55 protein-coding genes (2 of these 55 only partly in view) are annotated in these 57,671 nt (G+C 48.9%); 37 read left to right on the forward strand and 18 right to left on the reverse strand.

Features of this window, described 5'->3' with window-relative positions:
* The 3 genes from EH243_RS01000 to EH243_RS01010 form a co-directional block, all read left to right on the forward strand.
* Positions 1–353 carry the 3' portion of a helix-turn-helix transcriptional regulator gene (locus tag EH243_RS01000; protein WP_126156766.1) on the forward strand. It extends 346 nt beyond the left edge of the window, so 353 of the gene's 699 nt are visible here — the last part of the coding sequence; its start codon lies off the left edge, out of view; the stop codon is at positions 351–353.
* Between the two features lie 136 nt (positions 354–489).
* On the forward strand, positions 490–1,797 hold the full coding sequence (locus EH243_RS01005; RefSeq protein WP_126156767.1) for an aspartate aminotransferase family protein: 1,308 nt from the start codon (positions 490–492) through the stop codon (positions 1,795–1,797).
* The gene (locus EH243_RS01010) at positions 1,794–2,816 is read left to right on the forward strand and encodes a phosphotransferase enzyme family protein (protein ID WP_126156768.1); all 1,023 of its coding nucleotides are present in this window, start codon (positions 1,794–1,796) and stop codon (positions 2,814–2,816) included. Before EH243_RS01005 ends, EH243_RS01010 begins: the two co-directional genes overlap by 4 nt.
* Before the next feature lie 171 nt (positions 2,817–2,987).
* Here the strand turns inward: EH243_RS01010 and EH243_RS01015 are convergent, their stop codons facing one another.
* A complete protein-coding gene (locus EH243_RS01015; RefSeq protein WP_126156769.1) occupies positions 2,988–3,878 on the reverse strand; it encodes a LysR family transcriptional regulator in 891 nt (296 codons plus the stop codon).
* A gap of 106 nt (positions 3,879–3,984) precedes the next feature.
* On the opposite strand from EH243_RS01015, the gene EH243_RS01020 reads away from it, so the two are divergent.
* Positions 3,985–4,356, forward strand: coding sequence for a YybH family protein (locus tag EH243_RS01020; RefSeq protein ID WP_126156770.1), 372 nt, complete (start codon positions 3,985–3,987; stop codon positions 4,354–4,356).
* 207 nt (positions 4,357–4,563) lie between these two features.
* Positions 4,564–6,027, forward strand: a complete 1,464-nt coding sequence (locus tag EH243_RS01025; RefSeq protein WP_126156771.1) for an NAD-dependent succinate-semialdehyde dehydrogenase — start codon at positions 4,564–4,566, stop codon at positions 6,025–6,027.
* 106 nt (positions 6,028–6,133) lie between these two features.
* Here the strand turns inward: EH243_RS01025 and EH243_RS01030 are convergent, their stop codons facing one another.
* The 3 genes from EH243_RS01030 to EH243_RS01040 form a co-directional block, all read right to left on the reverse strand.
* Positions 6,134–8,626 (reverse strand): EAL domain-containing protein, encoded by a 2,493-nt coding sequence (locus EH243_RS01030; RefSeq protein WP_126156772.1) that lies wholly within the window; start codon positions 8,624–8,626, stop codon positions 6,134–6,136.
* Between the two features lie 516 nt (positions 8,627–9,142).
* On the reverse strand, positions 9,143–9,565 hold the full coding sequence (gene hpaR, locus EH243_RS01035; protein WP_126156773.1) for a homoprotocatechuate degradation operon regulator HpaR: 423 nt from the start codon (positions 9,563–9,565) through the stop codon (positions 9,143–9,145).
* Positions 9,566–9,637: 72 nt separating this feature from the next.
* Positions 9,638–10,501: a DMT family transporter gene (locus EH243_RS01040; RefSeq protein ID WP_126156774.1), complete on the reverse strand. Its 864-nt coding sequence runs from the start codon at positions 10,499–10,501 to the stop codon at positions 9,638–9,640.
* Positions 10,502–10,705: 204 nt separating this feature from the next.
* On the opposite strand from EH243_RS01040, the gene rlmF reads away from it, so the two are divergent.
* Positions 10,706–11,674: a 23S rRNA (adenine(1618)-N(6))-methyltransferase RlmF gene (gene rlmF / locus EH243_RS01045; RefSeq protein WP_126156775.1), complete on the forward strand. Its 969-nt coding sequence runs from the start codon at positions 10,706–10,708 to the stop codon at positions 11,672–11,674.
* Positions 11,675–11,748: 74 nt separating this feature from the next.
* On the opposite strand, the gene EH243_RS01050 is transcribed toward rlmF, so the two are convergent.
* Together EH243_RS01050 and EH243_RS01055 are read right to left on the reverse strand one after the other, a co-directional pair.
* Positions 11,749–11,964, reverse strand: coding sequence for a hypothetical protein (locus EH243_RS01050; RefSeq protein WP_126156776.1), 216 nt, complete (start codon positions 11,962–11,964; stop codon positions 11,749–11,751).
* Between the two features lie 170 nt (positions 11,965–12,134).
* Entirely contained in the window at positions 12,135–13,571 is a 1,437-nt protein-coding gene (locus tag EH243_RS01055; protein WP_126156777.1) for an aminotransferase-like domain-containing protein, read from the reverse strand.
* Positions 13,572–13,736: 165 nt separating this feature from the next.
* On the opposite strand from EH243_RS01055, the gene EH243_RS01060 reads away from it, so the two are divergent.
* The 4 genes from EH243_RS01060 (at position 13,737) to EH243_RS01075 (ending at position 17,066) form a co-directional block, all read left to right on the forward strand.
* A complete protein-coding gene (locus EH243_RS01060; RefSeq protein ID WP_126156778.1) occupies positions 13,737–13,994 on the forward strand; it encodes a DUF1127 domain-containing protein in 258 nt (85 codons plus the stop codon).
* Positions 13,995–14,081: 87 nt separating this feature from the next.
* Positions 14,082–14,690 carry a CBS domain-containing protein gene (locus EH243_RS01065; RefSeq protein WP_126156779.1) on the forward strand — a complete coding sequence of 203 codons (609 nt, stop codon included), beginning with the start codon at positions 14,082–14,084 and terminating at the stop codon, positions 14,688–14,690.
* Positions 14,691–14,835: 145 nt separating this feature from the next.
* Positions 14,836–15,993 carry a type III PLP-dependent enzyme gene (locus EH243_RS01070; RefSeq protein ID WP_241234960.1) on the forward strand — a complete coding sequence of 386 codons (1,158 nt, stop codon included), beginning with the start codon at positions 14,836–14,838 and terminating at the stop codon, positions 15,991–15,993.
* Positions 15,994–16,160: 167 nt separating this feature from the next.
* Positions 16,161–17,066: a sensor domain-containing diguanylate cyclase gene (locus EH243_RS01075; RefSeq protein ID WP_126156781.1), complete on the forward strand. Its 906-nt coding sequence runs from the start codon at positions 16,161–16,163 to the stop codon at positions 17,064–17,066.
* Positions 17,067–17,167: 101 nt separating this feature from the next.
* On the opposite strand, the gene hisC is transcribed toward EH243_RS01075, so the two are convergent.
* The 3 genes from hisC to EH243_RS01090 form a co-directional block, all read right to left on the reverse strand.
* Positions 17,168–18,229, reverse strand: a complete 1,062-nt coding sequence (gene hisC, locus EH243_RS01080) for a histidinol-phosphate transaminase (protein WP_126156782.1) — start codon at positions 18,227–18,229, stop codon at positions 17,168–17,170.
* A 973-nt stretch (positions 18,230–19,202) separates the two neighbouring features.
* Positions 19,203–19,742, reverse strand: coding sequence for a GTP cyclohydrolase I FolE (folE, locus tag EH243_RS01085; RefSeq protein ID WP_126156783.1), 540 nt, complete (start codon positions 19,740–19,742; stop codon positions 19,203–19,205).
* A gap of 145 nt (positions 19,743–19,887) precedes the next feature.
* Positions 19,888–20,505 carry a Smr/MutS family protein gene (locus EH243_RS01090; protein WP_126156784.1) on the reverse strand — a complete coding sequence of 206 codons (618 nt, stop codon included), beginning with the start codon at positions 20,503–20,505 and terminating at the stop codon, positions 19,888–19,890.
* Between the two features lie 79 nt (positions 20,506–20,584).
* On the opposite strand from EH243_RS01090, the gene prmB reads away from it, so the two are divergent.
* The 6 genes from prmB (at position 20,585) to phaR (ending at position 25,901) form a co-directional block, all read left to right on the forward strand.
* Complete coding sequence (gene prmB / locus EH243_RS01095) at positions 20,585–21,502, forward strand: 50S ribosomal protein L3 N(5)-glutamine methyltransferase (protein ID WP_126156785.1); 918 nt, start codon at positions 20,585–20,587, stop codon at positions 21,500–21,502.
* 52 nt (positions 21,503–21,554) lie between these two features.
* On the forward strand, positions 21,555–22,643 hold the full coding sequence (gene aroC, locus EH243_RS01100) for a chorismate synthase (RefSeq protein ID WP_126156786.1): 1,089 nt from the start codon (positions 21,555–21,557) through the stop codon (positions 22,641–22,643).
* A 118-nt stretch (positions 22,644–22,761) separates the two neighbouring features.
* The gene (speE, locus tag EH243_RS01105) at positions 22,762–23,613 is read left to right on the forward strand and encodes a polyamine aminopropyltransferase (protein ID WP_126156787.1); all 852 of its coding nucleotides are present in this window, start codon (positions 22,762–22,764) and stop codon (positions 23,611–23,613) included.
* 172 nt (positions 23,614–23,785) lie between these two features.
* A complete protein-coding gene (locus tag EH243_RS01110; protein WP_126156788.1) occupies positions 23,786–24,943 on the forward strand; it encodes an MFS transporter in 1,158 nt (385 codons plus the stop codon).
* Positions 24,944–25,087: 144 nt separating this feature from the next.
* Positions 25,088–25,348: a DUF6489 family protein gene (locus EH243_RS01115; protein WP_126156789.1), complete on the forward strand. Its 261-nt coding sequence runs from the start codon at positions 25,088–25,090 to the stop codon at positions 25,346–25,348.
* A 70-nt stretch (positions 25,349–25,418) separates the two neighbouring features.
* Positions 25,419–25,901, forward strand: a complete 483-nt coding sequence (gene phaR, locus EH243_RS01120; protein WP_126156790.1) for a polyhydroxyalkanoate synthesis repressor PhaR — start codon at positions 25,419–25,421, stop codon at positions 25,899–25,901.
* An 874-nt stretch (positions 25,902–26,775) separates the two neighbouring features.
* Here phaR and EH243_RS01125 read toward each other — a convergent pair.
* Together EH243_RS01125 and EH243_RS01130 are read right to left on the reverse strand one after the other, a co-directional pair.
* Positions 26,776–27,126 carry a ribbon-helix-helix domain-containing protein gene (locus EH243_RS01125; RefSeq protein WP_126156791.1) on the reverse strand — a complete coding sequence of 117 codons (351 nt, stop codon included), beginning with the start codon at positions 27,124–27,126 and terminating at the stop codon, positions 26,776–26,778.
* Between the two features lie 142 nt (positions 27,127–27,268).
* Entirely contained in the window at positions 27,269–27,835 is a 567-nt protein-coding gene (locus EH243_RS01130; RefSeq protein ID WP_126156792.1) for a DJ-1/PfpI family protein, read from the reverse strand.
* Positions 27,836–28,032: 197 nt separating this feature from the next.
* On the opposite strand from EH243_RS01130, the gene EH243_RS01135 reads away from it, so the two are divergent.
* Together EH243_RS01135 and EH243_RS01140 are read left to right on the forward strand one after the other, a co-directional pair.
* Positions 28,033–28,422 carry a GFA family protein gene (locus tag EH243_RS01135; RefSeq protein WP_126156793.1) on the forward strand — a complete coding sequence of 130 codons (390 nt, stop codon included), beginning with the start codon at positions 28,033–28,035 and terminating at the stop codon, positions 28,420–28,422.
* 453 nt (positions 28,423–28,875) lie between these two features.
* Positions 28,876–29,358: a hypothetical protein gene (locus EH243_RS01140; protein WP_126156794.1), complete on the forward strand. Its 483-nt coding sequence runs from the start codon at positions 28,876–28,878 to the stop codon at positions 29,356–29,358.
* 185 nt (positions 29,359–29,543) lie between these two features.
* On the opposite strand, the gene speD is transcribed toward EH243_RS01140, so the two are convergent.
* From speD to EH243_RS01160, 4 genes are all read right to left on the reverse strand, one after another.
* Positions 29,544–30,365 (reverse strand): adenosylmethionine decarboxylase, encoded by an 822-nt coding sequence (gene speD / locus EH243_RS01145; RefSeq protein WP_126156795.1) that lies wholly within the window; start codon positions 30,363–30,365, stop codon positions 29,544–29,546.
* A 116-nt stretch (positions 30,366–30,481) separates the two neighbouring features.
* The gene (phaC, locus tag EH243_RS01150; RefSeq protein WP_126156796.1) at positions 30,482–31,555 is read right to left on the reverse strand and encodes a class III poly(R)-hydroxyalkanoic acid synthase subunit PhaC; all 1,074 of its coding nucleotides are present in this window, start codon (positions 31,553–31,555) and stop codon (positions 30,482–30,484) included.
* Entirely contained in the window at positions 31,552–32,472 is a 921-nt protein-coding gene (locus EH243_RS01155; protein WP_126156797.1) for a poly(R)-hydroxyalkanoic acid synthase subunit PhaE, read from the reverse strand. Before EH243_RS01155 ends, phaC begins: the two co-directional genes overlap by 4 nt.
* A gap of 52 nt (positions 32,473–32,524) precedes the next feature.
* Positions 32,525–33,406 (reverse strand): LysR family transcriptional regulator, encoded by an 882-nt coding sequence (locus tag EH243_RS01160; RefSeq protein ID WP_126156798.1) that lies wholly within the window; start codon positions 33,404–33,406, stop codon positions 32,525–32,527.
* Between the two features lie 165 nt (positions 33,407–33,571).
* Here EH243_RS01160 and leuC point away from each other — a divergent pair, with 165 nt between their 5' ends.
* From leuC to EH243_RS01240, 16 genes are all read left to right on the forward strand, one after another.
* Positions 33,572–34,987, forward strand: a complete 1,416-nt coding sequence (leuC, locus tag EH243_RS01165; protein WP_126156799.1) for a 3-isopropylmalate dehydratase large subunit — start codon at positions 33,572–33,574, stop codon at positions 34,985–34,987.
* 20 nt (positions 34,988–35,007) lie between these two features.
* Positions 35,008–35,655, forward strand: a complete 648-nt coding sequence (gene leuD / locus EH243_RS01170; RefSeq protein ID WP_126156800.1) for a 3-isopropylmalate dehydratase small subunit — start codon at positions 35,008–35,010, stop codon at positions 35,653–35,655.
* A 69-nt stretch (positions 35,656–35,724) separates the two neighbouring features.
* A complete protein-coding gene (gene leuB, locus EH243_RS01175) occupies positions 35,725–36,807 on the forward strand; it encodes a 3-isopropylmalate dehydrogenase (protein ID WP_126156801.1) in 1,083 nt (360 codons plus the stop codon).
* A 190-nt stretch (positions 36,808–36,997) separates the two neighbouring features.
* On the forward strand, positions 36,998–38,113 hold the full coding sequence (gene asd / locus EH243_RS01180; protein ID WP_126156802.1) for an aspartate-semialdehyde dehydrogenase: 1,116 nt from the start codon (positions 36,998–37,000) through the stop codon (positions 38,111–38,113).
* 431 nt (positions 38,114–38,544) lie between these two features.
* Entirely contained in the window at positions 38,545–41,121 is a 2,577-nt protein-coding gene (locus tag EH243_RS01185; RefSeq protein ID WP_126156803.1) for a FimV/HubP family polar landmark protein, read from the forward strand.
* A gap of 106 nt (positions 41,122–41,227) precedes the next feature.
* Positions 41,228–42,157 (forward strand): tRNA pseudouridine(38-40) synthase TruA, encoded by a 930-nt coding sequence (gene truA, locus EH243_RS01190; RefSeq protein WP_126156804.1) that lies wholly within the window; start codon positions 41,228–41,230, stop codon positions 42,155–42,157.
* Positions 42,158–42,229: 72 nt separating this feature from the next.
* A complete protein-coding gene (locus EH243_RS01195; protein ID WP_126156805.1) occupies positions 42,230–42,850 on the forward strand; it encodes a phosphoribosylanthranilate isomerase in 621 nt (206 codons plus the stop codon).
* A gap of 25 nt (positions 42,851–42,875) precedes the next feature.
* On the forward strand, positions 42,876–44,063 hold the full coding sequence (gene trpB, locus EH243_RS01200; RefSeq protein ID WP_126157005.1) for a tryptophan synthase subunit beta: 1,188 nt from the start codon (positions 42,876–42,878) through the stop codon (positions 44,061–44,063).
* Positions 44,064–44,086: 23 nt separating this feature from the next.
* The gene (gene trpA, locus EH243_RS01205) at positions 44,087–44,890 is read left to right on the forward strand and encodes a tryptophan synthase subunit alpha (protein ID WP_126156806.1); all 804 of its coding nucleotides are present in this window, start codon (positions 44,087–44,089) and stop codon (positions 44,888–44,890) included.
* 30 nt (positions 44,891–44,920) lie between these two features.
* Positions 44,921–45,781 (forward strand): acetyl-CoA carboxylase, carboxyltransferase subunit beta, encoded by an 861-nt coding sequence (accD, locus tag EH243_RS01210; RefSeq protein WP_126156807.1) that lies wholly within the window; start codon positions 44,921–44,923, stop codon positions 45,779–45,781.
* An 89-nt stretch (positions 45,782–45,870) separates the two neighbouring features.
* Complete coding sequence (gene folC, locus EH243_RS01215) at positions 45,871–47,163, forward strand: bifunctional tetrahydrofolate synthase/dihydrofolate synthase (RefSeq protein WP_126156808.1); 1,293 nt, start codon at positions 45,871–45,873, stop codon at positions 47,161–47,163.
* Positions 47,160–47,711 (forward strand): SPOR domain-containing protein, encoded by a 552-nt coding sequence (locus EH243_RS01220; RefSeq protein WP_126156809.1) that lies wholly within the window; start codon positions 47,160–47,162, stop codon positions 47,709–47,711. The genes folC and EH243_RS01220 overlap by 4 nt, the downstream gene beginning before the upstream one ends.
* A 72-nt stretch (positions 47,712–47,783) precedes the next feature.
* Positions 47,784–48,293, forward strand: a complete 510-nt coding sequence (locus tag EH243_RS01225) for a CvpA family protein (protein ID WP_126156810.1) — start codon at positions 47,784–47,786, stop codon at positions 48,291–48,293.
* A 52-nt stretch (positions 48,294–48,345) separates the two neighbouring features.
* Positions 48,346–49,863, forward strand: a complete 1,518-nt coding sequence (gene purF / locus EH243_RS01230) for an amidophosphoribosyltransferase (protein ID WP_126156811.1) — start codon at positions 48,346–48,348, stop codon at positions 49,861–49,863.
* Between the two features lie 63 nt (positions 49,864–49,926).
* Entirely contained in the window at positions 49,927–51,144 is a 1,218-nt protein-coding gene (locus EH243_RS01235; protein ID WP_126156812.1) for an O-succinylhomoserine sulfhydrylase, read from the forward strand.
* Between the two features lie 105 nt (positions 51,145–51,249).
* Positions 51,250–52,209, forward strand: a complete 960-nt coding sequence (locus EH243_RS01240; RefSeq protein ID WP_164549014.1) for a tRNA dihydrouridine synthase — start codon at positions 51,250–51,252, stop codon at positions 52,207–52,209.
* Positions 52,210–52,314: 105 nt separating this feature from the next.
* Here EH243_RS01240 and EH243_RS01245 read toward each other — a convergent pair whose 3' ends face one another.
* From EH243_RS01245 to EH243_RS01255, 3 genes are all read right to left on the reverse strand, one after another.
* Positions 52,315–52,734 (reverse strand): Hsp20 family protein, encoded by a 420-nt coding sequence (locus tag EH243_RS01245; protein WP_126156813.1) that lies wholly within the window; start codon positions 52,732–52,734, stop codon positions 52,315–52,317.
* 153 nt (positions 52,735–52,887) lie between these two features.
* A complete protein-coding gene (locus EH243_RS01250; protein ID WP_126156814.1) occupies positions 52,888–53,295 on the reverse strand; it encodes an immunity protein Imm33 domain-containing protein in 408 nt (135 codons plus the stop codon).
* A 141-nt stretch (positions 53,296–53,436) separates the two neighbouring features.
* Positions 53,437–54,381, reverse strand: coding sequence for a flavin reductase (locus EH243_RS01255; RefSeq protein ID WP_126156815.1), 945 nt, complete (start codon positions 54,379–54,381; stop codon positions 53,437–53,439).
* An 897-nt stretch (positions 54,382–55,278) separates the two neighbouring features.
* On the opposite strand from EH243_RS01255, the gene EH243_RS01260 reads away from it, so the two are divergent.
* The 3 genes from EH243_RS01260 to EH243_RS01270 all read left to right on the forward strand — a co-directional run.
* Entirely contained in the window at positions 55,279–56,133 is an 855-nt protein-coding gene (locus EH243_RS01260) for a PA4780 family RIO1-like protein kinase (protein ID WP_126156816.1), read from the forward strand.
* A gap of 353 nt (positions 56,134–56,486) precedes the next feature.
* On the forward strand, positions 56,487–57,005 hold the full coding sequence (locus tag EH243_RS01265) for a hypothetical protein (protein ID WP_126156817.1): 519 nt from the start codon (positions 56,487–56,489) through the stop codon (positions 57,003–57,005).
* Between the two features lies 1 nt (position 57,006).
* Positions 57,007–57,671: the 5' portion of a Kiwa anti-phage protein KwaB-like domain-containing protein gene (locus tag EH243_RS01270; RefSeq protein ID WP_126156818.1), read on the forward strand. It continues 223 nt past the right edge of the window; 665 of the gene's 888 nt are visible here — the first part of the coding sequence; the start codon lies at positions 57,007–57,009; the stop codon falls past the right edge of the window.

Consider the following 57,671-nt stretch of genomic DNA (forward strand, 5'->3'; position numbering starts at 1 on the left):
GCATTATTGCGGTACTGACGATGTTGCGTGAAGCGGGATTGGGCAACTACAGCACCCATGAACTACATCTGTTGCGCAGCCTACAGCCGTTCCTTGAATACAGTTTAAATGCGGTATATCTGCCGCATCGCAATGATGAACGACAGTCTATTACCGATCACTATGCGCTAACCGAGCGGGAACTCGATGTGCTTGAGTTATTGTTAAGTGGTTCGAGTAATAAAGAGATTGCCTTGGCGCTCGGCCTCGGGCTTGCCACCATTAAAACCCATCTACATAACATCTTTCAAAAAGTCTCGGTGCAATCTCGCAGCGAACTGATCGCCAAGATTTTACCGTTGTTGCAGCTGTAACGACGCACAAATTAAGCTCTTCTTGCCAGCAATTTTTTCGCTTCCACCTTTTGATGGATACCCGATTCAGCGTCTAAATTAGATACTCCTGTCAGCACTCATCAGGGCCAGTCCTGATGTTAGGCAGGATAATAAAATGTTGAACACTGTAAATACTGAACTGTTACACCGTCGTTTTAAAGTGATGGGTAAAAGCTCGCCACTATTTTATGAACGTCCTCTACAGTTGGTACGAGGGGAAGGGGTTTGGTTATTTGACCCTGAAGGCAACCGCTATCTGGATGTCTACAATAACGTCCCCCACGTTGGTCACTGTCACCCGAAGGTGGTGGCCGCACTGCATCAGCAGGCGAGCACGCTCAATATTCATACACGTTATCTGCATAACAATATCGTCGAGTATATGGAGCGGCTGACGGCCAGCTTTGGCGAAGACTTATCCATGGCAATGCTGACCTGTACGGGTAGCGAAGCGAATGAATTAGCACTGCGAATGGCCCGTTTTTGTACCGGTCATCAGGGCATTATCGTTACCGATTTTGCCTATCACGGAAATACCGAGGCGGTGGCCGAACTAGGTACCGGTTTTATGCCGGAAGCCAAGCTGACAAAGCGGGTTAAATCCTTTGCTATACCGGATTCTTATCGTGGTGTGAGTGGGGTTGATGAAGCGGATTTAGCGGATCGCTATGTCGCTCAAGTACAGCAAGCAATTGATGAATTTGAAGCCGAAGGGATTAAGGTGGCAGGGATGTTGGTGTGCCCTGATTTTGCTAATGAAGGCCTATTAACCGTACCCAAGGGTTTCCTTGAACGAGCCACAGCGTTGGTACGCAAAGCCGGTGGCGTGTTGATTGCCGATGAAGTACAAGCGGGTTTTGGTCGTAGTGGGAAACATATGTGGGCCCATCAATGGTATGACCTGACACCGGACATCGTCACCTTGGGTAAACCGATGGGCAATTGTCACCCTTTGGCTGGGGTCGTCGCCCGTGGGGATATGATTGAAGCCTTCAGTCAACAAGCGATGTATTTTAATACCTTTGGGGGGACACCCGTCTCCTGTGCTGTGGGTATGGCGGTGTTAGATGTGTTAGCGGAAGAGCGGTTAATGGAAAACGCCGTTTCTACCGGTGCCTATGTGAGTGCTGGGCTGCGTAAATTACAGCAGACATATTCGCTCATCGGTGATGTTCGGGATCTCGGGATGTTCTTTGCCGTTGAGCTGGTGCAGGACTTAACCACTAAGCAGCCCGCCATTGCGGAAGCTCGCCGAATAATCAATTTGATGCGCGAACGGGGCGTGTTGATCAGCACTATTGGGGTTTACGATTCCATCTTGAAGCTGCGCCCGCCGATGCCGTTTCAGCCTGAACATGCGGATATTCTTCTTTCGACCTTGGATGAAGTGCTGTACCTAGTCAGTCAGGAGACCAGCGCATGAGTTGCTTTTATAGCTTAAGCCCGGCCCAACAGATTGACCAGCTACAGTCGTTAGCGGTGCAGGCATTATCACACTGGCCTTTCGATGTGGCGCAGATAGAACCGATTAAATATCGGGAGAATGCTGTATTTGAGGTGCTCACCACCGAGGGGGTGCGCTATGCACTGCGCATCCACCGACCGGGTTACCATAGCTCTCGGGCGCTGCATTCAGAGTTGCAGTGGATGGCGGCACTGATTGATGCCGGGGTGTTAGTGCCTGAAGTGATACCTACGGCAAACGGGGAACTACTCGTCACTGAGCAGGTTGATGCTGTGCCGGAACCGCGTCAGATCGACCTGTTTGCTTGGATCGAGGGCGCTCCGCTGGGGTGTGTTGAGCAAGGCGTGAGTGATGATATCGAACAGCTGGCCCAGTTGTATGGTGCGATTGGTGAAACCGCGGCCCGGTTACATAATCAGGCTTGTGATTGGTCGCTGCCCGATGGTTTTGAACGTCATGCGTGGGATTGTGACGGTTTGGTGGGTGAACAGCCTTTTTGGGGGCGTTTCTGGGAGCTTGAGTTGCTGACCGTAGAACAGCAGGCGTTGATTATCGCGGCGCGAAAGAAGGTTCAGCAACTGTTAGCGCCGTTACCCAAGAACGAGCAAAATTTCAGTATGATCCATGCGGATTTTGTACCGGAAAATTTGATCGCTGATGGTGTAGGGGTGCGCTTACTGGATTTTGATGATGCGGGTTTTGGCTGGCATATGTTCGAGCTGGCCACAGCGCTCTACTTCATTGTCGATGAAAAGGGTTACGAGACCGCAAAAGCGGCGTTGGTTGATGGTTATCGACAGCAGCGCGAACTGAATGATAGCGACCTAGCCCAGTTAGAACTTTTTCTAACGGCCCGTGGTTTTACCTATCTTGGCTGGATACGCAGCCGTCAGGAGACCGAAACTGCGCAAGCCTTAGCACCAGAATTGATTCGTCGCGCTTGCCAGCAGGCCGAGCGGTTTCTAGCGGCGCACTAAGTTTTTCAGTAAACAACTAGGCCGCGGCGGTAAACCAAGACGTGGCCTTCGAATACACGGCGGCGATTGAGATCGCTAGAAAAAGCGCAAATATGCTGGAATTGAAACTAGGGGGTCGGTGCCGTTATTCTGCTTAACGAGAAGATCGATGACGATCATCATGGATGTCCATTATTGACTGATCGCTTTTACCGGCAATAGATTGCTGAGCTGCTGCTCTATCGAGGCTAGGCAGACTGACACGCTGAGTGGCAGCAAATTGTTATAAGGGTGTAATGCATAGACGGGGTTAATGGGGAGTTGGTAGTCGCTAAAGATTTCTCTGATGGATGATTTTGACTGCTCAAGTAAGAAGTCTGGTATTAGGCCAATACCCGCGCCTTCATGGATGAGCGTGGTAGCGGTGTTGAACGAATCAACTTTGCACAATGTGGAGGGTGAAAACTCAAATTTATCGTCTGTTTGGCGATGCAAAAATTGATGATGGATCGCCGAGCCTTGCCAAATATTAGCGATATACAGCGTATTTTCATTCACGCCTTGCTCGATTATATCGGCGGCGGCACAGAGAACATCTCTAAATTCGCCAAGACGTCTTTGCTTTAATGTACTACTGCTCGATTCACCCACCCTTATCGCTAAATCTATATCATCAGCGACGATCGCCAACGGTTGATCGCTACTCAGTAGTTCAACGTTAAGTAATGGGTGCTGCCTGATGGTGCGAGCGATAGCGGGGGCAATTAATGAACTCATTAATGCGTCGGGCGCAGTGATTCTTACAATTCCTTGAGCCTCTGCACGCGTACTTTTTGCTTCCTGCCATGCGGTATCGGCAAGGCGATTGAGTTCTCGGCAGTGTTGGTAGAAGGCTTTTCCTGCCACCGTTAATGACTGCCGTCGCGTCGTGCGCTTCAAAAGGGCAATGCCCAGTGCCTGTTCAAGCCCCGTGAGATGCTGACTAATAACGGATTTGGACAGCTGGAGGTGCTCAGCGGCTGCGGTAATAGAGCCCTGTTCGACGACGTGTGCAAAAACCGACATATTGCGTAGCTGAATCATTTTATTGTTCGCTAAAATGAAACAAACAATTCTGATCTGTTTGTTTTTTCGTGTCAATCATCCCTTTATGCTGATGTCAGATTATTCAATAAATCGAGGAAACAGCATGTCTACAGCAAATGAATTAGCACTCTGTAAAGAGGGTATTAGTGCTTGGCAGCAAGCCTTTAACAACCAAGATGCAGCAGGCTGTGCAGCGCAATATACGCAAGACTCTGTGATGGAGGCTCGCCCTTTTGGTCTATTCAATGGTCGGAGTGAGATTCAAGCATTCTGGCAAGGGATCATCGATCAAGGATTCGCAGAGGTTGAGTATTTAGATGTTAAATGGGTCGAAGCCGAGGGCGGTTATCTATTAAGTTCGCGCTGGACGATGAATAAAGCCTTCGGGGTTGTTCACCGTGAATTATGGGTGATTGATCGTGATGGTAAGGCCCGTTTAGCGGATGACTTATTTGAAGTACAGGGTGAACGATAACGAAGCGTAGAGTCATAGTTGAGATTCTCGATCACCTTTTAGCGATGCTGAAGTGAGCATGCTTGAATAAACGAAATGTCATTTTAAAGATAAATAGCCGTGCCGATAACTTAACATGTTAACTAACTTGATGTACTATCGAGTAATAGGTCGACCGATTAGGTCGGTTCAACGGGGCGCTGCCCGATAACGTTAAACGAGATTGCTATGAAATTAGAATTGAATGACAGCTCTTTGCTAAAGACTAAAGCGTTTATTAATGGGCAGTGGGTTGAAGGTGATGCGGGCGATCGTTTTCCCGTATTAAACCCTGCAACCGGTGCTGTTGTGGCTGAAATTGCGAGTGTGGGACAGGCGGAAACCGCGCGTGCTATTGCCGCAGCGGATGCGGCGATGCAGAGCTGGAAAGCGTTGCCGGCCGGTCAACGTTCTGAGGTATTGGAGCGTTGGCATGGACTGATTATCGACAATATCGATGATCTGGCGGCTATTATGACGATTGAGCAGGGTAAACCTGTGTTTGAATCTAAGGGTGAGGTGCTTTATGGCGCCTCTTACCTGAAATGGTTTGCCGAAGAAGGCAAGCGCATCTATGGCGATATTCTGCCATCGGCAAGCGACCGTCGTAGTATCGTGATTAAGCAACCAGTGGGTGTGGTCGCGGCCATTACACCCTGGAACTTCCCTAATGCGATGATCACCCGTAAGGCGGCGCCTGCTTTAGCGGCTGGTTGTGCCATCGTATTGAAGCCTGCCGGAGAGACACCGCTGTCGGCATTGGCGCTGGCTGAGTTGGCTGATCGTGCAGGGTTACCTGCCGGTCTGTTCAATGTGTTGCCGAGCGCTCGCTCATCTTCTGTTGGTGGTGAGATGACATCGAATCCAACGGTTAAAAAACTGACCTTTACCGGTTCGACCCCAGTGGGCAAGCTGCTGATGAAACAGTGCGCCGATACGGTGAAGCGTACCTCTATGGAGCTGGGCGGTAACGCACCCGTGATTATCTTTGATGATGCCGATCTCGATCTGGCGGTCAAAGGTGCGTTGATCTCTAAATACCGCAACTCAGGTCAAACCTGTATCTGTGCTAACCGGTTGTTGGTTCAGGAAGGTATCTATGATGCCTTCGTCGAAAAATTTGCGGCGGCCGTCAAAGAGTTCCGTTTAGGCTTTGGCTTTGATGCTGACACTACGCATGGGCCGGTTGTTTCTGCCAAGGCGTTAGGCGATATCGATACCATAGTGCAGTCTGCGATTAAGCAGGGTGCTAATGTGGTGACCGGTGGTAAACCATCGACACTGGGTAACTGCTTCTACGAGCCGACCATACTGACCGATGTGAACGACAGCATGGATATCTTCTCACAAGAGATCTTTGGCCCTGTGGCACCGGTGTTTAAGTTTAGTACCGAAGAGCAGGCTATTGCGATGGCTAACGATACTGAGTTTGGCCTAGCGGCTTATGTTTTCACTGAAAATGTTGGCCGTATCTGGCGCGTGTCTGAAGGTATCGAGTATGGCATGGTGGGCGTCAATGAAACGGCGATCAGCTCTGAAGTGATCCCCTTTGGTGGCGTGAAAGAATCTGGCCAGGGACGTGAAGGCTCCAAGTATGGTCTGGATGATTATCTGGAAACGAAGTACATCTGCATGGGTGGTTTACAGCGTTAATTAACGGCGCTAACGTCACCTTAGGGTTTCGTTAGCAGCGAGAAAAGAGCGGTCAGTCTTGCGATTGATGGCTCTTTTTTTTTGTGCTGTAAATCGATGGTTCGCTTTATGGGTGAACCGGATGCAAACTGTTTTTTGGTTCAGTGAGATATTGTTCTATCGCACCGGTATCAATGGGCCGGCTGTAGAGGTAGCCCTGTACCTCATCGCAACCGGCATGGCTGAGGAAGCGGGCCTGTTCGGCGGTTTCTACCCCCTCGGCTATCACGGTGAGCCCAAGGCTGGCACCTAGGGCAATCACCGCTTTAGAGATCGCCATATCATCCGTATCCACCGGAATATCGCGGATAAAGCTACCATCGATCTTTAACTTATGAATCGGTAGTTTTTTCAGGTAACTGAGGGATGAGTAACCGGTGCCAAAATCATCAATGGCTAAGGTGATACCTAGGGCCTTGATCTCATTCAACTGCTCGACGGCCCGATCTGCGTCCTGCATAACATAGCTCTCGGTCACTTCGATTTCGAGATAGCGTGCGGGTAGGCCTGTTTCGGCTAAAACCGTTTTAATGGTATCGACGAGATTGCCCCGTTTAATTTGTGGGCCGGCGACATTAACCGCAATACGACCAAACTCAATACCGCTATCGAGCCATTTTTTGGCCTGAAAGCAGGCGGTGCGTAACACCCACTCACCAATTTGAATAATTAAGTTGGATTCCTCGGCAAAAGGGATGAATTTACCGGGAGGGATATTGCCCTCAGAAGGGTGGTTCCAGCGAATCAAGACCTCCATACCAATCAGAGCATTATCATGTAGACGTATCTGTGGCTGATAATTGAGATGAAACTCATCTTTGTCTATGGCCTGCTGTAAGCTTGTTTTGAAGAATATGTGCTCAAGTGCGCTGTTGGTCATATCCTCTTCGTAAAACTGGTAGGTATTGCGGCCATTATTTTTGGCGCGATACATCGCGGCATCTGCATTGCGTAGTAGTTCGGTGGAATCCTGTCCGTCATGCGGATAAAGGCTGATACCAATACTGGCGGTGACCGATGCCGTATGGTCCGCTAGCACAAACTCCTGTTGAAATGTCTTTAAGAGTTTTTCGATCAGCTGAGTGAGGTTGTCAGGGTAATTAATATCCTCAAGCAGCAGAATAAATTCATCACCACTAATGCGGGAAACCGAATCTTGCTCTCTTACGCAACCTAGCAAGCGGGAAGCGGTTTCCTTCAAGAGAAGGTCGCCAACGATATGGCCATAACTGTCATTGATGATTTTAAAATTATCAAGATCAAAGAAGATTACGGCAATTAACGAGTTTTGTCGTTTGGCTCGTTTAATGGCGTGATCTATATATTCATTCAACAGCAGCCGATTGGGCAGTCCGGTGAGGGCGTCATGGTGGGCTAGGTGATAAAGCTCTTTTTCCGTACGGGTGATATCGGTGATATCGCGGACGACACAGACTAGCTTATGGTCTATCGACATTTGATTCAGGCGTGCATCGTAGTAGCGTAACTCCCCTTTAATGGTTAAGGCGTAGGTAAAGACCTGCATCACATGCGTACGTTCTAACTCCGCGAGTTTATCTTCAAATAACTGACCTATTTTGGGCGGCAAGACCTCTTGCATCGTTTTACCTAAAAAATAGCTCGGCTCGCGATACAGCTCATGTTGATTGTGGGCATGTACATTGAGAATGGTGCCGTCGGAACTGATTTGAAAATAGATATCCGGCAGTGCCTGAAATAAACTGTTTAACTCGGCAGCATAATGTTGATTATCGGTTTCGAACTGTTTGCGTTTGGTGATGTCTTGTACGATCCCCGCCATGTTGACGGCCCGCCCTGAATGATCGAGTTGATGGCTGCCGGAGCCCCAGATCCAACGAATCTCACCATCGTGACGTTTGATGCGACACTCAAAATCCCAATCACCTTTGGTCTCAACCGCCTGTTGGAATTTTTGTTCTACATCGGGCCTATCTTCCGGTATGACATGTTCGATAAACATATCGTAGGTCCATTGGGGCAGGGGTGTGTTGTAACCAAATATCTGATCATGTTGTGGCGAGCGGTAGGCGGTGTTATCGACTAGGTTAAGATCCCAGCTACCGGTACGGCTCTGTTCGAGCACAAAATTTAACCGCTCTTGAATCGCTAAATCCCTGTTTTCGGCTAGGCGACGCTCGGTAATATCGGAGGCTTGTACGATGTAACCAACCAGCAGGCGACTGTCATCTGAAGCGTATAGGGCCGTTGTGACTGCATCGGCATAATGGGGTACCCCTGCTATGTGATAGATATCTTCGGTAATGACCGCTGTGCGCTGGGATACGGCTTGTTGAAAACGTTGTTGCCAGATCGCTTTCCATTCCGGCAGCTGCTTCCACGCGGGAGCGTCCCAAAGTAGCTGGCCAATATAGTCTTCACGCTCAGCACCCTGCATGTTGAGTGCCATTTGGTTAATCTCAAGCACTCGGCCTTCGGGCGATATCAGGGCTAAAAATTGATGTTGTTGATTAAAAGCCATTTTGAATAGCTGTTCGGGACTAGCGCCGTCGGCCTGAGGACCGGTCTTTTTCGATATCATCAAGGGAGTATTGTTGAGAAACCTAAATTTAGAAAGGTTTTTATACGCTATTTCGGTATTAATCGGATGGTTGATTGGCTCATTAATCAACGGGAACACATCTACGGATGACAGAATAATATTTGAAGATAATTGAATGTTAATCAAACACACATAGGATGTTGATTGAACATCGACTGACTTGAGATTGGTACTGTATTAGCAGGGCCGAGATTACATTGTTGAACTTGTTTTGAGGGCTCAAAAGTCGACTAAAATATTCTGTGAATGGATGCCTCATATGGCGGACTAAAGCATGGTTGGGGTGCTGATAGGGGAGATATGGGGAGCCGGCCGGAAGACGAGCGGCTAGGCTAATACCCGCTTGTTATGGCGTACTGATGATGGAGCGAGTTATGTTTAGCTTAAGACGAAGGTTGGTGGAGGCGAGGTTGATGCGACTGATCGTTTAACCCACGCCTCGGGTGTTATTCGCATTAAAGCCACGGGTTATGCTGGCGTTAAATAGCGTAGTGTTTATACCTTAAGATCGGTTAACTCTTTGAGTAGCTTGGTCAGTTGTTTCAGTTTCTCTTCACCATACAGCTCGGTAAACGCTTGATACTGCGCCTCGACGTCGGGGCTGAGCCGCTCAAACAGACTGAGCGCTTGATCGGTTAGGCTTAGCAGGGTGCGACGTTGATCTTCATCTGATTTCTTACGCTTGATATAACCCTGCAGTTCCAGGCGCTTAATGATCCCTGTAAGACTCGGGCTAAGAATGCAGCAGTGTTCAGCCAGTTGCTTTGATTCCAGTTCGCCGAACGCCTTTAGCGCCCTTAATACCCGCCATTGCTGCTCGGTCACATTGTTTTCTTGCAGCATGGGCCTAAACAGGGCCATGCTCGTTTCGCGGGCTTTAAGCAACTGTAGTGGCAAGGAGTCTTCAAATTTACGCATATATATATATTCTTAATATCTAAACTAATTTATTCATTCTTACTATTCGCGGCGAACGATGCAAACTTTTTATTACATTCTTTGTTTAGCGATAGAGCGCCGCCACTGAATATATCCATGGATGAGCAATGTGGAGATCACCAATCCTCCGCCTTGCAGGGCGGCTAAGCTCGGCGCTTCATCAAGGAATAGCCAGACCAGCAGGGGGCCACAAGCGGTCTCGAGTAGCATCAACATGCCGACTTCCGCGGCGGAGATACGGGTTGGTCCTAGGGTAATGAGCACAAATGCAATGGGAATGATAATGATACAGAGTAGTAACATCCAGCCCCAATCGGCACCTGACATTGTTAGCGGTGGGGCAAAGCATAGGCTGATCACGCTGGTAAGTAGACCGGCAGAGATCAGTGCGGGTGTCATATCGCGATGCTTCACTGAACGATCATTGACAAATTTGGACGCCAGCATTGTGCCGCACACGAAGGCCATGAGGTCGCCTTTAAGATTAGGGCTAGACCATGAGTCCTTCATGACCCAGCCGATACCCAGCATTGAGATAGCAATCGCGATCCAGGTAATGGGCGCTGAGCGTTCGCCAATAAATATTCGGGCGATAATTGCAGCAAACAGGGGTTGAGCACTGATGATCACCAATACATTGGCGACCGAGGTATGGTGAATCGCTGAGACAAACAGAATCGTACTCGCACAGAAGAACAGTGAAGAGCGGATGCTGGCCCAGTCGCGATAAAAAAGGGGTTTACCAGGATATTTGTAACGACACCAGAGTGCCACCATCAGGCTCATCAATAAGCCTCGCCAAAACAGTAGCGTGAAGGATTCAACGTCTATGAGGCGGATCAGTAATGCATCGAAGCTGAGAATCAATACACCGAGGGAGGTGAAGATAAATCCTTTTAAGTAATCAGTATTCATGGTCCATTCAATCTCTTATCGAGGTGGTCAGTTTTTATCGTTATTAGGCCAGCGCCATCTTTTTTGCCATCGGTGCGGCAATATTCGGCGCATTGTATCCGTATTATCGACAAACTGCATTGAGTAGCGATGACAGGCCTCTTTTGGCTTCAGTTAGGATACAATGCTCTGCTTTCAATGCAGGGCTAAGGGTACTTTCAGATTATGGCTAAACAACAACAGCGTCGTGGGCAAGATGTCAGTCGGCTTCATCCCCGCAATCCTCATCAGGGGCGTTACGATTTTGATAAACTCTGCCTGCTCTGTGCTGAACTAAAACCTTTTGTGATCCCGAGTCACTCCGGTGGCCAGACGATCGATTTCCATGATCCGGCGGCGGTCAAAGTGTTGAATAAAGCGTTGTTGATGCAGCGCTACGGTATTCAGTTTTGGGATATTCCTGCCGGTTATCTCTGCCCGCCAATCCCGGGGAGGGCAGATTATATTCATTATCTAGCCGATGCGTTAGCGGTTGATCATGGCGGCGTCGTGCCTGAAGGGCGAATGATTCAGGGACTGGATATCGGCGTCGGTGCCAACTGTATCTATCCCTTAATCGGTAATCGGACTTATGGCTGGCAGTTTGTCGGTACAGATATCGATCCGGTATCGGTGAATACGGCCAACCTTATCGCCGAAGCGAACCCTGCTTTAAAAGGGCAGATAAAGTGTCGTTTACAGACGGATGCCAAACGTATTTTTAAAGGGGTGATAAAACCGTCAGATCGGTTTGATTTTACCCTGTGCAATCCGCCTTTTCATGGCTCGGCGCAAGAGAGCGAAGCGGCTAATAAGCGCAAACAGCGCCATCTAGGACAAGAGGCTGAGAAGGCTAACCTCAATTTTGGTGGACAGCGTAATGAGCTTTGGTGTGCTGGCGGAGAGTTGGGCTTTATCAAGCGGATCATCAGCGAAAGCCGTACGGTAGCCGAACAGTTTTATCTGTTCAGTTGCTTGGTGTCTAAACAGGACAACATTCCCCAGCTTAAAGCGGCGTTGAAAAATGCTGGCGCTAAGCGGGTGCAGGTGCTTGAGATGTCTCAGGGGCAGAAACAAAGCCGCTTACTGTTGTGGACCTTTCTGTCAGCTGAGGCACAGTTGGAGTGGCGCGAAACATACTGGGGCGATAAATAATCTACCGCCTCAGCTTTTTATTGCTTAATGTGTTGTGTGAATAGGGTGTAGCGATAAGCGTATCTAGGCAGTCGCTAATGCCTTTGTTGCAGTAGTTTTGCTGTGTGTTCGAGTTCTTCCATATAGTTAAGTAGATCCTCGGTCATAATATCTGGATGAGCATTAAGCAGACGCTTGAGTGTTTCAAAAGGTGCTGGTGACCCTTGATGTATATTGCTGGTGATGGCGAGCAGCAGTGAGGTGAGCACCTCGAGACTTTTTACGCGTGACTCCAGGTTATATCCTTCCACATTCAATCCCCCTTGGATTGTCATGATACACACGACAGTCCGCTCCTAATGGGGCGGGCTGCCTCCTGACATATACATGAGTGTAGTCAAAAAATGCTGACTGTGGAGGAAATATCATGAGATGTTTTCACGTGCATATTTAGCATTAGTAACCTACTGAGACGAATCCCTTAGACGGGTTCGGCTAGCGGTATCTGTGCTTGCATCTCTTTGCAAAGCCTTCCTAGCGTGGTGATCGCTTTCTCGATAGCGGGGTTTGCACTATTCACACAACTGATGCGCATAAAGTTTTTATATTTGCCTGACGCAGAAAACAGCGTGCCGGGGGCGATGCTGATACTCTCTAGCCGGGCCCGTCGGTCGAGCTCATTGGTATCGATCTCATTGGGCAGTTCGACCCACAATAGATAGCCCCCTTGGGGGTAACTGATTCTTGTGCCTTCCGGCATATCCCGTTTTAACCAGCCGATGACGGCATCTCGGTCGCGTTGATAGTTGATACGCATTTTACGCAGATGTTTTTCGTAATAACCTTGGGCGATAAATTCCGCCAGTGCCATCTGTGTGAGGGGCGGAGTGGACAGGCTGGAGAGGTATTTCACCATCATGATGTGCTCCCGATAGCGACCTGGCGCCACCCAACCGATACGTAATCCCGGCGCAACGGATTTCGAAAAGGATGAGCAGAGTATGACGCGACCTTCGGTATCAAAGGATTTAATGGTGCGAGGGCGCGGCAGGGTATAGTTGAGATCTCCATAGATATCATCTTCAATCAGGGGAATATCATAGCGCTTCAATAGGGCTAAAAGCCGAATTTTATGCTTATCCGGCATCGAATAACCGAGCGGATTATTGTTGGTTGGGGTTAGTAAGACGGCGCGAATAGGCCACTGTTCAAAGGCCATCTCTAAGGCTTCGAGGGAGATGCCGGTTTCCGGGTGAGTGGGTATCTCCAGCGCTTTGACACCATTGATTTTGATGGCTTGTACCGAACCAAAAAAGCTGGGGGAGTCGACCACAACGATATCGCCAGGCTCTGTCACGGCACGCAGGCTACAGGAAAGTGCTTCCTGACAGCCGATAGTAATAATAATCTCATCCGGATGGAGACGGCAGCCCGAATCGACCGCGAGGCGAGCGATCTGGTGACAGAGTTCAGCCGAGCCTACTGCAGATTCATAATTAAGAATCCTACTGGTTTCGGTACGACTGAGTTCGGTAATCAGCCTAATGAGCGGTTTCAGCGTCGCCGTTTCGGTATCGGGCAGCGCTAAACTGAGCTTGGTGCTCACCTGATTGTGATATTCCTCAATGATGTGTTTCAGTTTTTGCCACTGGGCAACCACTAAGGGTTCTGGGACTGGGCTGCTGGTGGCCGGTAGCTCTGGGATCTCTTGATGTTTAAGAACGTAGTAACCCGATTTTGGCCGGGATTCAATCACGCCATCATCCATCAACAAACCATAGGCTTCCTGCACCGTGGAGATACTAACGCCGTGCTCCTGACTCAATCCTCGTACGGAGGGGAGTTTGTCGCCTTCGTGGTAATAGCCCAGATCGATGCGATCTTTAACGGTTGATGCTACCTGTTCATACAGTTTCATAGAGAGTTCCCAGTACAGTCACGCATACCGCACAGTTTTTTGCATAAGTGGCAGTACAGATAGAGACTTTGAATAACTGTACTGGGTTGATAAAAAATATTGTGAATCTGTAATGGTATCAGATTGCATCTTAAACTGAAGCTCTTATCAGAGGAGGGATTCACAATGTTTAAGGTATTGACGCAGTTAAAGTGTTATCGACAAGCTTATGCCAGTCGGCGGTTGCTCAAAGGTCTTGATGCACATCTATTGAAGGATATCGGGTTGACCCGCTCAGAGGCGCTACGCGAAGCGAAACGGCCATTTTGGGATCATCGCACCTTGAAAGAGGATGAGACCTCGTCGCCGCTTTTCATGGCGTATAGTCTGTCTTCATGTGTGTTGGTCGCCGGTCTTGGCTTGACGGTCTGTCTCACTATCTGACACTTAAGTGATAAAGGCACTGGCGGTTTAGTCAAAAACAGAACTATGCTGTAGAGGTATTATAAAAATAAAAATTAGGAGGTGCCTGTGTCTCAGGAATTCTACCCTTTACGTTTGCAGGATAATTGTGATGTTGAACATCTGCTAACGCCAGGCCAGAAACAACAACCGTTTAGCGTGAATAATCCCGCGATTGAAGTGATGACCGATTTCAGTGAGGTCGTGCCGGTCACGGTGACCGAAGGTGTGTCGGTGGATGATGCACTCGAGCGGATGAAAAGTCAGCATGTGCGTTTGTTGTTTGTGATTACCCTAGCGGGCAAGTTTGTCGGGGTGATCAGCTCCCATGATATCGCGGGGCACAAGGTGATTGTGCATATGCAGAATCATGGTGTTACCCGTGATGAGGTGGCCGTTGGGCACATTATGTTGCACAAACAGCATCTGCGCTCGATCACCTTTGATCAGATTACCCATTCACGGATTGGCGATATTATGCTGACGCTGAAAAACTCGGGAGATCAGCATCTGCTGGTGGTGGACGAAACCGAGATAGGGATTAAGCGTATTCGCGGGATTATCTCGGCTAGCGATGTCTCCCGTAAGCTGCGAGTCGGGTTTGATATCATGTATGAGGCAAAATCCTTTGCTCAGATCGAAAAAATCATTACTGAGGGCAGGGACCTCGTCATTTAGTTATAAGCACAAAAATAATATCGCCTGCGTTTAAAATTAACTTTACAGGGGGGGCGTTTTAACTATACTCCGCGTTTTCTAATGGAGTTAAAAAAACTCCGCTGATCCGCCGGTTAACCCGGCAGGAGTATAGGTAAAAATAGTGATGAAATTGCCGGATCATATCTCTGCTGAAAAATGGGCTCGCTTGAAAAAAGTGGCCGATCAGCATCAGACACCCTTTCAGTTAATTGATTTGCAGACGATTGCAGAAAAATATCAAGAACTGAAAAATGGATTTGATTTTGCCTCTATCTACTATGCGGTTAAAGCCAACCCGCATCCACAGATTGTGGAATTACTGGCCGGATTAGGGTCCAGTTTTGATATTGCCTCGATCTACGAGCTGGATCAGGTGTTGTCACACAACGTTAGCCCTGATCGTATTAGCTATGGCAATACGATTAAAAAACGTGCTGATATCCGCTATTTTTACGAAAAAGGCGTGCGCCTGTTCGCCACGGACTCCGAAGAAGATCTCAAAAATATTGCCGAATATGCACCCGGTTCGCGGGTGTATATCCGTATTCAAACCGAGGGGGCCGAGGGCGCAGATTGGCCGTTGTCACGTAAGTTTGGCTGCAATCCTGATATGGCGATCGATTTGGCGGTGTTGGCAAAAAAACTCAAGCTTGAACCCTACGGTATCTCATTCCATGTAGGCTCTCAGCAACGTCTGATCGATGTGTGGGATGCGGCGATTGCTAAGGTTAAGGTGATCTTTGAGCGGTTACGCAGTGAGTATGCGATTCAGCTTCGTTTGATCAATATGGGCGGTGGTTTTCCCGCGCAATACCTGACCAAGGCGAACGATTTTTCTGTTTACTGTGAAGAGATAACCCGTTATCTGACCGAAGATTTTGGTGATAACCCGCCGCAAATCATTCTTGAGCCGGGCCGCTCTTTGGTCGGCGATAGTGGTTTGTTGGTGAGTGAAGTGGTGCTGATTTCACGTAAATCCCATACGGCGCTGAACCGTTGGGTGTATACCGATGTGGGCTTGTTTAATGGCTTGATTGAAACACTCGGTGAGGCGATTAAGTTTCCGCTAGAGACCGAGCGTGATGGCCCTGCTGAACCGGTGGTGCTGGCTGGGCCAACCTGTGACAGCATGGATATTATGTACGAAAACTTTAAATATGAACTGCCGTTGTCGTTAGAGATTGGTGATCGTATCTACTGGTTCTCAACCGGTGCCTATACCACCAGTTACAGCTCTATTGAGTTTAATGGCTTTCCGCCGTTGAAATGTTATTGCATCTGATACAGGGGGCGATGGCATTGTCCACCTGATATTCCTAAAAACCCGCTTCGGCGGGTTTTTTGTTATTAACCATTGATTCATATGCTAATAATGAGTCTCTGTCCTTCTGATCACGGCGTCGGCTATGCTATAAGTAAACTATTATAGGTGTTGTCAGTGGAGCGACCATGAATAGACATCAAATTCTTCAAACCCGCATCGATGCATTACTCAATGTGTTGTCTGAAGATGTGCTGATCCTGAGTCAGCAGGGAACCATTATCTTTTCCTCACACGCGGAATCCGCCCTACCTTGGGGAGGGAATGAGGCGCTGATCGGTAAAAATTTGCGTGATATCTTTCCTGATTCATTGGCGGGTTTATTGACGGGGATGGTTGAACAGTCATTAAGCCTGAATCAACTGGTGGTGAAAGAGATGCTGTTCGATCCGCAAGAGATCGAGTATTTACAACAGCAGGGCATGACTGAAAGCTGTTGGGTGGAGGTGCGGATGGCTCCTTCTGCGGGCGATGAACCGAGCGTTGTCTGTCGCATCGAAGATATTAGTCGGCGTAAGGCGGTACAGCGGGAAACCTCTCAGGTGCAGCGGGATCTGTTAACTGGGATGTATAATCGTCGAGCATTGATGCCGGTGTTAGCGCAATCGATAGCTCAGGCGGTGCGGTATGATTGGACCTGTAGCCTGATGTTGATCAATATTGATGATCTCCATGTGATTAATGATGATCTGGGCTGGGATGTCGGCGATGAACTGTTGAAGCGGTTAGCCGAATCACTCAATAGCCTAAAGCGTACCGCGGATTTTCTGGCGCGGGTTGGCAAAGATGGCTTTGCGCTGCTGTTACCCGAAACTAATGCGGAGCAGGGGATATTGACGGCAGAGAGGGTGCGTAATCGCGTGACAGACCTTTCCGCCCAGCATGCGGGTCGTGATGTACGTTTTACGGTAAGTATCGGTGTGGCGACCCTAGCGGGTGAGGACGATAGCGCCGATGCCATGTTTGCGCGGGCAGAAGACTGTTTGCAGTTAGCCAAACAGCAAGGCGGTAATAAGATTTGTGGTAGTGAATAGCCGCCTATTTATTTAAGCGAACAAAGGGCAGCCGGTAAAGGCTGCCCTTTGTCGTTCTATCTGCTAAGACAGTCGCATAGAGCTGCAACCGTCTTGCGCCATTAGAGGCTCGGGTGCTGCTTCAGCGTGTCGATCAGCGTAGTCATCTCTTGCTGGGTGCCGATCGTAATACGTAGGTAGTTTTCGATACCCGGTTTGCTAAAGTGTCTGACGAGCAGGTTATTGCTGCGTAAGTATTGCATCAAGTCGGCACCACTAAGTGAGGCGTGACGCGTGAAGACAAAGTTAGTTTTCGACGGAATAACGTCAAAACCTAGTTGCGTTAATGCTTCACTGGTCCACTCACGGCAATCGATAATTTTCTGCGTGGTTTCGTTAAAGTATTCAACATCTTCGAGTGCTGCCACTGCGCCGGTAATGGCGATACTGTCTAATGGATATGAGTTGAATGAGTTCTTCACACGCTCAAGACCCGCAATGAGATCTTCATGCCCCAGTGCAAAGCCAATTCTCAGCCCCGCGAGACTGCGTGATTTAGAGAACGTCTGGATAATCAGTACATTATCGTATCGACGGCTGAGTTCGACCGCTGATTCTCCACCGAAGTCGATATAGGCTTCGTCGATAATAACCAGTGATTCAGTATTCTTTTGCAGTAACGCTTCGATCGCCGCCAGTGGGGTCAATCGACCGGTAGGGGCGTTCGGATTAGCAAAGATAATACCGCCATTCGGCTGATCATAGAGAGACAGATCGATTTTAAAGTCGTCGCTCAGTGGAATCTGGCGGTAGTCAATATCATACAGGTGACAATAAACATCATAGAAACTGTAGGTGGTTTCCGGCAATAGCAGAGGCTTGTCCTGACGGAAGAAAGCCATAAAGGCTAAGGCGAGGACTTCATCTGAACCGTTGCCGACAAAAATATTGTTATAGGGCAGCTCAAAATGGGTTGCCAGTGACTGTTTGAGTGCAGTCGCATCAGGATCACAATAAAGACGTAAACGCTCTTTAGGGTAGTGGTTGATCGCCTCGGCTACCTTCGGTGAAGGGGGATAAGGATTCTCATTGGTATTCAGTTTGATGAGGTTATCAACTTTTGGCTGCTCACCCGGAACATAGGGTGTCAGTTGGCTGATAGCCGGGCTCCAATATTTACTCATGATGAAGGATCTGTCGCTATATAGGCGTTTGCGGGAAGTGAGCGGCGGGCCCGGATGATTCCGGCGAATGCGACGCCGCGCTATTGGGCCTAGCATACCAAATAGGGGATCGTTGTCGCTATACCGTTTTACGATCACTGAATGATTTTATCGATGAGTAATACTGGATATATAAAGTCGAGACATAAAAAAACTGCCCGGTGGGAAGGGGTTTCCGCCGGGCAGTTCAGATTTTGCATATAACGTTGATGTAAGTATATAGAGGGGCTTATTCAGATAAAGTTCAGTGAAATCGTTTTTTAATTGGATATTTTTTACTGAGTGGCGGAGCTAAACGGGAACTCGTGATGAAACTATGTGGTTGATGGGCTGTTAGAGAACATTAAGTAGAGAACATAAAAAAACTGCCCGGTGGGAAGGGGTTCCGCCGGGCAGTTCAGATGTAGCTTATTACGTTGATGTATTAATTTAGAGACGCTTGTTGAGGTAAAGTTCATAAAAAAGATAAATTTATTTAAAATAACTGCAACATATTGATTTATATATATTTTTTTTGTAATTATGGTTTCTGATGGTCTCAAGCTAACGCTAATGTCGGGGTAAGGGCATCGGTTCTATGCGTTAATGTCGCTGTCGGGAGACGATATCACTTTTAGCGTATAGGTATCAATACAGAGTACCGCAAGTATGTTTTTTAGATCTATTAACCATGGCGTTCGGGAGTCGTTGCGCTGGATACGAATATGCCGATAGGCTGACTAGGAGTAGATAGGCGAGCAGATGGATAGAATGATGGGTTATCTGTTAGCCAGATCAACCGATGAGCAAGACAGGCATAACGCAGTCATGGTTTTGAGTGATGAGGGGGCGTACGAGGCGTGATATAAATGCCCAAGTATTAACAGGCCAACGGTAAACGTCGGCCGGTTAGCATTCAGGCACTCTTTTCAGCGATTAACTTCGTTAAGCGAGCTTAGTTAATCAGCGTAAGGAATTCGCTACGAGTCGGCTGACTCTTACGGAATGACCCGAGCATCATGGAGGTTTTCATGCTGCTGTTCTGTTTTTCCACACCACGCATCATCATGCACATATGCCGCGCTTCAATCACCACGCCAACACCGTCGGCACCGGTCGCTTCCATAATGGCATCAGCAATCTGCTTGGTCATGTTTTCCTGAATTTGCAGGCGGCGTGCGAACATATCGACGATACGAGCAATTTTAGAGAGGCCGATCACCTGACCTTTAGGCACATAGCCGACATGACATTTGCCGATAAAGGGCAACATGTGGTGTTCACACATCGAATATAGCTCGATATCTTTGACGATAACCATTTCGCTATTTTCGGTGGGGAAAAGCGCGCCATTGATGACCTCATCGAGGTTTTGTTCATAGCCTCGGGTGAGAAATTGCATCGCTTTAGCGGCGCGTTTAGGAGTATCGACCAAACCTTCCCGGGTGATGTCTTCACCGAGTTGCTCGATAATGCTGGCAAATTCTTTTTCCATTACAGTGTGTAATCCTGTTTTGGTCTGTTTGATCTCTGTCAAACACCATTCACACCATCGCTGGAGAGGTCATTATGACAGGGCCGTTAAAAAGTGTGCTAACTTACGTGATTAGCAGGCTGAGGTAAAGTCTATCGCTAACTATTTAGCCTTGATGAGCGGCTTTATTTGCCCGCTTAAGGAGGACATAGAGCGCACCGGTACCACCATCTTTCGGTTGTGCCGATGAAAAGGCGATCACTTGGTTCATCTGTCTGAGCCAATCATTCACATAGGATTTCATTCGTGCGTGCTGGCCCTCGATGCTGTTGGACTTACCGTGGATCACCATGACGCAGCGTAGTTGTTGGTTACTGCATTCGCGAATAAAGCTGCCGAGTTCGGTGCGGGCATCATCTAGGGTATAACCGTGTAGGTCTAAGCCAGCATCCCAAGGGACATGACCCTGTTTGAGCCGTTTCATCAGTTTTAGCTGCACGCCGGGGGCGGCAAAGATCAGCTCATCGTTGGTTTCCACCAGATTGACCACTTCAGAGTTGAGTCCGTCGACGATCAGTTCATCGTCCTGAACCGCCATCTGGCGTTTATAGCGGGTGGTTTCATCGTCGCGCAGCTTGAGTTTTTTCGGTTGACCACGCAGATCTGCCCGGTCGCTTTTAATGCGGGAGACGCCTTGCATCACCGAGGCAAAATCAATTTCGTTATCATCGTTGCTAGCACCGCTATTGTGGCGCTTGTTATTAGGCAGATCGTTATCAGACATAGCGTTCGCAAACATTATTCATTAACATACACGGCCTGTAATAAAGCAGGCCTCAATCCGACGAATTATCCATCCAGATATGACCATCAATCAAGCACAGACCCTGAAAGAACTGCATACAATACGTGATTTTGTCCGTTTTAGCATGAGCCGTTTCTATGAATATGACCTCTATTTCGGTCATGGCACCGATAATCCGTGGGATGAGGCGGTGCAACTCGTCTTAGGTGCGCTGCATTTGCCCTGGAATAGCAATCCAGAGTTGTTGGATGCACGGCTCACCGGTGATGAAAAACAGCGGGTGCTGGATTTTCTGGAGCAGCGGGTGATTCAACGCCGACCACTGCCCTATATTATCGGGGAGGCTTGGTATGCTGGCATGCCGTTTTATGTCGATGAACGGGTACTGATTCCCCGCTCACCGATTCAAGAGTTGATAGAGCAACAGTTTAGCCCCTGGTTACGGGAAGGGCCGGTCGAGCGAATTTTGGATCTATGTACCGGCAGCGGCTGCATCGGTATTGTGTGTGCTTATGCCTTTGAAGAGGCGGAGGTGGATCTGGCGGATATCTCTGCTGATGCGCTGGACGTTGCACGGCGGAACATCAAGCGGCATGAACTGGATGAGCGGGTTACGGCGATCGAAAGCGATCTATTCAGTGCCCTGGCCGGGCGTAAATATGATCTGATAGTGAGTAATCCTCCGTATGTAGACCGAGCGGATCTCGCGGGTATGCCGCAGGAATATCAACATGAGCCCGATCTGGCGCTGGGTTCTGGCCCGGATGGTTTAGATATCACCAAGCAGATTTTGCGTCAGGCCCAGCAGTTTTTGACTGAGGATGGCCTGTTGGTGATCGAAGTCGGTAACAGCGAGGTGCATCTACAGCAGCAATACCCAGAGATTCCTTTTACTTGGCTAGAGTTAGAGCAGGGCGGCAATGGTGTCTTTCTGCTGACGGCGGCCGAGGTTCGGCAGTATTGCAGCGCGGTCTGAACGACTAGGGTATAATCGGCTAAATTTTTTGTTTTAATATCGGGAACAGACGATGTCAGGAAACACCTACGGTAAGCTTTTTACCGTCACTACTTTCGGCGAAAGCCATGGCCCCGCACTGGGCTGTATCATTGACGGTTGTCCTCCGGGGATCGAACTGACCGAAGCGGATCTGCAGCGGGATCTCGATCGTCGTAAACCGGGTACCTCGCGACATACCACTCAACGTCGTGAAGCGGATGAGGTGAAAATCCTCTCCGGCGTCTTCGAGGGCAAAACCACCGGCACACCGATCGGACTGATGATTGAGAATACCGATCAGCGTTCGAAAGATTATTCCAATATTGAAGAGACCTTTCGTCCGGCCCATGCGGATTATGTCTATACCCATAAGTATGGCTTTCGTGATTATCGTGGCGGCGGTCGTTCATCGGCCCGTGAAACAGCGATGCGCGTGGCGGCAGGGGCTGTGGCGAAAAAGTTTTTAGCGCAAAAAGGCGTGACGGTGCGGGGTTACCTGTCGCAACTTGGCCCGATTAAAATCGACGCGTTTGACTGGGATCAGGTCGAGCAAAATCCGTTCTTCTGCCCCGATGTCACTAAAGTTGCCGAGATGGAAGCTTATATGGACGCTCTGCGTAAAGAGGGTAACTCTGTTGGGGCGAAAATATCGGTATCCGCGAGTGGAGTACCGGTCGGGTTGGGTGAACCTATCTTTGACCGCCTCGATGCTGAGCTAGCCCATGCGCTGATGAGCATTAATGCGGTTAAAGGGGTCGAGATCGGTGATGGTTTTGCCTGTGTCGAACAGAAAGGTACCGAGCACCGGGATGAGATGACCCCACAAGGATTCCTCTCGAACCATGCCGGCGGTATTCTCGGTGGTATCTCTACCGGTCAGGATATTACCGCGCATATCGCGTTGAAGCCGACCTCTAGCCTGCGTCTACCGGGTCAGAGTATTAACAGTCGAGGCGAGTCTATCGAGGTGGTTACCAAAGGACGGCATGATCCCTGTGTCGGTATTCGGGCTACGCCGATTGCTGAGGCCATGATGGCGATTGTGCTGATGGATCACCTGCTGCGTCATCGGGCACAAAATGCCGATGTGGTCTGTGATACGCCGGTGTTAAAAGGCTAAGCCTTAGCGTATAGGGTTTTCTGTTCAAGGTGGCGCTCATGGCTGCCGTGAACAGGCTTAATGATTAATTATTTTTTTAGCAATGGCGAAATGTTCGTCTTTTAGTGGTGGATTCACGATGACAGTCTACAAAGAGACTCTTTATGATGGTTATGGTCAGGCATTCGATGTGCAAGAGGTGCTGTTTGAACAGCAAACCGATTCTTGGCATCTGATTATTTTCCGTAATGCGCAATTCGGTACAGTAATGGCGTTGGACGGCATTATTCAGACCACTGAAAAAGATGAGTTTATCTACCACGAGATGCTCACCCATGTACCGCTGATGGCCCATGGCAATGCTAAAAAAGTGCTCATCATCGGTGGTGGTGATGGTGGTATGCTGCGCGAAGTGTTGAAGCATCAATCGGTTGAAAGTGTGACTCAGGTTGAGATCGACCAAGCGGTCATCGATATGTGTGTTGAGTATCTGCCGAACCATTCACAGGGTGCTTACGATAATCCACGGGCTAACGTCGTGATCGGTGATGGTATCGATTATGTCTGCCAAACCGAAGAAAAGTACGATGTGATTATCTCCGATTGTACCGATCCTGTTGGCCCCGGTGAGGTGCTGTTCAGCAGCCGCTTCTATGAAGGCTGTAAGCGTTGTTTGAATGACGGCGGTATCTTCGTTGCACAGAACGGTGTGGTCTATATGCAGCCTGAAGAGGTGGTAACCACACGTCAGCGTCTGAGCCCATACTTTACAGATCAAACCTTCTACACCGCTGCGGTACCCACCTATATTGGTGGTGCGATGACTTTCGCTTGGGGCTGTGATGAGGCGGCAACTCGACTGCAAAGCGTCGAGACTATTGCGGAACGTTTTAAGGCCAGTGGTATCAAGACCCGTTACTACAATCCGGCAATCCATACCGGCAGTTTTGCCTTGCCACAGTATATCCTTGAGAAGCTAGGCGACGCCTAATCTCGTTAAGGGTTACTGTTGGACTGTTATATTGTGATAGTCCTGAAAATCCACCGGTTGTAACGATCGGTGGATTTTTGTTTTTACGGGCTGCGATGGCTACACGATCGATCGATGGTTTTGCTGTCGTACCTTTAGGTTATTTCGAGAGGCCCATGAGATTGAGTCGCTGATGAAACTGAATACTTATAGCCGCCTGTCCGGTTTCTACTTTTTTTATTTTTCCCTGCTAGGTGCATTGGTTCCTTATTGGAGCCTGTATCTGCAATCTTTTGATTTTGATGCGCAAACCATCGGTGGACTGATGGCTATCTTGATGGCCTCCCGTATTGTGGCGCCCAATATTTGGGGCTGGCTGGCGGATTATACGGGCCAGCGATTGCGTATTGTTCGTTTCGGGGCGTTTTTCACCTGCCTGATGTTTATCTTGATCTTTTGGCAGGACAGCGCGCTCGGCATCGCCTTGGTGATGGCCGGTTTTAGTTTTTTCTGGAATGCGGTGCTACCACAGTTTGAAGTGTTGACCCTGACGCATCTCAAAGGGCGAGAGTCATTGTACAGTCGCATCCGCCTATGGGGTTCGGTGGGCTTTATTGTGGCCGTGATGGGTATTGGTTGGCTGTTAGACCTGATGAGTATTCGTTGGTTGCCGTTAATGATGTTGGGATTGATGGTGATGATTTGGCTGGCGTCGCTGCTCGTCTCGGGGGAAAAACAGCAGAGCAATGCCGATGAAAGTGGCTTTTTACAGCAATTGCTGCGACCGCAGGTGTTGGTGTTTTTTCTCATCTGTATGTTGATTCAGTTTAGTCACGGGCCTTATTACACTTTTTATTCGGTACTGCTAGAAGGGCTGGGTTATAGCCGCACCGAGATCGGTATGCTGTGGTCGGTGGGTGTGGTTGCGGAAGTGCTGATCTTTATTCTGATACCGCGTCTGATCGGTGGCTTGGGTTTGCGTACGCTGATGCTCGTCAGCTTACTGCTCAGTGTCGTGCGCTGGTTGTTGATCGGTTTAATGCCGGAAAATCTGCTGTTGATGCTGTTTGCGCAGACGTTACATGCGGTAAGCTTTGGTGCACTGCATGCCGTGGGTATTGCGCTAGTGCATCATTATTTTTCCCCTTCGAATCATGGGCAAGGGCAGGCGATGTTCAGTAGCTTAGGTTTTGGCTTAGGTGGGGCGTTAGGCGCATTATGCAGCGGCTTAATGTGGGATAGCTTGGGGGCTGCGGCAACCTTTAGTGTTGCGGCCGTCGCTGTTTTTATCGCCTTTATTTGCGCTCTGTTATGGATAAGACCAGAAAATGCTGCGGTTACGAATCGGTAAATTTGTTTTGCACTGCAGTTGGTATAGTATTAGTTTAATAGTAGCTAAGTAATTGAATCACCGTTGTTCCGTTTTACGCAGGTGTAATTCTGGCTGACGTTGATTATCCAGATGAGCAAATCGATCTGGCTGAGGTAGGTTCTGATGAATTTTAAAGTAGATGTTGAAATGACACCCGAAGAGCTTCGCAAGGTGTTGGGCTTGCCCGATGTAGAATCTTTTCAGAATGAGATGATGGGTAAAATTCAAGAACGTATGGAGGCGGGTGCCGAAGGTTATGATCCGTTAACGCTATTTCAGCCTTATATGGCGAGCGGGTTAGGTTCGATGGATGCAATACAGAAGATGCTATTGAATATGATGACCAGCTACACCGGCAATCATAAGAATTCAGATAAAAAATAAGCGACTCTGCCATGTTAAGTGATGGCAGAGCTGTTTAATCGAGTAACGGAACAGGTAGAGAGACACTATTTTGAGAATTCTCAGAAAATACACCAATCGCCGTTTGTATGACACATCCCGTAGTTGCTACATCACGTTAGAGGATGTGAAACAATTGGTACTGAGCCAGGAAGCTTTTCAGGTTCAGGATTCTAAAACTGGGGCTGATCTTACCCGGAATATCCTGTTGCAAATCATTAGCGAACAGGAAGCGTTAGGCCATGGGACCCTGTTAACTAATCAGGTATTGCAGCAATTAATACGTTTTTATGGCGATAGCATGCAGGGCATGATGAGCCAGTATCTAGAACAAAGCATCGCCACCTTTATCGATCAGCAGGAACGTATTCGTGAGCAGATGCAAAATATGATTGGCGCTGCTAACCCGCTGAATATGATGAATAAAATTGCCGATCAGAATATGGCTATGTGGAATATATTTACCCCGCCAGGGGAAGAGCATAATGATAAACCGGCGAGCAATGATGCCGAAAATGCCAAAGAGGATAAATAGTCAGCTTCGACCTGTTTTGCATAGCAAGGCCATTAATTGCTAAGCTTTAGAGGTTGTTTAACAAAAACCCGCTTTAGATTCCCGAAAATCTGAGCGGGTTTTTTCTTTTATCCGAGTGTAGGGTGCGGTGAGGAACGAACCGCACCATCAACATCGGGAGAAGCGGCATTATCGTCATGGCCACCGGTGCGATTCGTTCCTCATCTGCACCCTACGCGCGATGGTAGGGTGTGGTGAGCTTCGCGAACCGCACCATCAACATCGGCACAAACGGCATTATCGTCATGGCCACTGGTGCGATTCGTTCCTCATCAGCACCCTACGCGCGATGGTAGGGTGTGGTGAGCTTGGCGAACCGCACCATCAATATCGGCACAAACGGCATTATCGTCATGGCCACCGGTGCGATTCGTTCCTCATCTGCACCCTACGCGGGATGTGTAGGGTGTGGTGAGCTTTGCGAACCGCACCATCAGTATCGGCACAAACGGCTTTGTCGTCATGGCTACCGGTGCGATTCGTTCCTCATCTGCACCCTACGCGCGATGTGTAGGGTGTGGTGAGCTTGGCGAACCGCACCATCAATATCGGCACAAACGGCATTATCGTTATGGCTACCGGTGCGATTCGTTCCTCATCTGCACCCTACGAGCGATGTGTAGGGTGTGATGAGCTTTGCGAATCGCACCATCAATTCCGGCACAAACGGCATTATTGTCATCGCCGCCGGTGTGGTTCGTTACGCGGGATGTGTAGCGTGTGGTGAGCTTTGCGAACCGCACCATCAACATCGGCACAAACGGCATGATCGTCATGGTCACCGGTGCGATTCGTTCCTCATCTGCACCCTACGAATTTTCGGGTATTTAATACTTCAATGACGTTTCTGTATTTCGCTGGATAATATGGCATCGGCATCTAACGCACTGATGGCGATATCGGTATTGGCGGGGATCTCGCCGGCCAGTTGCAGCGCTAGGTAGCGCATGCAGCAAACCCGCAGAAAGGATGTGAAATTACCGAGGTCGTGGCCGACGTCGATCGATTCATGATAAAGGCGGGTGAGCATCTGTGGAATGTTGAGGTGATCTCGGCTAGCAATCGCTTCTAACGTACTCCAGAAATAGTTTTCCAGCCGAACGCTGGTCACCATGCCATCGATACGTAATGAGCGGGTGCTGCTTTTCCATAGATCAGAATTCGCATTGATAAACAGTTTGCACATAGTGGGCTCCTGTCCTGTTATTTTTATGGGTGTTATCGGTAGCTCTTTTGCGCGATCAACTCAGTATGCCGCAAAACAAAGGCCACTGCAGGCCATCGTTTTGCGTTTGCGTTATTTTTTGTGGCGGATGAATAAGAGATGTTTATTTCAAGAGTGCCATAAATTGGGCCAGCCAAGCAGGGTGGGCGGGCCACGCGGGGGCTGTCACGAGGTTGCCATCGGTAATAGCGGCATCTATGGCGATCTCAGCAAAGATTCCACCGGATTGGTTGATTTCCGGCATGCAGGCGGGATAGGCGGAGCATTGTCTATTCTGCAATACGCCAGCGGCGGCCAGCAGTTGTGCTCCATGACAGACCGCAGCAACCGGTTTGTTGGTGGTGAAAAAGTGGCGTACCATCTCTAATACATCATTGTTAAGGCGCAGGTATTCCGGTGCACGACCGCCGGGAATGACCAGCGCGTCGTAATCGGCGGGGTTGATATCGGCAAAGGTCGCATTCAGTGCAAAGTTATGGCCCCGTTTCTCGGTATAGGTCTGATCGCCTTCGAAATCGTGTATGGCGGTGGCAACGGTATCGCCGCTGACCTTATCAGGGCAAACCGCATCCACGCTGTGACCGACCGCTAAGAGGGTCTGAAAGGGCACCATGGTTTCATAGTCTTCAGTAAAGTCACCGGTAATCATCAGGATTTTTTTATGAGTCATCATGAGCTCCATTGCTTAGTCTTGTTACTGTTTATTGTTGTCTGATCAACTTAACAGTCTCAAAGCTCAAAGGGGTAATAGCTGAATACTACAGGGTGTTGTTCGCTGATCGGTAAAGGTTGCCGTGTTATCACCGGGTAGTTTAGTCTTGTTGTTTAAGCATATTTTATGATGAGTCATTCAGTATCGAGGTTTAAATGATTACCGGAAGTTGTTTGTGCGGCCATGTTAGGTATGAAATATCAGGTGCTATTGGCGATATCGTGCATTGCCATTGTCAAACCTGCCGAAAAGCTCATGGTTCGGCATTCTCAAGTGTCGCTGGGGTACAGGGCAAAGATTTTAAATTGATGAGTGATGACGTATTAGGTTGCTATGAATCATCGCCAGGTAAATTTCGCTATTTCTGTCAGAACTGCGCAACTCAGATCTATGCTAAAAAAGAGGGGACAGAGCACATCGTTTTACGTTTAGGGTCATTAGATGATGATCCCCAGTCGAAAGAACTCAGCCATATTTGGGTGTCTCAAAAGGCATCTTGGTACTCATTAAACAGCCGCTTACCTGAGTACGCTGAATTCGAGTAACGCGGGTCGTGAGCTGATTAGACAAAATAAAAGCGGTGATGGAAGTCACCAATGTTACCCGTCTCCATACAGCCATCATCCTGCAACTCAGATCTAAACATCAATGATAGATACCGATGCCTGACATCAGTGACTGGCATTTGGAGTAGGACGGTCGTGGAGGGAGGAGGTGCAGTGTAGAGCAAGCTCAGGTGTTAACAGCGTTGGACGCTTGGATAAGCTCAAGGATAATAATGAGAGGGGTCTGGATGAGTAGTCGGTGAATGGCGGGCGGTTAATTAACGGCTTCATTTTTGTTGAGGCACTAATCTATTGCGTGTAAAAAGATAAACACCCCGCGTTGTGGGAGGGCGGTTTATCGGTTAGCCTTGGGGCGCGTAAAATGCGTCGGTCAATGGCAGAGCGGATGCTCTCAATAATATTCATAGCTTGTAAGGCAGGCCTTCAGCGTCAATGGAAATCACTAAAACCTTTGTTCATACATTTAAAGACAGCATCCGAGCGAAACTGAGACAGTTTATGCGTCGTAGCCTGTATCGATATGCGTTCGCTGTCGCTCTTATCACTTTCGCTGTTCATGGCATGGATGCCGAGATGGGAGCGCCAGAGATTGCGCTGCGTGGGTTAATCTATTTCATTATCGCTTGTGCGGGCATATTGATTGTTTATGTTATCTCGTCGTACGTCCAGTCAAAAAATAGGGTGCCGATAACTATCCGATTTAGTGAAGCCGGTTTGGTTGTATCTCAGGGGGTTGATTCAGTTAATCACGACTGGTGTTGGATTCAATCAGCCGAAGAGTCGAACAATCTGTTAACCCTCGTTATTCGAAAAACACCGCGTTATGAGCTGTATTTGCCGAAACCTGAATGCCCAGATAGCGAGTATAAGGTGCTGCGGGAGTGGCTGGTGTTGCATGGCAAGCTGCTTAACTAAAACGTTCGCTACAGCGATATAAAATGCTGAAGCTGAATCTTAAAGAAGGTTGATTCGATCAGTTTAGCGATGAAGTGCGGGGTTGCAGGTGATTACACCACTCGCTGAGAATGCCTCAGCGAGTGGCATTTATAATGCGCTTATGTCCCATAAACTCACAGGCTGCGATGGGGCGCGCGATACGATTATTTACCGCTCATATCTGGCATATTCCGGCCATAAAATATTTCCGACATCTCTTTGTACAGACGTTCAGTAATATCTTCGATCTCTTGTTCGTTGAGATCAGCGGTGGTGGTGCCAAAGAGGTAAGTGTTTAGGTCGACATCGTTGAGCATCATCTTGGTGTGGAAGATATTCTCTTGATAGACGTTCACATCAACCAGTTGATACTGTTCGCGGATATCGGGGCTGATAAAGTTCTGAATCGAATTGATATCATGATCGATATAGTACTTCACGCCATTCACATCACGGGTAAAACCACGCACTCGGTAGTCCACTGTAACAATATCGGAATCCAGTTTGTGGATCAGATAGTTCAACGCTTTGAGTGGCGAGATAATGCCGCAGGTCGATACTTCGATATCGGCGCGGAAGGTACAAATGCCATCATCAGGGTGTGCTTCTGGGTAGGTGTGCACGCAGATATGGCTTTTATCCAGATGCGCGACCACGGAATCCGGCAGTGGGCCTGGTTTTTCGGTGGTGTCCACGTTGTCAGAATCTTTAATCGGCTCTTCAGCGACCAGAATCGTGACGCTGGCACCCTGAGGCTCATAGTCTTGGCGGGCAACATTTAATACAGTGGCGCCAATAATTTCGCAGGCTTCAGTCAGGATCTCTGTCAGGCGGTCTGCGTTGTACTGCTCATCGATATACTCAATGTATTCAGCCTTCTGTTTAGGCGTCTGTGCGTAACAGACATCATAAATACAGAAACTTAGGCTCTTGGTAAGGTTGTTAAAACCCTGCAGTTTGATTTTCCCACTAGATGGCAACTTCATAAACTCCGGCTAAAAACCAAGCGGTTTTTTGTTAACGACGAAAGGAAGGCGGATTTTAGATGAGAAACCCCGTGGAAAAAAGCGAATTTTTTTATTTTCAGGGTTTTGTTGGGCGGTTATTCGTGCTCTTTTAACCAATTAGCAATGGTGGGGGCGACTTCGGTTTGTGACTTTCCAGAGACAAAAACACCAATATGGCCGGAGGCGACTTCATATTCGCTATAGTCACTGCTGAGGGTCAGGCCTTTTAATGCCTTTGAGGCAGAAGGGGGCACGAGGTGATCGGCACTGCCGAAGACATTGAGCAGAGGTTGAGTGATCCGTTGTAGGTCGATGGGGGTGTCCGCGACCGTGGCGGTGTGCTGGATAAAGCCGTTGCGTTTAAAGAAGGTGGTCAGAAATTCGCGAAACATCTCGCCCGCTTGATCAGGGCTATCGTAGATCCACTTTTCCATCCGTAAAAAACTGAGGGCAGAGGCGGGGTCTTTGAGTTGGCGGGGAATATTGAGGTTTTTTTGTAGTCCTAGGCGCATCGGCATCAGGGCATTGTAGGCATCGTTGAGCATGGCGCCGGGGATATTGCCGTAGGTATCAACCGCCAAGTCTATATCGATCTGTTGGACTAGGTGACTAAGCATATTGTCGGGGGTTTTGAAGTCCACCGGGGTCACCATGGTGACGAGATTTTTGACTTTATCTGGGTTTAACGCGGTGTAGCACAGGCTTAAAGTGCCGCCCTGGCAGATACCCAGTAGATTCAACTGATCTTGGCCGGTGTCTTCTAATACCTGATCGACACAGTTGGCGATATAGCCGTTGACGTAATCGTCCATGTCGAGATAACGGTCGGCGGCGTCGGGATAGCCCCAGTCGATCAGGTAGATATCGAGCCCCAGTGCGAGCAGCCGTTTTACAAAGGAGCGTTGCTGATCTAAATCGACCATGTAAGGGCGGTTAACCAAGGCATAGCAGATGAGCAAAGGGGTTTTACAGCGTTTGCGTCCGGGAGTCTTCTCGCTTTGGTAATGAAACAGCTGAAGTTTATCTTCGTGATAGATCGCCTTTTTGGCGGTTTGGCCGACGTCGATCTCATCCAGTTGTTTTAAAGTGCTAAAGCTCTGCTGTAGCTGTTCGCTAAACTGGCTGAGTTCTCTGGCAATTTTCTCAGGGTTAAATTTAAAGCCGCTCATTGAAGGTTGTCTCGCTGGGCGTGTTTAGCAGTCGGAAGTTGTTTTTTTAAGCTGAGCACCAGGGCGCGTAGCTCATCTATCTCCTGTTGTTGACGGCGTAGTTGCTTGCGCAACTGGTGTTGCTGGCGGATGGTGCTGTCGAGCTCTTCGCGGGTGACTAAGCCAAACTCTTTGAATTTTTTATCTCGGCTGCTAAAGGCGAGTTTGCGCACCTTATTTAAGCTGTTGCTGATACGCCCGTGGCAGGCTTGGTATTGTTCGGTGAAAACGGTATCCCGATAGGCTTGTTCATAGCATTCGACCCATAGGTTTTGCAGCACGTTGACGCTGTCGATCTCGGCTTGTTGGTCTAGACGCTGTTTAAGCTCGTCGCCGGTCTGGTTAAAAATCTGTTCATATTGCTGTAGGTATTCCTGCAGCGAGTCCTGATAGTCGAGCATCGCTTGCGCGAGGGAGCGTACCTGAGCTGGGCTATAGGGCGCATTGCCGATATCAGGGCTTTTGGCGAGTTGCTCTAAAAGCTCTCGTAATGGGGCCTGCGCGAGCGAGTCGGCATTTAAAACGGCCTCTTTCATTAGGCTGGCAAAGGGTTCCGGTAGATTCCATTGACGGCTGAGCAGGTCGTTACACTGACGTTGCATATAGTGTTGAATCTGATCGATCAGTTGATCTTGGTTGCCGTTTTCACAGGACTTGTTCAATAGTGATTCAGCAAACTGACTAAACTGTTCCGACTGATGCTTAACGAGGTTTAGCAGGTTCGCTTGTTGGTCACCAAAATCCGTGATGGGGCCTGCCTGAGTACTATCAAGAAACGCTTGCCACTGTTCCGTTTGCAGGGGCAGTTGTTCGGCCATCTCTTGCCAGTGTTGCAGTTGTTCCTGTAGCCAGCTATCACTGCCTGTGCTGTCGGTCATTATTGGTTCCTAAATAATGTCGGTATGAACATACTAATGAAGCGGGTGACTATTATGAACCCTTTTTTGCTGCTTGCTCTAAAAGTTGTATAAAGTGGCGGGCAGCATTACTCAGGGTGCGCTCCTTGTGCGTGATGTATCCCAGTTCCCGTGTTACCTGTGGCGCGTCGACTCTAAGAACGCTCAAACTAGTGGCGGTCATCGTTTCGGGTAGCAGTGACCAGCCTAGCCCGATCTCCACCATCATACGGATGGTATCTAGATAGTTGGTCGACATGGCGATATCCGGTTTGAGGGCGAGTTGAGAAAACTGTTGCTCGGCTAATTGTCGGGTGAAGGTCGCGCTGCCGGACAGTATCGCGGGATAGCATGACAGTTGTTCCAGTGTCACCTGTTCTAAGGCGGCGAGGGGGTGATCGGGGGCGACCACGTAGTTGAGCCTGTCGTGCCAAATCGTCTGAAAGTGAATATTGGGGTCGGGACGAGGGGATAGGGTGATCAAGGCAATTTCGAGTGAGCCTTTGAGTACATTGTCATAGGCGATCTCTGATTCATCAAAGCGTAGATCAAGCTTTACCTCGGGAAACGCCGAGATATATTGGCGTAACACCGGCGGCAGTCGATGCAGACTAATATGGTGGCTGGCGGCGACGGAAAGTGTGCCACTGACATCACCGCTTAGGTTGCTTAGCGAGCGGCGAGCATCGTTCAGCTCGAGTAAGATTCTGTTGGCGCGGGGGAGTAGTTCGCGTCCCGCTTCGGTTAAACTGACGGTACGGCCGATACGGTCGAAGAGTCGATTGTTGAGTTGCTGCTCGAGTATCAGAATGCGTTTGCTCATGGCTGACTGAGTAAGAAAAAGCTGCTCCGCTGCGCGGGAAAAAGAGCCGGTTTCGGCGACAGCAACAAAGGCCTGCAGCGAGTTGGTATCCATAAGGCGGGCTCCTGTTCGATTGTGCTTAGCTTATCTATTCCTTAATGGAATGCAAACTATAAAAATAATGAATTTGTTTTCTGATAGGCCGTGCATTAGGATGGCAGCCTATAAAAAGCTGGCAACGAGCAAGCCGGTTAACAAGACGTAGTGAGGTGACCTTCAATGGCTGGAAAAACGTTATACGATAAACTGTTTGATTCGCATCTGGTGCGAACCAACGAAGATGGTAGTTCTCTGATCTATATCGATCGTCAGGTACTGCATGAGGTCACTTCACCACAGGCGTTTGAAGGATTGCGCTTGGCCGGTCGTAAACCATGGCGCGTGGATGCCAATATTGCCACGCCAGATCATAACGTCCCAACCACTGAACGGTCTGGCGGGGTTGATCTGATCGTTGACCCGGTGTCTAAAATTCAGGTTAAAACCCTCGATGCTAACTGTGATGAGTTCGGCATCCTTGAGTTCAAGATGAATGACCATCGCCAAGGCATCGTTCACGTGATGGCGCCGGAGCAGGGCGCTATCCTGCCAGGCAGCACCGCGGTCTGTGGCGATTCGCATACCGCTACGCTGGGTGCCTTGGGTGCTTTGGCCCACGGTATCGGCACCTCTGAAGTAGAGCATGTCTTAGCGACTCAGTGTTTGATCACTAAGAAAATGCAGAACATGTTGATCCGCGTTGATGGCGAGCTGGGCCTAGGTGTGACCGCTAAAGATGTTGTGCTGCATATTATTGGCGTGATCGGTACCGCAGGAGGTACGGGTTATGCAATTGAGTTTGGTGGCGATGTGTTCCGCTCGATGTCGATGGAAGGGCGTATGACCGTCTGCAACATGGCAATTGAAGCGGGTGCGCGAGTGGGTTTGGTCGCGGTGGATCAGATCACCATCGATTACTTTGAGGGTCGTCCCTTTGCGCCGAAAGGCGAGCAGTGGGATCAAGCGGTGTCAGAATGGCGCGGTTTAGTTTCGGATAGCGATGCTGAATTTGATGCAGTGGTTGAGATCAATGCTGCCGATATCGAGCCACAGGTGACCTGGGGAACCTCGCCAGAAATGGTGGTGGGTATCTCCGGCCAGGTACCAAACCCTGATGCCGAGAAAGATGCGGTGAAAGTGGATGGTATCAATCGTGCCCTGAAATATATGGGTTTGAGTGCGGATCAAAAAATCACTGATATTCAGTTGGACCGAGTGTTTATTGGTTCGTGCACCAATTCCCGTATCGAAGATCTACGGGATGCTGCAAAAGTGGTTAAAGGCCGCAAAGTAGCGGCTAACATTATTCAGGCGCTGGTGGTACCGGGCTCTGGTTTGGTGAAAACTCAGGCGGAACAAGAAGGGCTGGATAAGATCTTTATCGAAGCGGGACTTGAATGGCGCGAACCCGGTTGTTCCATGTGTCTGGCGATGAACCCAGATAAGTTGGGCAATGGTGAACACTGTGCCTCCACCTCTAACCGTAACTTCGAAGGCCGCCAAGGCTTTGGTGGGCGTACGCATCTGGTGAGTCCAGCAATGGCGGCAGCGGCGGCGGTGACTGGCCACTTCATCGATGTACGTGAGTTGATTTAATAAGGTATCGGGAGAGCGAGATGAATAAGTTTACATTGCACACAGGTATCGCTGCACCGCTGGATCGGGCCAATGTCGATACCGATATGATTATTCCTAAGCAGTTTTTGAAATCGATTAAGCGTTCCGGCTTCGGTAAAAACCTGTTTGATGAGCTGCGTTATCTGGACGAAGGTCAGCCGGATCAGTCCTGCGAAGGGCGTCCGCTGAATACCGAATTTGTCCTGAATCAGCCCCGTTATCAGGGTGCCAGTGTTCTGTTGGCGCGGGAAAACTTTGGTTGCGGTTCGAGTCGTGAGCACGCCCCTTGGGCGCTGGATGATTACGGTTTTCGCTGTGTTATCGCGCCGAGCTTTGCTGAGATTTTCTACAATAACTGCTTTAAAAACGGTTTGTTGCCGATTGTATTGCGGGATGAACAACTCGATCAGTTGTTCAAAGAAACGGCTGAAACCGAAGGTTATCAGCTCAGTATCGATCTAGAGCGCCAATTGGTGATTACACCCTCTGGTGAAGAGATGACCTTTAGTATCGATGGCTTCCGCAAGCACTGCTTGCTTAATGGGCTGGATGATATCGGTATTACACTGCAAAGTGCGGCTGATATTCGGGCTTACGAAGAAAAACGGCGTCAGCAGGCTCCTTGGTTATTTGACGCGATTAAGTAAGCGTCTAACGAAAGATAGAATATCTGGCTGCTGAGTATGTCAAGCGGCCTTGATGAAGGAAAGAGAATAATGTCTAAGAATGTATTGGTTTTGCCGGGTGATGGTATTGGTCCTGAGATTGTTGCTCAGGCTCGGCGCGTATTGGAATTGGTCAATCAGCAAGACAACCTTGATTTGACACTCAGTGAAGCGTTAGTGGGTGGCTCGGCGATTGATGCCGAGGGTGTACCCTTGCCTGAGGCAACCCTTGAAGCAGCCCATGCGGCGGATGCAATTTTGCTGGGCGCCGTGGGTGGGCCAAAATGGGATACCAATCCTGATTTCCAAATTCGTCCGGAAAAAGGCCTGTTGGGGATTCGTTCTAATTTAGGTCTGTTCGGTAACCTGCGTCCCGCGATTCTCTATCCACAGTTGGCACATGCGTCAACGCTGAAGCCTGAAGTGGTCTCTGGCTTGGATATTTTGATTGTGCGTGAACTAACCGGCGGTATCTACTTCGGTCAGCCGCGCGGCGTGCGTGTCAAAGAAGATGGTGTACGTGAAGGTTATAACACCTACGTTTATGACGAGAATGAGATTCGTCGTATCGGTCGCGTGGCCTTTGAAGCGGCGCGGGCGCGTGATAAGCGTCTGTGTTCAGTCGATAAAGCGAACGTGCTGGAAGTTACGGTGCTATGGCGTGAAATCATGGAAGAACTCGCTAAAGAGTATCCAGATGTCGAGCTGAGCCATATGTATGTCGATAACGCGGCGATGCAGCTGGTGCGTGCACCGAAGCAGTTTGATGTGGTTGTTACCGGTAATATGTTCGGTGATATTCTCTCCGATGCGGCGGCGATGCTCACCGGTTCTATCGGTATGCTGCCATCGGCATCATTGGATGTGAACGGTAAGGGGATGTATGAACCTTGCCATGGTTCTGCGCCAGACATTGCAGGCCAAAATATGGCTAATCCACTGGCAACTATTCTGTCGGTGGCGATGATGCTGAGATATTCACTGGCTGCCGGTGATACGGCTGATCGTATTGAAGCCGCTGTGAGTCAGGTATTGGATCAAAACCTGCGTACCGGTGATATCTGGTCCGAAGGGATGCAGAAAGTATCGACCACTGAGATGGGCGATGCGGTGATCGCCGCGTTGCAGGCGTAACAGCAGCGATTATCGGCGGTATTGGCTATAAAACGCCCAGAATCCGATAGTCTCTGCAACTAAAGTGTTGCATAATCGTACGGCTCTTATATCTAGAGCCATAACAGGCTGTTGCCATTTAAGGTGACAGCTTTGTTGTTTTTATTCTCAGGAGCCTGTTAACAGGTTCGCAAAGTTTTTGGTGGAGCAGATGAAGCGTGTAGGTTTTGTAGGTTGGCGCGGAATGGTAGGTTCTGTGCTAATGCAGCGCATGATGGAAGAGGGTGATTTCGATCATATCGAAGAGCCGGTTTTCTTTACAACGTCCCAAGCAGGTCAGCCAGGCCCGAATATTGGTAAAGATATTCCCGCACTGAAAGATGCCACATCCATTGATGAACTCAAACAGATGGATGCGATTATTTCCTGCCAGGGCGGCGACTACACGAAACAGGTTTATGGTGCTCTGCGTAGTGCTGGCTGGAATGGCTACTGGATCGATGCGGCTTCCTCTTTGCGCATGGAAGATGATGCTATTATCGTGCTTGATCCCGTGAATATGAACGTGATCAAAGATGGTTTGGCCAACGGTGTCAAAACCTATGTCGGCGGTAACTGTACTGTTTCTCTGATGTTGATGGGACTGGGCGGATTGTTTAGTGCTGGCGCGATTGAGTGGATGACCTCCATGACCTATCAGGCTGCTTCTGGCGGCGGTGCGCGACATATGCGCGAACTGATCGCTCAGATGGGCGCTATCCATGATTCGGTTGCAACCGATCTGGCTAACCCTGCCAGTGCGATCCTCGATATCGATCGGCAAGTCGCTGCGACTATCCGTTCTGATGCGATGCCGACAGATAACTTTGGTGTGCCGCTGGCGGGTTCATTGATTCCATGGATCGATACGCCGCTGGCTAATGGTCAAAGCCGTGAAGAGTGGAAGGCTTATGCTGAAACCAACAAAATTCTTGGTTTGAGCGATAGCCCTGTGCCGATCGATGGTACCTGTGTGCGTATCGGTGCGATGCGTTGTCACAGTCAGGCATTTACGATCAAGCTGAAGCAAAATATACCGATGGATGAAATCGAATCCATGATCGCTGAAGCCAATGATTGGGTGAGTGTCGTGCCTAATGATCGCGATATCACTTCCCGTGACCTAACGCCGGCGAAAGTAACGGGTACCCTGAGTGTACCTGTTGGTCGTCTGCGTAAGCTGAACATGGGTGATGAGTTCCTCAATGCCTTTAGCGTTGGCGATCAACTGTTGTGGGGTGCTGCGGAGCCATTACGTCGTATGCTGCGCATTCTGCTACAGGATTAATTCTGTTTTAAACGATATAACCGGCTGTTAAAGCCGGTTTTTTTTGCCTGTTCATCCGTGATTTAAATCAATTAAAACAGAATAAATATTTTCAGCTAGGGCGGCTGAGGCTGTCATCATTTTAGGTAGTATAAAGAAACCACTGCTTGAAATATTTTTCAGCGGTATGTTTTGAATAGGAATAAGTCAGTAATCTATTGAATTTGTTGGGTTTTATGTTTTTTGGATTCAGTTTTGATGCTTTTGATATGGCAATCTAGCGCTAAAATCTGATTTAGCTTATAGGGTTTGGTGATTCATGGCCTATCTGGGTTGTTGATTAAACATAGGTTTTAATGAATACTTTGTGCATTGATACTGGATACGTAACTTTCTGAATATTGACGATTTTATATAATATTCAGGACCGGGGAAATTAAGGAAGCGAAAATATGCTGCGCAAATTAGCCCTAAGCTTGGCGATTGCAGGTGCACTAGGGACCTCAACTGCACATGCGCTTGGTCTCGGCGAGATCAGAATAACATCGGCGTTAAATGAGCCGCTCAAAGCCGAGATACAGCTGTTGCAGATGAGATCAGTTGATCCGCAACAAGTTCAGCCCAAAATGGCCAATGTTGATGACTTTGCCTTGGCGGGTATAGAGAAACTGCGTTTTCTCTCGGATGTGAAATTTGAAGTCCAACCCGGTGCGTCAGGTCAGGGTAAGATTATCTTGACCTCAACGGCTCCAGTAAAAGAACCTTTTCTTAACTTCCTCTTGGAAGTGAACTGGCCGAGTGGTCGTTTGGTGCGTGAGTATACGGTGCTTCTCGATCCGCCTATTTATGATCCCACCCCAGCGCCAGCAGCCGTTCAGCCTGCGCGATCTAATGCTGTCGGTTCTTCCGCTGCGGTTGCTGCTAAGCCCATGGCGCCGCAAAAACCAGCTAACAATATCCGTACGCGTATGACCGATGGTCAGGTGTATGTTGATGTTAACGATACATTGTGGGATCTCGCTAAACGCTATAAACCTGCCGGTTCTGTGACGGAAGCGCAGATGATGTTAGCGCTGCAACGTAAAAACCCTGAAGCCTTTCGTAATAACAACGTCAATCAGTTGCGAGCAGGTGTAGTGATGGATCTCCCTTCGTTGAAGGAGGTGCAGGCGCTAGACCGAAAGCAAGCGAATCAAGAGTTCTGGCGCCAAACGCAGCGCTGGAAGCAGGGACTTAGCTCCAAACCGAGTGCTGAGCCGATAGATGCATCCTCTGCTTCTGATAAAAAAGGAGAGGCGTCCGAAAAAAAGACTGATGACGTTGCTGCCAATACGGCCCAGGGGCAACTGAAAATAGTTTCTCCTGATAAGTCATCTGAAGCGGAAATGGTTTCAGATCAGGCGGCCGATACTGATATGAGTCAGGCTGACTCTGTGCTGTTAAAAAAAAATCAGCAGCTCGAAACTGAACTAGCGAGTGCGCTTGAATCGGTTGATAAGATTCAGCGTGAGAACGAAGAGTTAAGCGGTCGGGTTGATGCGCTGGCGCAGCAGATGGAAAGTCTGCAGCGGCTATTAGAACTGAAGGATCAGCAGATGGCTGAACTTCAGGCCGAATTAGAATCGGCGAAAAATCAGCCGGTTATCTCGCCTGTCGATCAAGCAGCGGCAACAAATACTGCTGAGCCTACCGAGAAAACACTACTTGAACGGTTCGGTTTGTACATCGGCGCTGCCGGTGGTGCTCTAATCGCCTTTCTATTAGCGTTGTTACTACTGCGTCGCAAGACAAAAGAAGATAAAGGCGATGCTTCTGATGTGATTGCACCTGTCGCGGCAGCAGCGGCTACGGCGGCGGTTGTTGAGTCGGCCGCGGATGACGTTGAAGAGATTGTTGAGCCTACTGCTGAAGTTGTTGCTGAGGCGGCAATCGAAGATATCGATCTTGATGATCTCGATCTCGATATGGATGTAGAGCAGGTCGATACAGCAGCCATTGATAGCATTGATGAAGATGACTTTGATCTCGGGTTTGATGATTTTGATGCCGAATCTCGGGCTGTTGAAGAGGAAGCGGCTAAATCGGTTGAAGCCTCTTTAGATGAGGATGAAGAGATTGATGATGCGTTGGACTCTATTCTCGGTGAAAATACCGATTCTTTTGATCTAGGTAATCTGCAGGTGCCTGAGGTTCAAAGCCTCGGTGATGTGCCTATGGATGTACCTGAGGAAGAGCCTGAAGCTGATAATCTCGAAGAGTTGTTAGCGGATGCTGCTAAAGCTGACGAAATTGCTCAGCCGGACGTTGATGCTGATGATTCGATGGAAGATCTCGATCTAGAGTTTGATATTGAATCCTTTGACGATAGCGAAGATAGCGCTGCTACTACAGAGGCGCCTGCGGTTGATGATGATTTAGATCTCGACTTTAACCTTGATGTTGCAGATGAAGCTGATGTTGAGCCCGAAGCAGTCGACGCATTTGATGAAGATGATTTAGAGCTGACAGAGTTCACCATTGATGAGCCTGTCGTTGATGCCGTGGATGAGTCTGCGGTAGAAGAACCTGCGATTGATGCGGATGCTGAGCTTGATCAGTTGCTGGCTGAGACCGGTGAATCTGACGCTGACCTTGATGAGCTAGATCTGGATGCTGATCTGCAGGCCATGCTTGATGGTGAAGACGATGTTGTGCTCGAAGAGCAGGAGATCGCACCAGCAAAAACAGATGACTCTCCTGTCGGTCAGGATTTAGACGCCGAGTTGGACTCTGAATTGGAAATGTTGCTAAGCGATGGCGGTGATGAAGAGCTTAGCTTGGACATGACCGATGATTCCGAAGAGTATTCCTTGGATAACCTAAACCTGCTTGATGATGCCGATGAGGTGGAAACTAAGCTGGATTTAGCGCGGGCTTATATCGATATGGAAGATATCGATGGCGCGAAAGATATTCTTGGGGAGATAGCTAAAGAGGGCAGCGAGGCGCAGCAGGCTGAAGCGAATAACTTGCTAAGCTCTTTAAGCTAAATTATTGACAATAAGCGCTTTGGGATGAGCCCTTTAGGTTGAATCCTTTAAATCCGTGTTTGGGCTTGATCGCCTGATTTGATTAACCGTTAAGATAAGATGTTATATGCAACGGGATAATACCCAGATTGACCATCAACAAGGGGCGACTACGGTCGCCCTTTCTTATGTTTCGCCTACTGAGAAAGAGGGCGAAGATAACTGTTCTGATGATGATAGCGCAGCCAACGTGGTTAAGCGTCGCTATGCGCTCTGTGTTGAATATGCCGGTGGTGCTTATCGTGGCTGGCAGACGCAGAAAGAGAAAGATGTTCCCTCGATTCAGGAAACCGTTGAGCAAGCGCTGTCTAAAATTGCGAATGAGCCTATTACGGTTATCTGTGCAGGGCGGACGGATGCCTGTGTTAGTGGTACCTATCAGATTATCCATTTTGATACCTATGCCGACCGCTCAGATCGTTCCTGGGTGATGGGCACCAATACCCAGTTGCCGGATGATATTGCGATTCGTTGGGCGAAACCCGTTGATGATAGTTTTCATGCGCGTTTCTCTGCATTAGAACGCCGTTATCGCTATCTGATCTACTCTTCGCCGGTTAAGCCTGCATTGTTGAGTCGTGGTGTGACCTGGACGCATAAATCGCTGGACCTTCCACGGATGCAAGCGGCGGCGGATTTGCTATTAGGTGAGCATGACTTTACCTCCTATCGGGCGGTTGGTTGTCAGGCTAAAAGCCCTGTACGTGAAGTTAAGGCGATGGATATCTATCGCGCGGGCGATCTCATAGTGATCGATGTGCGGGCGAATGCTTTTTTGCAGCATATGATTCGTAACTTTGCTGGCGTGTTGATGGCGATCGGTAGTGGTGAAGCTGAGCCGGTTTGGGCAAAGCAGGTGCTTGATGCCCGAGATCGTCGCAAAGGCGGGGTTACCGCGCCACCTTACGGGCTCTATTTCGTCGATGTAAAATACCCCGAGCAATATGAGTTGCCGAAATCCACCTTAGGTCCCTATTTCCTAACGCAAAACGGTTAACCTCTGGCCCTGCTATCTGTTACTATTAGGCTCTTTTTTAATAATCTCTCTTTAAATAGTCTGATCCAAGTGATGCGAACTCGCGTAAAAATCTGTGGAATTACCCGGTTAGAGGATGCTCTCGCAGCGATAGAGGCGGGGGCTGATGCCCTTGGCTTTGTGTTTTATCCTCCCAGTCCGCGTTATGTTGATCCTGCGGTTGCCGAGGCTATTATTGCTCAGTTGCCTCCCTTTGTGACCACGGTGGCGCTGTTCGTTGATGATAGCCCAGAGCAGGTTAACGCTATTTTGGGTCAGACTGGTATCGATCTGCTGCAGTTTCATGGTGATGAGTCACCGGCGTACTGTCAGCAGTTTAATCGACCCTATTTTAAGGCGGTGCGGATGTCTCCGGACATTGATGTCATCGCCGAATGTAAACGTTTTGCCTCTGCCCGAGGACTGCTATTGGATGCTTATCGTCCAGGCGTGCCCGGCGGTACGGGTGAAGCGTTTAACTGGGACCGCATCCCATCTGATCTTGAGTTGCCGCTGATACTGGCTGGCGGCCTTGATCAGAACAATGTGGCTAAGGCAATAAGTCAGGTGAAACCCTATGCTGTGGATGTTAGCGGCGGGGTGGAGATGGCGAAAGGCCGAAAAGATTGTTCCAAAATAATATCCTTTATGAATGAGGTAGCTTGTGCCAACTAAAGAAGATCTCGCGATCGCAAAGCAGATGCCCGATGCAAGTGGTCATTTCGGCCAATTCGGGGGCCGTTATGTGTCTGAAACCTTGATGGCTGCTCTCCAGCAGCTTGAGCAGACCTACGAAAAGCTTTGGCGAGATCCACAGTTTCAGGCAGAGTTTGATCGCGACCTTGCGCACTATGTCGGTCGTCCATCACCGCTGTATCATGCGGAGCGCCTTTCTCGCGAATTAGGCGGGGCGCAGATTTACCTGAAACGTGAAGATTTAAACCATACCGGTGCCCACAAGGTGAACAATACTATTGGCCAAGCGTTGCTGGCTAAGTTCACAGGTAAGCCGCGGGTGAGCGCAGAAACGGGCGCAGGCCAGCATGGTGTTGCTACGGCAACGGTTGCCGCGCGTCTGGGTCTTGAGTGTACTGTGTACATGGGTGAAGAAGATATTCGTCGCCAGGCCCTGAACGTTTATCGGATGAAGCTCCTTGGTGCTGAAGTTGTCTCAGTCACCTCGGGTACGCGCACCCTGAAAGATGCCATGAACGAGGCGATGCGCGACTGGGTGACCAATGTCGATAATACCTTTTACATTATCGGTACAGCGGCTGGCCCTCATCCATATCCTAAGCTGGTGCGTGATTTTCAGTCAGTGATTGGTCGTGAAGCGCGCGAGCAGTGTTTGGCGCAGGCCGGTAAGCTACCGGATGTGCTGATGGCCTGTGTTGGCGGTGGTTCTAATGCGATTGGTTTGTTTCATCCCTTTATCGAAGATGCCGATGTCCGCATGATCGGTGTTGAAGCCGGTGGTTACGGTATCGAAACAGGTCAACATGCCGCGCCATTGAGTGCCGGTAGTCGACCAGGGGTGTTGCACGGTAACCGTACTTCGCTGATGTCAGATGAGGGTGGTCAGGTGATTGGTACGCACTCTGTTTCTGCGGGTCTCGATTACCCAGGTGTTGGACCAGAGCACGCTTACCTGAAAGAGATAGGCCGGGCTGAATATACCGCGATCAATGATGACGAGGCGCTCCATGCTTTCCGTCACCTAACATTGACCGAAGGTATTATGCCAGCACTGGAATCCAGTCATGCAGTGGCCGAAGCGATGAAGCTTGCACCAACGATGCGCAAGGATCAGATCATTCTGGTTAACCTGTCGGGACGGGGTGACAAGGATATCCATACTGTTGCAGAAATTGACGGTATTAACTTTTAAGCCCTGACTGAGTGAAGATTAAGATGAGTCGTATTACAGAGTGTTTTAATAATCTGAAAAGCCAGGGCCGCAAAGCGCTGATCCCTTTTGTGACAGCCGGAGACCCTGATCCTAAAGTAACCGTACCGCTAATGCATGCGCTGGTAGAATCCGGTGTCGATATTATCGAGCTGGGCGTACCGTTTTCTGATCCCATGGCCGATGGCCCTGTGATCCAGTTAGCCTGTGAGCGTGCGTTGTTGCACGGCACGCGTCTGGTTGATGTGTTGGACATGGTGGCGGAATTCCGTAAAACCAATCAGACGACTCCGGTCGTACTGATGGGTTACCTCAATCCGATTGAGGTGATGGGCTATGCGGCGTTTGCTGATAAAGCTAAGGCGGTTGGTCTTGACGGTGTTTTGACCGTTGATCTACCCCCTGAAGAGGCGTGTGAATTTAACCCACTGATGAAAGCGGCGGGTATCGATGTGATCTATCTGATCGCGCCGACCACCGAAGAGTCGCGGGTGAAGCAGATTTGTGCTGCCGGCAGTGGTTACCTCTACTATGTATCTGTTAAAGGCGTGACCGGTTCGGCTGCGCTGGATGTGGGCGAAGTTGCTGAAAAACTAGAGATGATTCGCCAGCATACCGATATGCCGTTAGGGGTTGGTTTTGGTATTCGTGATGATGCCTCTGCGCGGGCGATTTCAGCCGTAGCTGATGGTGTGATCGTCGGTAGTGTATTGGTTAATAAGATTGCCGAATTAGCTGGCAATCAGGCACAGATTCCTGAGGCGGTTGCAGCGATTACTGCAAGCATGCGTCAGGCAATGGATAAATAAAGACTGCCATAGGCAGACGCTGGAGTAATAATGAGTAACTGGCTGGATAAAATTGTTCCTTCCCTAGTTCGCTCTGAGAAGAAGCGAACGAACATTCCTGAAGGGTTGTGGGAAAAGTGTCCTAAATGTGAATCCGTGCTGTATCGCCCGGAGCTAGAAAAAAACCTGAATGTATGTCCTAAGTGTGATCATCATATGCGCTTGACCGCGCGGGTACGCTTGAATGCGTTCCTCGATGAGGGCACTTTGCGTGAAATCGGTGCTGAAATCGAACCGGTTGATCATCTTAAGTTCCGTGATACCAAGAAGTATAAAGATCGTCTGGTTGCCGCTCAGAAAGCGACCGGTGAGAAAGATGCTTTAATCGCCATGCGAGGCGAAGTGAAGGGGTTGCCGGTCGTTGCGGTGGCTTTTGAGTTTCGCTTTATGGGTGGATCGATGGGTGCCGTGGTTGGTGAGCGCTTTGTTCGCGCTGCCAATATCGCCCTCGAAGAGGGTGTGCCGATGATCTGTTTCGCGGCCAGTGGCGGCGCGCGGATGCAAGAGGCGCTGTTCTCCCTGATGCAGATGGCCAAAACCAGTGCTGCTCTTGAGCGACTCAAGCAAGCCGGTGTGCCTTATATCTCTGTGTTGACCGACCCTGTTTATGGCGGTGTGTCGGCATCACTAGCGATGTTGGGTGATTTGAATATCGGTGAGCCGGGAGCCTTGGTTGGCTTTGCTGGCCCTCGGGTGATCGAGCAGACGGTGCGTGAGAAACTGCCAGAAGGCTTCCAGCGTAGTGAGTTCCTGCTGGAGCATGGGCAGATCGATATGATTATCTCTCGGGGTGATCTGCGTGACCGGATCTCTTCGGTGTTGCGTATGATGCAGGGACTTCCCGTCGCCTGATCATCTCTCTTGAATAAGGCCGCTGTCAGTTTATCAGCGGCTTTTTTTATTGTTCTAAATTGTTGTCCTGAAGAAAAGCTGAAAGCACTATGGCTGAAGTACATTTTAAGACTCTTGCGCAGTGGCTTGAGTGGATTGAAACCAATCATCCGGTCGATCTGATTGAGCTCGGGCTAGATCGTTTGCGTGAAGTCTATGAGCGCATGCATCTGGATCTAAGCGGTAGTCGTATCGTTATTGTCGGTGGCACTAATGGTAAAGGTTCGACCATTGCCATGTTGGATCAGGTGCTTCGAGATCAGGGCAAGACCGTGGGGTGTTTTACCTCACCCCATTTTTTACGTTACAACGAACGGATTAAGCTAGCGGGTCAACCGGTCAATGATGATCTGATTGTCCGTGCTTTCACCGCCATTGAGCAGGCGCGAGGTGATGTTCGGCTAACCTATTTTGAATATAACACCCTCGCTGCGCTGCATGTATTTGCCATTGAACAGCCTGATGTGATGTTGCTTGAGGTGGGCTTAGGTGGTCGTCTTGATGCGATCAATATCATCGACGCGGATATTTCCGTGGTAACAACGGTATCGGTGGATCATGTTGATTGGTTGGGGGATGACCGCAATCAGATCGGCTATGAAAAAGCGGGTATTTATCGGTCAGGTCGCCCGGCGGTGTGTGGTGATCCTTCGCCACCGCAAAAACTCGTCGATTATGCCGATGAGATAGGTGCAACGTTATTTCAGCGCGGACGGGATTTTAATCTGTCCGATGAGAGCGATGGGCGATGGTTATGGCAAGGTGAACAATTGAACGGCAATCTATTAACGGTTTCCGGCTTGCCAGAGACCACCTTGCCGAAAGCAAATGCGGCTACCGTCTTGCAGGTGTTGAATCTGTTGGATATGTTGCCTGAGCCTGACTGCCTTAGACAGAGTCTGTCTAAAGCAAGGTTAACGGGGCGAATGCAACCGCTGCGAGTTGGCGAGGTTGATTATACGCTCGATGTTGCCCACAACCCTGAAGCGGCGGCTTATTTAGCGAAGCAGCTCGGTGGCCGGCCGGTGAAAGGCCGTACGCTGATGGTGTTGGGCATGTTGGCGGATAAAGATATCGATCAGGTGTTGGGCTGTTTGCAGCCGGTTATTGATGAGTGGTATCTGGTTACGTTAAACAAGCCTCGAGGGCAGACGGCAGCGGCTTTGCGAGAAAAGTTAGAGGCGCTGGGGGTAACTCAAGCGGTGCATACTTATGACTCGGTTAAGGAAGCGCTTGATGCGGTTGCTCATGATGCTAAATCAGACGATCGGGTGATGGTTGCGGGGTCTTTTTTTACGGTGAGTGATGCGTTAGTGGCACTTAATGTGGGGGAATCAGCGTGAATGATGGTTTTAAGCAGCGCCTTGCGGGGGCCGCGATCTTGTGTCTGGCGGCAGTGATTCTATTGCCGATTTTTTTCGATGGAGCGGGCTACCGCGAGCGCCATCTTGAGAGCGCCATCCCGCCGCCTCCCTCTGAACCTCAGTTGGTCGCTATTGAACCTGAAAATCAGCCACTGCCGGATACGTCCACCTTTGCGCCACCGGGTGAGCCGGTAACCGTGGCGGTGATGCCAAAGCAGGTTGCCGCAGAGGTGGCTAAGCAAAAGCCGCAGATTAGTGAGCGTAACGATCCGCCGGCGTTGGATCAGGAGAATATTCCGGTTGCCTGGAGTCTTCAATTGGCAAGCTTTAAGGATGAAGACAACGCTAAAGGGCTGAGTCGTAAGCTGATTAAGGCGGGCCATAAGGTGTATATTCGTAAAACTGGCGATCTTATTCGGGTCTTTGTTGGGCCCGACATACAGAAGTCTAAATTGACTGAGTTGCAGGCGGCTATTCAGAAAGAGTTTGGCTTGGATGGTATTATCGTTCGGTTTACCACACGATAATCATTGGGTTAATTCGTTAGCTCTGGTAGAATTCTGCCCTTAATTTCATAGATCCAGAAGTAGATTTTAAACATGGTACTAAACTGGGCCGACTGGGCCATTATTGGCATCATCACAGTGTCGGGGTTGTACAGCCTGCGCGGTGGTTTTATGAAAGAAGCGCTGTCCTTAGCCACTTGGGTAGCCGCCTTCGTGGTAGCCCGTTTATTTGCGCCTTCTTTGAGTACCTTGCTTGATCATCTACTGGAAACACCCTCGCTGCGTATTGGCGCAGCCTTTATACTTCTCTTTATTGCCACTCTGATGGTTGGCGCTGTAATCAATAGCCTCATTAATATGCTTGTTCAAGCCACAGGGCTGAGCAGTACTGACCGTATTTTGGGTATTGGTTTTGGTGTCGTCAGAGGCGGTTTGATAGTCATTGTTATCACGGCGTTACTGGTGCGTTCACCGGTAACTCAGGATAGTTGGTGGGCGGAATCACAACTGATTCCCCATTTCTTGCTGATGGAATCCTGGACCCGGGAAACAGCTGCTGATATTGGCCAGATGATCTGGAATATCAGTGGTAAAAATAGTTGAATGTTGTTGAATTTATACTTGCTGTAACTAACTTAAACCTGAGGTAGCCTTAATGTGCGGTATCGTTGGCATCGTAGCCAAATCTAATGTGAATCAGACAATTTTTGATGCATTAACAGTGCTACAGCACCGTGGCCAGGATGCCGCTGGTATGGTGACCTGTGAATCAAATCGTTTCTTTATGCGTAAAGACAATGGTTTGGTAAACGAAGTATTCCGTACCCGTCATATGAAACGTTTGATGGGTAATATCGGTATTGGTCATGTGCGTTATCCTACGGCTGGTAGTTCCAGTTCGGCGGAAGCTCAACCATTTTATGTTAACGCGCCTTACGGCATTGCGTTGGCGCATAATGGCAATCTGACCAATACGGCGGATCTGCGTGAGCGGATGCGCAAAGAGAATCTGCGTCATATTAACACCACGTCTGATTCAGAAGTGTTGCTGAATATCATGGCCCATGAGTTACAGCAGATTGGCCGACTTGTGCCGACTGCCGATGATATCTTTGCCGCCATTAAAGCCTTGCATAAGCGGGTTCGCGGCGGTTATGCCGTCGTGTCGGTGATCACCGGTTACGGTATTGTTGCTTTTCGTGATCCCCATGGTATTCGTCCTCTGGTATACGGTCAGCGTGAAACCAAAGCGGGTACTGAGTACATGGTGGCCTCTGAATCCGTTGCGTTAGATATCTCAGGGTTTACCTTGATTCGCGATATCGAACCCGGTGAAGCGATCTTTATTACTCAAGAAGGCGAGGTGCACACTATGCAGTGTGCTGAAAACCCTCAGTTACACCCTTGCTTGTTTGAATATGTTTATCTGGCTCGGCCCGATTCCATTATTGATAATGTGAATGTGTATAAATCCCGTATGCGTATGGGCGTTAAACTGGCTGAGAAAGTTAAGCGTGAGCGTCCAGATCACGATATCGATGTGATTATCCCTATCCCTGATACGAGCCGTACCTCAGCGCTTGAGATGGCTCACCACTTGGGGGTTAAATTCCGCGAAGGCTTCATCAAAAACCGCTATATTGGCCGCACCTTTATTATGCCTGGTCAAACCGAGCGGGTTAAATCGGTTCGCCGTAAGCTCAACCCGATCGAACTTGAGTTCAAGGGGCGGGTCGTCATGCTGGTCGATGATTCTATCGTGCGTGGTACAACCTCTAAGCAGATCGTACAGATGGCGCTTGAGATGGGCGCTAAGAAAGTTTATTTTGCGTCGGCTGCGCCTGCGGTACGTTTTCCCAACGTCTATGGTATCGATATGCCATCGGCTAAAGAGTTGATTGCCCACGGTCGTACCGATGATGAAGTCGGTGAAGAGATCGGTGCAGACTGGATGTTGTATCAAGACCTTGATGATCTGAAAGATTGCCTTCGTGCCGGTAATAAATCGCTGAAAGGCTTTGATGCATCGGTGTTTGATGGCAAATATATTACCGGTGATATCGACGCCGCTTATTTGAAGCGTATCGATGATGAGCGCAATGACAATGCGAAAGGTGGTGATAAGAAATCATCTACCAATCAAAATGCCAACCTTCACGCGACTATTCGTTAATCGCTGATAGATGGGTTTTTGATAATAAGTTATTAGTCGTTGTAATGATGGGAATGGTAGTCGATGTCCAAGTCTAATTTTGAACGCCCAGAACGAATTCAGTTTGATGATGCTGACTATGAATTCAGTACGCTAGCGATTCGTGCAGGGCAACATCGGAGCGATGAGGGAGAGCATAATGATGCGATCTATCCGACCTCCAGTTTTGTCTATTCCAGTGCTCGGGAAGCGGCTGCACGCTTTGGCGGTGAAGAAGAGGGGAATATTTATTCCCGCTTTACCAATCCGACGGTGCAGGGGTTTGAACGGCGCATGGCTGCTCTTGAAGGTGCCGAGCGCGCAGTGGCCACCGCATCGGGTATGGCAGCTATTCTGAGTACCTGTTTGTCGTTGTTACAGCAGGGCGATCATGTGGTTTGCTCTCGTAGTGTGTTCGGATCAATTGTGTCGCTGTTTGACAAGTATCTGACTCGCACCGGTATTAGCGTCACTTACGTTGATCCCATGGATATGGCCGCCTGGGCTGCTGCGGTAACGCCGGCCACGCGGATGTTCTTTTTAGAAACCCCTTCCAACCCACTCGCTGAGCTGGGTGATATCGAAGCGGTTTCGGCACTAGCCCATCAACATGATGCGTTATTGGTGGTCGATAATTGTTTCTGTACCCCTGCGTTACAGCAACCGATTAAGCATGGTGCCGATATTGTGGTTCATTCGGCCACCAAATATTTGGATGGTCAGGGGCGCTGTGTCGGTGGTGTGGTTGTCGGTCGCGATAAAGAGATGGAGCAGATCTATGGCTTTATCCGTACCGGTGGTGCCTGTCTGAGCCCGTTTAATGCATGGGTCTTTATGAAGGGGTTAGAGACACTGGAGCTGCGGATGATGGCTCACAGTGCCAATGCCTTGGCGATGGCTGTTTGGTTAAAAGAGCAGCCGGGTATTGATCATGTCTATTACTCTGGGCTTGAAGAGCATCCACAACACGCGTTAGCGAAGAAACAGCAGCGTGCCTTTGGGGGCGTGTTGGCGTTCGAGGTGAGCGGTGATCAAGCCGCCGCTTGGCGCTTTATCGATGCGACCCAAATGATCTCGATTACCGGTAACTTAGGTGATGTTAAGAGTACCATTACGCATCCGGGTACAACCACCCACGGGCGTATGAGTGCCGAGGCAAAAGCCAACGCCGGTATCAAGGATAATCTGATTCGGTTCTCTGTTGGTCTGGAATCGATTGATGATCTTAAACGTGATATTCAGCTAGGCTTAGCTGCGATCTAAGGTTATGTGGTTAACGATGCCCGCCTGGTGCAGATCAGAGCGGGCATTTTATTTGCCTGTTTCAGCGTCATGGGGCGTAAACAGTGTTGAGCATGAGAGGTTAGCTTGAAAATCATTCTGGCACCGATGGAAGGGGTCGTCGATGCCCCGATGCGAGAGATGTTGACGCGTATCGGTGGTATCGACCAGTGCGTTACCGAGTTTGTGCGTGTTTCGGAGCGGGTGCTGCCGGCGAAGGTTTTTCGCAAGGTCAGCCCTGAGCTGTTTAATGAGAGCCGCACCAGTTCTGGCACCCCAGTGATCTTGCAGCTATTGGGCAGTGATCCTCGTGTACTGGCGGGTAATGCCCGTAAAGCGGTGAGCATTGGCGCTCGAGGGATCGATCTTAACTTTGGCTGTCCGGCGAAAACGGTCAATAAGAGTCGTGGTGGCGCGATTCTCTTAAACGAGCCAGAATTAGTGCATCAGATCGTTTGGTGGGTGCGTCAAGCGGTGCCTGCGCATATTCCCGTGACGGCGAAAATGCGTTTAGGTTTTAGTGATAAGTCCCGAGCCTTGGAGAATGCGGCAGCCATTGCCGATGCTGGCGCCTGTGGCCTAACGGTGCATGCGCGTACCAAAGAGGAGGGCTATCGACCGCCAGCCCATTGGGAGTGGATCGCTCGCATTCGTGAGCATGTGGCTATCCCCGTCACCGCCAATGGTGAAGTGTGGAACTGGCAGGATTACCAGCGTTGCCGCGAAGTCAGTGGTTGTGATGATGTGATGATCGGGCGCGGATTAGTAGCGGCGCCGGATTTAGGGTTGCGTATTAAAGCTTGGCAGCGTGGCGATGATCCTGATCATCTGAGTTGGGCTGAGATGTTAACGCTTTTGCAGCAGTTTTTAGAGATGGTCGAGCAACAACTCGCAGCGAAATATGTCCATGGGCGAATCAAGCAGTGGCTCAAAATGATGTCCCGTGAATATCCTGAAGCGATGCCTATGTTGCAGCAGATGCGTACCTTAAAGCAGGTGTCTGAAGTGCGTCAATTTTTGCAAGAATCCGCCCAGTTACTAAACTGATCTGTCTTATCCCTAGCCGTCTTAGTCCTAACTGAAACAGGGAGTCAATAGCTCCCTGTTTACCATCTAGTTTTAATTAGGACTTACGCCGCACTCATTGTCTAACTAGTTAATCTCGATCGAGCGGGGCTTCATCGCTTCAGGGATTTCCTGAATCAAATCGATATGTAGTAAGCCGTTTTCCATCGACGCATCCGTTACCCGAACATGATCTGCGAGTTGGAATTTACGTTCAAAGCCGCGGGCGGCGATGCCTTGGTGTAGATAGTGGCGCTCGGTCTCATCCGGTTGTTTATTGCCGGTTACGCTGAGTACGCCGTGTTCTGTTTTGATGGTCACTTCTGATTTATCAAACCCTGCGATAGCCATGGTAATGCGATAGGCGTATTCGCTGATCAGTTCAATATTGTAAGGTGGATAGCCGTTCTGGGCTTGCTCGTTGCGTGAAGCGTTATCAATCATCGAGGCTAAACGGTCGAAACCGATGGCGGAGCGGTACAGGGGGGTTAAGTCAAATTGACGCATAATAATATCCTCATAAAGCAATATAGTGTGAATTGCCTATCACAATGATCAGGCGGTTAACGGACCTCATAGAGCCTCCGTTAACTTAATAAATGAGGACAAAAAAAAGCCTTTCAAGGGAAAGGCTAGATATTTATGCGCAGGACGAAGGCGTTAGTGTTTAAAATTATCGACATCGTTGGTGATTTCTACTTCAACCTGATCGGCTGGAATCTTAAAGTCGTAAACCCTTTCCCAGCCTTCTGATTCCGGTGCGCGCTCCCAGACAGTGCCCGCATTATAGTCGACTAATTCGCTTAATGAGGGGTCGAGATGGGTCATTTTTTCAACCTCTACCGGTAGTAGATTGGTCATCTCATCCTCGAGAAATTCGGGGGTTTCATAGCCGGTAAACATACGCCATCCCGTATCATTGAGGTGGGCAGGTACGGTTTTATACATAAAGCGTACGGGGAGTTTTTCATCAAAGACCAGTTTGGAGACAAGGGCTAAAAAACCGTTCTTCGTTTGCGCGGTTTCATCTTCTTTACTTAACGGCTTATCGATATCGTCGAGACTCATAACAGTTCCGGTCTGATGGTGTTTAAAAGAGGGGCATTTTACGCTGTTTTTAATGGGATGTTTAGAGCAAAACAACGATTGTTGAGGTGTCAGCCAGCGGGTGTGCCGCTGGCTCTGTATCCTGATAATGCGTGCTGGGGTTTAGCTTAATTTTTCAATCAATGTTTTGAGATTCGCTTTTAACTGTCCGGCTTCATTGTTTGGCAGTTGAGACAGTAGTTTGGCTTCTTCAGTGATGGCTAGGTCGCGCAGTCTTGCGGCAATCTTTGCGCCTTTATCGGTCACTTTAAGGATATCTGTCGTTTGGTATTCGACAAGGTCTTTCTCAACCATCCAGTCGGCGGTTTGTCGTAGCGCGATTTCAGGCTGCATTACCATGCCCGTTAGGTCGCTAATGCTGATGGCAGGGCAGCTCGTCATACGGGCAAGAATGCGCCACTCTTCAGGATTAATATCGTGTTCGTTCTGTAGCTTAGGGTAGAGTGAAGCGCTCAGTTCCTGATAAAGATTACGGACTAAATAAAGAAGGTGGTCACCGACAAAATCGCCTTCAGTATTGGCCTGCTCACAGGGTGACGACGAGTTCATGGTTTCGGGATGTTGCGCCGAAATAGCGTAGTGGCCACGTGCAAAAACCAGTGGTTCGACAACATCGTTATAGCGATATTTAATCACTTCGCCCACCAGAATAAGGTGGTCGCCCCCTTCATAAACCGCCCAGGTTTTACATTCAAACTGCGCGGCATACTCATTGAGAAGAGGTGATTCTCCTAGGCCTGAGGTATAGGCGGCATTAGCAAACTTGTCTTCACCGCGACTCGCAAAATTGTTAGAGGTATCGACCTGATCGCTGCCAAGAATGTTAACGGCAAAGTGTTTTGCATGCTCAAATGCAGACAGACTATGAGCGCCTTTGTCGATGCTCCAAAGTACGAGGGTTGGCTCCATTGAGACCGAATTGAAACTGCTGGCGGTCACGCCCACGGGTTTGCCTTCAGCATCGATAGTGGTGATAACGGTAACGCCGGTTGGAAACTGTGAGAGGGCGCGACGAAAATCTTTTGGATCAAAATCTGTCTGAGACATGGGGTAACCTTAGGTCAATAAGTGTAACTAGATTGATATTGTTATTTCTGCAGGATGGAGCAGGAATAAAATTAAGATGTTAATTATGGTGTTTGGTAAGGTATAAAACCTATATTTTCACTGCTTTGTGTGTGCTTTTAGTGAATTATAGTATGCAAGTTCGTTTGTGTCTTTACCCTCTGTTATTTATAACATATTGAAACTATTATTATTTTAATTGTCTCGATCTTGGCTGGCAGTCTTGCCTGCATTGCTGCGAAAAAAACGAGCAAAATAGGCGGGATCTTGAAAGCCTAGCGGGTAACTGATTTCGGTAATAGGCACCGATGAGTAGGTAAGCGTCGGGTTTCTGTCCGCTCATTGAAGCGATGAAAGATGCGTACATCCTTTTTACGAGTTTGCTGTTTTTGCTGTGTTTGATCGGATAATCGCGTGATGTCGATGAGTATCAACTGTAATAGGACTTTTAAAGTGAGGCTTTGCGCCATATTACTTTGTCCGTTTTCTTTGGGCATCAAGATTAGCAGATAGAGCATTCTATGTGAACTGGGATGCTTTTCGGGCGATAAGGCGACGCAGAGAGGACTGTTCATGGAGCCTGATCACAACCCTGTTGTGAGGTGGTTTTTACTCCGCATTGTATTGACCGTCTCGATGGTCCGGCCGCCGGGATATCCATAAAAGCCGGTATGCCTATGAGATTGCCGGATTTTTTGTGTTATTAAAGGCGCTTGCAAGGTGCTAGAGGCCGTAGATGTAGGGCTCTGGGATGAATAATAGGGGGCGACCATATATCGCACCTGCGAACAATCCTAAAAAATTTTAAAAAGTGTTAGACTTAGTTAATTCAGCTCAGCCACGGTTGGCTATAACAGTTTCTTGACTATATAGGTATGCATGAAAGCACCAAAAACGCTCCTTCCGTTGATAGATGAAGGTTTGATTGACGAAGTGATAAGCCGTCTGATGAGTGGTAAAGAGGCGGATATCTATATTGTTAGTTGCTCGGGCCAAATTCGTTGTGCAAAAGTGTATAAAGATGCCGTTAAGCGTAGCTTTAAAAATGCCGCACAATATCAGGAGGGCCGTAAGGTTCGCAGCGGTCGTCGTGCCCGTGCGATGGAGAAAAACTCAGCTTACGGACGTAAGCAGCAGGAAGAGATCTGGCAAAATGCCGAAGTGGATGCCTTAGCACGACTGCATCGCGCGGGTGTGCGTGTGCCTGAGACCTTTGGCTGTATCGACGGCGTATTGCTGATGGAATTAGTGGTCGACGATGAGGGTGATGTGGCGCCGCGCCTCGGTGAGGTGCTATTAACGGAAGAGCAGGCACTAGAAGATTATGCCGTCATGATGCATTACGTTAAGTTGATGCTGTGTGAGGGGATTATCCACGGTGATCTATCTGAGTTTAATGTGTTGGTGGATGAGTATGGCCCCGTCATCATCGATCTACCACAGGCGGTGGATGCGTCGGCGAATAACAGTGCACGCTCAATGCTGTTGCGTGATGTGAATAATATGACCCGATATTACGCCCAGTTTGCGCCTATATTGAGTTTATCCCGCTATGGCGAAGAGATGTGGGCACTCTATGAAGAGGGGTTGTTGAAACCTGAAACCGAACTGACCGGCCTTTACGACGGCGATGCCGATGGCGCTGATGTGGATGCGGTGCTTGAAGAGATTAAAGCGGTGATGCTAGAAGAGCGTGAACGACAAGAGCGTTTGAAGGATGCCGAGGAAGGTTAGCCGCGGAATCTTGACCGTCGCGGCCGTGAGCGGGCGTCACATTATACGAGAGAGCCCACCTAGCGTGGGCTTTTTTATGCTTGTCTGTTTATTCGGTTGGTGATAATTTAAGCAACAATAAAATCAATAGGTTATTGATTTGGTGTACAAGTTTATATGCCATTCGTCACTGAAATAGTGTGCCCGCACGCTTTTCTGGAAGGGAATAGTCAAACTATGGAGGGTTTCAGAATGAAATCAGTTGGTTACAAGCAGAAGCCCGGTGAGTTCTCGCCAGTATATCAGGCACGCACACGAATAAGCTGTTAGCATGCAAATCGACTTCAATCATAACTTCGAGCAAAGGATAGAATGTGTTAAGCACACTTGCCAAAATTTTACTTACTAGCACCTCAATAGCTCCTGTAGGCTTTACTTATGCGTGGGTGGCTTGGTTTGATGGCGAAAAAATATTTGCTGGCTTGGCTGTTGCCGCTTCATTATTTCTAGTACTGGTTTGCATCTGGATGCTTCGCTATGCCAAGAAGAACCTAGAGCGCTTCAATTTTTCTGTAGCGACTGTTGAAGCTGCTGATCGTGAAAATATGGGCTTTCTTCTTTTATATTTACTTCCGCTTTTTACTGCGAGTTTCACTGCACTAAACTGGACAGTCTGGGTTCCGACATTATTAATATTTGCCGTGATAACCAGTACTGGATATAGCTATCACTTCAATCCTCTTCTGGGCATCATGAAATGGCACTTTTATAAGGTAGGTACACCAGAGGGTGTAACTTACGTACTTATCACAAAAAAAGAACTTAGGCATGCTAGCCAACCTTTAACAGTGGCTCAGTTAACAGAATATATAGTTATCGATGTAGAGGAATAACATGACAGCGCAGCAGAATTTTTTCGCATTGATTAAGGACGATAGCGGCAGTTGTCAAATTAAACGAATTAGGGTAAATAATCCACTTCAGTCAGAGCTAATTCAAATATTTGAAGATCAGCGAGTGTTCTTTGAGCAGGGAGTAGATACTGAAGTGAATTTTAATGGTGACTGGAAGCCAGACGCGAATGAAGTCCTCACTATTGATGATATTAGTGAATCAACGTTGATGACTCGTGCAATCAATGCAAATGCATCATCTTTTGCTGATGTGAATATTTCCAATTTTTCAAATGAACCGATAAAGGCAATATTTACAGGCCTAACTACAAATGGTCAAACCAAAGTGTTTGTTCAAAAATTTTCATCAAGACAGGCTCTTTCGCTAAATCAGCTCCCTCTAATAAAAATGCAAACTGGCAATACGTTTGTAAAAACTACTGATGATATCTTTACGATTGATAATAAGTTAGTGGCAATCATTGAAGGCAATAGAACAAAATTTAAAAGCTTTCACAATGCTCGAATGGTTTTCGATCTATCAGAGTTTTATCGAGAAGCAACAGACGAAGACTTAACTCTGATGTCGCAACATGCTTCATTGGAAATTGCTGACCTTGCAAGTTTTCTCTCAGAAGCGGATACGCCAGTAAGAAAGATGGCGCA

Source organism: Amphritea opalescens, from assembly GCF_003957515.1.
GTDB classification, from domain to species: domain Bacteria; phylum Pseudomonadota; class Gammaproteobacteria; order Pseudomonadales; family Balneatricaceae; genus Amphritea; species Amphritea opalescens.

Coding starts and splice junctions, on each gene's coding strand:
- hpaR (WP_126156773.1), bottom strand. CDS start 9,565: ATGCGTAAATTTGAAGACTCCTTGCCACTACAGTTGCTTAAAGCCCGC.
- phaC (WP_126156796.1), bottom strand. CDS start 31,555: ATGAGCGGCTTTAAATTTAACCCTGAGAAAATTGCCAGAGAACTCAGC.
- EH243_RS01140 (WP_126156794.1), top strand. CDS start 28,876: ATGGAAATCACTAAAACCTTTGTTCATACATTTAAAGACAGCATCCGA.
- EH243_RS01055 (WP_126156777.1), bottom strand. CDS start 13,571: ATGAAACTGTATGAACAGGTAGCATCAACCGTTAAAGATCGCATCGAT.
- EH243_RS01005 (WP_126156767.1), top strand. CDS start 490: ATGTTGAACACTGTAAATACTGAACTGTTACACCGTCGTTTTAAAGTG.
- EH243_RS01070 (WP_241234960.1), top strand. CDS start 14,836: ATGAAATTGCCGGATCATATCTCTGCTGAAAAATGGGCTCGCTTGAAA.
- EH243_RS01030 (WP_126156772.1), bottom strand. CDS start 8,626: ATGATATCGAAAAAGACCGGTCCTCAGGCCGACGGCGCTAGTCCCGAA.
- EH243_RS01130 (WP_126156792.1), bottom strand. CDS start 27,835: ATGACTCATAAAAAAATCCTGATGATTACCGGTGACTTTACTGAAGAC.
- rlmF (WP_126156775.1), top strand. CDS start 10,706: ATGGCTAAACAACAACAGCGTCGTGGGCAAGATGTCAGTCGGCTTCAT.
- EH243_RS01195 (WP_126156805.1), top strand. CDS start 42,230: ATGCGAACTCGCGTAAAAATCTGTGGAATTACCCGGTTAGAGGATGCT.
- aroC (WP_126156786.1), top strand. CDS start 21,555: ATGTCAGGAAACACCTACGGTAAGCTTTTTACCGTCACTACTTTCGGC.
- EH243_RS01115 (WP_126156789.1), top strand. CDS start 25,088: ATGAATTTTAAAGTAGATGTTGAAATGACACCCGAAGAGCTTCGCAAG.
- EH243_RS01250 (WP_126156814.1), bottom strand. CDS start 53,295: ATGAGTCTCGACGATATCGATAAGCCGTTAAGTAAAGAAGATGAAACC.
- speE (WP_126156787.1), top strand. CDS start 22,762: ATGACAGTCTACAAAGAGACTCTTTATGATGGTTATGGTCAGGCATTC.
- truA (WP_126156804.1), top strand. CDS start 41,228: ATGCAACGGGATAATACCCAGATTGACCATCAACAAGGGGCGACTACG.
- purF (WP_126156811.1), top strand. CDS start 48,346: ATGTGCGGTATCGTTGGCATCGTAGCCAAATCTAATGTGAATCAGACA.
- EH243_RS01075 (WP_126156781.1), top strand. CDS start 16,161: ATGAATAGACATCAAATTCTTCAAACCCGCATCGATGCATTACTCAAT.
- EH243_RS01090 (WP_126156784.1), bottom strand. CDS start 20,505: ATGTCTGATAACGATCTGCCTAATAACAAGCGCCACAATAGCGGTGCT.
- trpB (WP_126157005.1), top strand. CDS start 42,876: ATGCCCGATGCAAGTGGTCATTTCGGCCAATTCGGGGGCCGTTATGTG.
- EH243_RS01135 (WP_126156793.1), top strand. CDS start 28,033: ATGATTACCGGAAGTTGTTTGTGCGGCCATGTTAGGTATGAAATATCA.
- leuB (WP_126156801.1), top strand. CDS start 35,725: ATGTCTAAGAATGTATTGGTTTTGCCGGGTGATGGTATTGGTCCTGAG.
- EH243_RS01110 (WP_126156788.1), top strand. CDS start 23,786: ATGAAACTGAATACTTATAGCCGCCTGTCCGGTTTCTACTTTTTTTAT.
- EH243_RS01235 (WP_126156812.1), top strand. CDS start 49,927: ATGTCCAAGTCTAATTTTGAACGCCCAGAACGAATTCAGTTTGATGAT.
- EH243_RS01225 (WP_126156810.1), top strand. CDS start 47,784: ATGGTACTAAACTGGGCCGACTGGGCCATTATTGGCATCATCACAGTG.
- EH243_RS01125 (WP_126156791.1), bottom strand. CDS start 27,126: ATGTGCAAACTGTTTATCAATGCGAATTCTGATCTATGGAAAAGCAGC.
- EH243_RS01245 (WP_126156813.1), bottom strand. CDS start 52,734: ATGCGTCAATTTGACTTAACCCCCCTGTACCGCTCCGCCATCGGTTTC.
- EH243_RS01015 (WP_126156769.1), bottom strand. CDS start 3,878: ATGATTCAGCTACGCAATATGTCGGTTTTTGCACACGTCGTCGAACAG.
- EH243_RS01260 (WP_126156816.1), top strand. CDS start 55,279: ATGAAAGCACCAAAAACGCTCCTTCCGTTGATAGATGAAGGTTTGATT.
- trpA (WP_126156806.1), top strand. CDS start 44,087: ATGAGTCGTATTACAGAGTGTTTTAATAATCTGAAAAGCCAGGGCCGC.
- EH243_RS01185 (WP_126156803.1), top strand. CDS start 38,545: ATGCTGCGCAAATTAGCCCTAAGCTTGGCGATTGCAGGTGCACTAGGG.
- EH243_RS01010 (WP_126156768.1), top strand. CDS start 1,794: ATGAGTTGCTTTTATAGCTTAAGCCCGGCCCAACAGATTGACCAGCTA.
- hisC (WP_126156782.1), bottom strand. CDS start 18,229: ATGAGTAAATATTGGAGCCCGGCTATCAGCCAACTGACACCCTATGTT.
- EH243_RS01040 (WP_126156774.1), bottom strand. CDS start 10,501: ATGAATACTGATTACTTAAAAGGATTTATCTTCACCTCCCTCGGTGTA.
- speD (WP_126156795.1), bottom strand. CDS start 30,365: ATGAAGTTGCCATCTAGTGGGAAAATCAAACTGCAGGGTTTTAACAAC.
- prmB (WP_126156785.1), top strand. CDS start 20,585: ATGACCATCAATCAAGCACAGACCCTGAAAGAACTGCATACAATACGT.
- folE (WP_126156783.1), bottom strand. CDS start 19,742: ATGGAAAAAGAATTTGCCAGCATTATCGAGCAACTCGGTGAAGACATC.
- EH243_RS01020 (WP_126156770.1), top strand. CDS start 3,985: ATGTCTACAGCAAATGAATTAGCACTCTGTAAAGAGGGTATTAGTGCT.
- leuC (WP_126156799.1), top strand. CDS start 33,572: ATGGCTGGAAAAACGTTATACGATAAACTGTTTGATTCGCATCTGGTG.
- EH243_RS01155 (WP_126156797.1), bottom strand. CDS start 32,472: ATGACCGACAGCACAGGCAGTGATAGCTGGCTACAGGAACAACTGCAA.
- leuD (WP_126156800.1), top strand. CDS start 35,008: ATGAATAAGTTTACATTGCACACAGGTATCGCTGCACCGCTGGATCGG.
- EH243_RS01060 (WP_126156778.1), top strand. CDS start 13,737: ATGTTTAAGGTATTGACGCAGTTAAAGTGTTATCGACAAGCTTATGCC.
- folC (WP_126156808.1), top strand. CDS start 45,871: ATGGCTGAAGTACATTTTAAGACTCTTGCGCAGTGGCTTGAGTGGATT.
- EH243_RS01255 (WP_126156815.1), bottom strand. CDS start 54,381: ATGTCTCAGACAGATTTTGATCCAAAAGATTTTCGTCGCGCCCTCTCA.
- EH243_RS01160 (WP_126156798.1), bottom strand. CDS start 33,406: ATGGATACCAACTCGCTGCAGGCCTTTGTTGCTGTCGCCGAAACCGGC.
- asd (WP_126156802.1), top strand. CDS start 36,998: ATGAAGCGTGTAGGTTTTGTAGGTTGGCGCGGAATGGTAGGTTCTGTG.
- EH243_RS01025 (WP_126156771.1), top strand. CDS start 4,564: ATGAAATTAGAATTGAATGACAGCTCTTTGCTAAAGACTAAAGCGTTT.
- accD (WP_126156807.1), top strand. CDS start 44,921: ATGAGTAACTGGCTGGATAAAATTGTTCCTTCCCTAGTTCGCTCTGAG.